Source organism: Nitrosomonas limosa (assembly GCF_054188085.1).
In genome coordinates, this window is sequence record NZ_CM135180.1 from 2,768,234 (window position 1) to 2,823,828 (window position 55,595).

70 protein-coding genes (1 of these 70 cut by a window edge) are annotated in these 55,595 nt (G+C 43.9%); 58 read left to right on the forward strand and 12 right to left on the reverse strand.

All coding sequences use genetic code 11. The features are described 5' to 3' along the window. On the reverse strand, positions 1-308 hold the start of the coding sequence (locus ACV7NC_RS12815) for a hypothetical protein (protein WP_458152975.1). Its footprint begins 1,255 nt before the window's first position; 308 of the gene's 1,563 nt are visible here — the first part of the coding sequence; the start codon lies at positions 306-308; its stop codon lies beyond the left edge, outside the window. Positions 309-373: 65 nt separating this feature from the next. Further along, complete coding sequence (locus tag ACV7NC_RS12820; protein ID WP_458152976.1) at positions 374-1,237, reverse strand: hypothetical protein; 864 nt, start codon at positions 1,235-1,237, stop codon at positions 374-376. Positions 1,238-1,673: 436 nt separating this feature from the next. Here ACV7NC_RS12820 and ACV7NC_RS12825 point away from each other — a divergent pair, with 436 nt between their 5' ends. Next, entirely contained in the window at positions 1,674-2,666 is a 993-nt protein-coding gene (locus ACV7NC_RS12825) for a hypothetical protein (RefSeq protein ID WP_458152977.1), read from the forward strand. A gap of 99 nt (positions 2,667-2,765) precedes the next feature. On the opposite strand, the gene ACV7NC_RS12830 is transcribed toward ACV7NC_RS12825, so the two are convergent. From ACV7NC_RS12830 to gyrA, 7 genes are all read right to left on the reverse strand, one after another. Continuing rightward, on the reverse strand, positions 2,766-3,626 hold the full coding sequence (locus tag ACV7NC_RS12830; protein ID WP_458152978.1) for a hypothetical protein: 861 nt from the start codon (positions 3,624-3,626) through the stop codon (positions 2,766-2,768). A 9-nt stretch (positions 3,627-3,635) separates the two neighbouring features. After that, positions 3,636-4,529, reverse strand: a complete 894-nt coding sequence (locus tag ACV7NC_RS12835) for a prephenate dehydrogenase (protein WP_458152979.1) — start codon at positions 4,527-4,529, stop codon at positions 3,636-3,638. Between the two features lie 24 nt (positions 4,530-4,553). Then, the gene (hisC, locus tag ACV7NC_RS12840; RefSeq protein WP_458152980.1) at positions 4,554-5,672 is read right to left on the reverse strand and encodes a histidinol-phosphate transaminase; all 1,119 of its coding nucleotides are present in this window, start codon (positions 5,670-5,672) and stop codon (positions 4,554-4,556) included. A gap of 81 nt (positions 5,673-5,753) precedes the next feature. After that, on the reverse strand, positions 5,754-6,854 hold the full coding sequence (gene pheA / locus ACV7NC_RS12845; RefSeq protein WP_458152981.1) for a prephenate dehydratase: 1,101 nt from the start codon (positions 6,852-6,854) through the stop codon (positions 5,754-5,756). Between the two features lie 34 nt (positions 6,855-6,888). After that, positions 6,889-8,085, reverse strand: coding sequence for a phosphoglycerate dehydrogenase (locus ACV7NC_RS12850; protein ID WP_458152982.1), 1,197 nt, complete (start codon positions 8,083-8,085; stop codon positions 6,889-6,891). Continuing rightward, positions 8,078-9,157, reverse strand: coding sequence for a 3-phosphoserine/phosphohydroxythreonine transaminase (serC, locus tag ACV7NC_RS12855; RefSeq protein ID WP_458152983.1), 1,080 nt, complete (start codon positions 9,155-9,157; stop codon positions 8,078-8,080). Before serC ends, ACV7NC_RS12850 begins: the two co-directional genes overlap by 8 nt. A 28-nt stretch (positions 9,158-9,185) precedes the next feature. After that, entirely contained in the window at positions 9,186-11,750 is a 2,565-nt protein-coding gene (gyrA, locus tag ACV7NC_RS12860) for a DNA gyrase subunit A (RefSeq protein ID WP_458152984.1), read from the reverse strand. Positions 11,751-12,036: 286 nt separating this feature from the next. Here gyrA and ACV7NC_RS12865 point away from each other — a divergent pair, with 286 nt between their 5' ends. From ACV7NC_RS12865 to hemB, 41 genes are all read left to right on the forward strand, one after another. After that, complete coding sequence (locus ACV7NC_RS12865; protein WP_458152985.1) at positions 12,037-13,224, forward strand: acetylornithine/succinylornithine family transaminase; 1,188 nt, start codon at positions 12,037-12,039, stop codon at positions 13,222-13,224. 36 nt (positions 13,225-13,260) lie between these two features. Continuing rightward, complete coding sequence (gene argF, locus ACV7NC_RS12870; protein WP_458152986.1) at positions 13,261-14,187, forward strand: ornithine carbamoyltransferase; 927 nt, start codon at positions 13,261-13,263, stop codon at positions 14,185-14,187. Between the two features lie 58 nt (positions 14,188-14,245). After that, entirely contained in the window at positions 14,246-15,469 is a 1,224-nt protein-coding gene (locus ACV7NC_RS12875) for an argininosuccinate synthase (protein WP_458152987.1), read from the forward strand. Between the two features lie 104 nt (positions 15,470-15,573). Then, complete coding sequence (locus tag ACV7NC_RS12880) at positions 15,574-16,059, forward strand: YajQ family cyclic di-GMP-binding protein (protein ID WP_458152988.1); 486 nt, start codon at positions 15,574-15,576, stop codon at positions 16,057-16,059. Positions 16,060-16,360: 301 nt separating this feature from the next. Then, positions 16,361-16,738 (forward strand): 30S ribosomal protein S12, encoded by a 378-nt coding sequence (gene rpsL / locus ACV7NC_RS12885; protein ID WP_458152989.1) that lies wholly within the window; start codon positions 16,361-16,363, stop codon positions 16,736-16,738. A gap of 58 nt (positions 16,739-16,796) precedes the next feature. After that, on the forward strand, positions 16,797-17,267 hold the full coding sequence (gene rpsG / locus ACV7NC_RS12890) for a 30S ribosomal protein S7 (RefSeq protein ID WP_458152990.1): 471 nt from the start codon (positions 16,797-16,799) through the stop codon (positions 17,265-17,267). A 41-nt stretch (positions 17,268-17,308) separates the two neighbouring features. After that, positions 17,309-19,399: an elongation factor G gene (gene fusA / locus ACV7NC_RS12895; protein WP_458152991.1), complete on the forward strand. Its 2,091-nt coding sequence runs from the start codon at positions 17,309-17,311 to the stop codon at positions 19,397-19,399. A 31-nt stretch (positions 19,400-19,430) separates the two neighbouring features. Continuing rightward, positions 19,431-20,621 (forward strand): elongation factor Tu, encoded by a 1,191-nt coding sequence (gene tuf / locus ACV7NC_RS12900; RefSeq protein WP_458152719.1) that lies wholly within the window; start codon positions 19,431-19,433, stop codon positions 20,619-20,621. A 69-nt stretch (positions 20,622-20,690) separates the two neighbouring features. Then, on the forward strand, positions 20,691-20,999 hold the full coding sequence (rpsJ, locus tag ACV7NC_RS12905; protein WP_172630734.1) for a 30S ribosomal protein S10: 309 nt from the start codon (positions 20,691-20,693) through the stop codon (positions 20,997-20,999). Between the two features lie 66 nt (positions 21,000-21,065). Then, positions 21,066-21,704, forward strand: coding sequence for a 50S ribosomal protein L3 (gene rplC, locus ACV7NC_RS12910; protein WP_458152992.1), 639 nt, complete (start codon positions 21,066-21,068; stop codon positions 21,702-21,704). A 43-nt stretch (positions 21,705-21,747) separates the two neighbouring features. Beyond that, on the forward strand, positions 21,748-22,362 hold the full coding sequence (gene rplD, locus ACV7NC_RS12915; RefSeq protein WP_458152993.1) for a 50S ribosomal protein L4: 615 nt from the start codon (positions 21,748-21,750) through the stop codon (positions 22,360-22,362). Beyond that, the gene (rplW, locus tag ACV7NC_RS12920) at positions 22,359-22,694 is read left to right on the forward strand and encodes a 50S ribosomal protein L23 (RefSeq protein ID WP_458152994.1); all 336 of its coding nucleotides are present in this window, start codon (positions 22,359-22,361) and stop codon (positions 22,692-22,694) included. The genes rplD and rplW overlap by 4 nt, the downstream gene beginning before the upstream one ends. Continuing rightward, a complete protein-coding gene (gene rplB, locus ACV7NC_RS12925; RefSeq protein WP_458152996.1) occupies positions 22,694-23,527 on the forward strand; it encodes a 50S ribosomal protein L2 in 834 nt (277 codons plus the stop codon). Before rplW ends, rplB begins: the two co-directional genes overlap by 1 nt. 7 nt (positions 23,528-23,534) lie before the next feature. Further along, a complete protein-coding gene (rpsS, locus tag ACV7NC_RS12930) occupies positions 23,535-23,816 on the forward strand; it encodes a 30S ribosomal protein S19 (RefSeq protein WP_458152997.1) in 282 nt (93 codons plus the stop codon). Positions 23,817-23,825: 9 nt separating this feature from the next. Further along, complete coding sequence (rplV, locus tag ACV7NC_RS12935; RefSeq protein WP_458152998.1) at positions 23,826-24,167, forward strand: 50S ribosomal protein L22; 342 nt, start codon at positions 23,826-23,828, stop codon at positions 24,165-24,167. 16 nt (positions 24,168-24,183) lie between these two features. Next, positions 24,184-24,957, forward strand: a complete 774-nt coding sequence (gene rpsC, locus ACV7NC_RS12940) for a 30S ribosomal protein S3 (RefSeq protein WP_458152999.1) — start codon at positions 24,184-24,186, stop codon at positions 24,955-24,957. Between the two features lie 40 nt (positions 24,958-24,997). Then, complete coding sequence (gene rplP / locus ACV7NC_RS12945) at positions 24,998-25,414, forward strand: 50S ribosomal protein L16 (RefSeq protein ID WP_458153000.1); 417 nt, start codon at positions 24,998-25,000, stop codon at positions 25,412-25,414. Positions 25,415-25,416: 2 nt separating this feature from the next. Beyond that, positions 25,417-25,611, forward strand: a complete 195-nt coding sequence (gene rpmC, locus ACV7NC_RS12950; RefSeq protein ID WP_458153001.1) for a 50S ribosomal protein L29 — start codon at positions 25,417-25,419, stop codon at positions 25,609-25,611. After that, positions 25,604-25,876: a 30S ribosomal protein S17 gene (gene rpsQ / locus ACV7NC_RS12955; protein ID WP_458153002.1), complete on the forward strand. Its 273-nt coding sequence runs from the start codon at positions 25,604-25,606 to the stop codon at positions 25,874-25,876. Before rpmC ends, rpsQ begins: the two co-directional genes overlap by 8 nt. A 51-nt stretch (positions 25,877-25,927) precedes the next feature. Further along, positions 25,928-26,296, forward strand: coding sequence for a 50S ribosomal protein L14 (gene rplN / locus ACV7NC_RS12960; RefSeq protein ID WP_458153003.1), 369 nt, complete (start codon positions 25,928-25,930; stop codon positions 26,294-26,296). A 14-nt stretch (positions 26,297-26,310) separates the two neighbouring features. Then, positions 26,311-26,622, forward strand: coding sequence for a 50S ribosomal protein L24 (gene rplX, locus ACV7NC_RS12965; RefSeq protein WP_458153004.1), 312 nt, complete (start codon positions 26,311-26,313; stop codon positions 26,620-26,622). Between the two features lie 21 nt (positions 26,623-26,643). Beyond that, positions 26,644-27,183, forward strand: a complete 540-nt coding sequence (gene rplE, locus ACV7NC_RS12970) for a 50S ribosomal protein L5 (RefSeq protein WP_458153005.1) — start codon at positions 26,644-26,646, stop codon at positions 27,181-27,183. Positions 27,184-27,190: 7 nt separating this feature from the next. Next, the gene (gene rpsN, locus ACV7NC_RS12975) at positions 27,191-27,496 is read left to right on the forward strand and encodes a 30S ribosomal protein S14 (protein WP_458153006.1); all 306 of its coding nucleotides are present in this window, start codon (positions 27,191-27,193) and stop codon (positions 27,494-27,496) included. A 33-nt stretch (positions 27,497-27,529) separates the two neighbouring features. Then, positions 27,530-27,925 (forward strand): 30S ribosomal protein S8, encoded by a 396-nt coding sequence (gene rpsH / locus ACV7NC_RS12980; protein ID WP_458153008.1) that lies wholly within the window; start codon positions 27,530-27,532, stop codon positions 27,923-27,925. 20 nt (positions 27,926-27,945) lie between these two features. Beyond that, positions 27,946-28,479: a 50S ribosomal protein L6 gene (gene rplF, locus ACV7NC_RS12985; RefSeq protein ID WP_458153009.1), complete on the forward strand. Its 534-nt coding sequence runs from the start codon at positions 27,946-27,948 to the stop codon at positions 28,477-28,479. Between the two features lie 11 nt (positions 28,480-28,490). Beyond that, positions 28,491-28,847, forward strand: a complete 357-nt coding sequence (rplR, locus tag ACV7NC_RS12990) for a 50S ribosomal protein L18 (RefSeq protein WP_458153010.1) — start codon at positions 28,491-28,493, stop codon at positions 28,845-28,847. Between the two features lie 9 nt (positions 28,848-28,856). Beyond that, positions 28,857-29,393: a 30S ribosomal protein S5 gene (gene rpsE / locus ACV7NC_RS12995; protein WP_458153011.1), complete on the forward strand. Its 537-nt coding sequence runs from the start codon at positions 28,857-28,859 to the stop codon at positions 29,391-29,393. Continuing rightward, positions 29,393-29,572 (forward strand): 50S ribosomal protein L30, encoded by a 180-nt coding sequence (rpmD, locus tag ACV7NC_RS13000; RefSeq protein ID WP_458153012.1) that lies wholly within the window; start codon positions 29,393-29,395, stop codon positions 29,570-29,572. The genes rpsE and rpmD overlap by 1 nt, the downstream gene beginning before the upstream one ends. Before the next feature lie 5 nt (positions 29,573-29,577). Beyond that, positions 29,578-29,991 (forward strand): 50S ribosomal protein L15, encoded by a 414-nt coding sequence (gene rplO / locus ACV7NC_RS13005; RefSeq protein WP_458153013.1) that lies wholly within the window; start codon positions 29,578-29,580, stop codon positions 29,989-29,991. Positions 29,992-30,043: 52 nt separating this feature from the next. Further along, the gene (secY, locus tag ACV7NC_RS13010; protein ID WP_458154941.1) at positions 30,044-31,354 is read left to right on the forward strand and encodes a preprotein translocase subunit SecY; all 1,311 of its coding nucleotides are present in this window, start codon (positions 30,044-30,046) and stop codon (positions 31,352-31,354) included. A 30-nt stretch (positions 31,355-31,384) separates the two neighbouring features. Then, positions 31,385-31,603, forward strand: a complete 219-nt coding sequence (gene infA, locus ACV7NC_RS13015) for a translation initiation factor IF-1 (protein WP_013647126.1) — start codon at positions 31,385-31,387, stop codon at positions 31,601-31,603. A gap of 26 nt (positions 31,604-31,629) precedes the next feature. Beyond that, on the forward strand, positions 31,630-31,743 hold the full coding sequence (rpmJ, locus tag ACV7NC_RS13020; RefSeq protein ID WP_458153014.1) for a 50S ribosomal protein L36: 114 nt from the start codon (positions 31,630-31,632) through the stop codon (positions 31,741-31,743). A 21-nt stretch (positions 31,744-31,764) separates the two neighbouring features. Beyond that, complete coding sequence (gene rpsM, locus ACV7NC_RS13025; protein WP_458153015.1) at positions 31,765-32,124, forward strand: 30S ribosomal protein S13; 360 nt, start codon at positions 31,765-31,767, stop codon at positions 32,122-32,124. 29 nt (positions 32,125-32,153) lie between these two features. Beyond that, positions 32,154-32,543 carry a 30S ribosomal protein S11 gene (gene rpsK, locus ACV7NC_RS13030; protein ID WP_458153016.1) on the forward strand — a complete coding sequence of 130 codons (390 nt, stop codon included), beginning with the start codon at positions 32,154-32,156 and terminating at the stop codon, positions 32,541-32,543. Between the two features lie 10 nt (positions 32,544-32,553). Next, positions 32,554-33,180: a 30S ribosomal protein S4 gene (gene rpsD, locus ACV7NC_RS13035; RefSeq protein ID WP_458154943.1), complete on the forward strand. Its 627-nt coding sequence runs from the start codon at positions 32,554-32,556 to the stop codon at positions 33,178-33,180. A gap of 39 nt (positions 33,181-33,219) precedes the next feature. After that, complete coding sequence (locus tag ACV7NC_RS13040) at positions 33,220-34,221, forward strand: DNA-directed RNA polymerase subunit alpha (protein ID WP_458153017.1); 1,002 nt, start codon at positions 33,220-33,222, stop codon at positions 34,219-34,221. Beyond that, the gene (gene rplQ, locus ACV7NC_RS13045) at positions 34,211-34,606 is read left to right on the forward strand and encodes a 50S ribosomal protein L17 (protein WP_458153018.1); all 396 of its coding nucleotides are present in this window, start codon (positions 34,211-34,213) and stop codon (positions 34,604-34,606) included. Before ACV7NC_RS13040 ends, rplQ begins: the two co-directional genes overlap by 11 nt. A 60-nt stretch (positions 34,607-34,666) precedes the next feature. Continuing rightward, a complete protein-coding gene (locus ACV7NC_RS13050; protein ID WP_458153019.1) occupies positions 34,667-35,506 on the forward strand; it encodes a biotin--[acetyl-CoA-carboxylase] ligase in 840 nt (279 codons plus the stop codon). 6 nt (positions 35,507-35,512) lie between these two features. Continuing rightward, positions 35,513-36,280: a type III pantothenate kinase gene (locus ACV7NC_RS13055; protein WP_458153021.1), complete on the forward strand. Its 768-nt coding sequence runs from the start codon at positions 35,513-35,515 to the stop codon at positions 36,278-36,280. 4 nt (positions 36,281-36,284) lie between these two features. Continuing rightward, positions 36,285-36,884 carry a ribosome biogenesis GTP-binding protein YihA/YsxC gene (gene yihA, locus ACV7NC_RS13060; RefSeq protein ID WP_458154944.1) on the forward strand — a complete coding sequence of 200 codons (600 nt, stop codon included), beginning with the start codon at positions 36,285-36,287 and terminating at the stop codon, positions 36,882-36,884. A gap of 177 nt (positions 36,885-37,061) precedes the next feature. After that, positions 37,062-38,069 (forward strand): porphobilinogen synthase, encoded by a 1,008-nt coding sequence (hemB, locus tag ACV7NC_RS13065; RefSeq protein ID WP_458153022.1) that lies wholly within the window; start codon positions 37,062-37,064, stop codon positions 38,067-38,069. 7 nt (positions 38,070-38,076) lie between these two features. Here hemB and ACV7NC_RS13070 read toward each other — a convergent pair whose 3' ends face one another. After that, positions 38,077-40,401, reverse strand: coding sequence for a penicillin-binding protein 1A (locus tag ACV7NC_RS13070; RefSeq protein ID WP_458153023.1), 2,325 nt, complete (start codon positions 40,399-40,401; stop codon positions 38,077-38,079). 227 nt (positions 40,402-40,628) lie between these two features. Between ACV7NC_RS13070 and ACV7NC_RS13075 the strand changes: the two genes are divergently transcribed. From ACV7NC_RS13075 to ACV7NC_RS13095, 5 genes are read left to right on the forward strand one after another with little or no spacing between them, the layout of a single operon-like run. Beyond that, entirely contained in the window at positions 40,629-41,729 is a 1,101-nt protein-coding gene (locus ACV7NC_RS13075) for a pilus assembly protein PilM (RefSeq protein WP_458153024.1), read from the forward strand. Then, complete coding sequence (locus ACV7NC_RS13080) at positions 41,726-42,310, forward strand: PilN domain-containing protein (protein WP_458153025.1); 585 nt, start codon at positions 41,726-41,728, stop codon at positions 42,308-42,310. The genes ACV7NC_RS13075 and ACV7NC_RS13080 overlap by 4 nt, the downstream gene beginning before the upstream one ends. A 9-nt stretch (positions 42,311-42,319) precedes the next feature. Continuing rightward, a complete protein-coding gene (locus tag ACV7NC_RS13085; RefSeq protein WP_458153026.1) occupies positions 42,320-42,934 on the forward strand; it encodes a type 4a pilus biogenesis protein PilO in 615 nt (204 codons plus the stop codon). Between the two features lie 3 nt (positions 42,935-42,937). Beyond that, positions 42,938-43,456, forward strand: a complete 519-nt coding sequence (locus ACV7NC_RS13090) for a pilus assembly protein PilP (protein WP_458153027.1) — start codon at positions 42,938-42,940, stop codon at positions 43,454-43,456. Between the two features lie 10 nt (positions 43,457-43,466). Then, complete coding sequence (locus ACV7NC_RS13095; RefSeq protein WP_458153028.1) at positions 43,467-45,578, forward strand: type IV pilus secretin PilQ; 2,112 nt, start codon at positions 43,467-43,469, stop codon at positions 45,576-45,578. Positions 45,579-45,584: 6 nt separating this feature from the next. Here ACV7NC_RS13095 and trmL read toward each other — a convergent pair whose 3' ends face one another. Together trmL and ACV7NC_RS13105 are read right to left on the reverse strand one after the other, a co-directional pair. Beyond that, positions 45,585-46,049 carry a tRNA (uridine(34)/cytosine(34)/5-carboxymethylaminomethyluridine(34)-2'-O)-methyltransferase TrmL gene (trmL, locus tag ACV7NC_RS13100; protein ID WP_458153029.1) on the reverse strand — a complete coding sequence of 155 codons (465 nt, stop codon included), beginning with the start codon at positions 46,047-46,049 and terminating at the stop codon, positions 45,585-45,587. A gap of 20 nt (positions 46,050-46,069) precedes the next feature. Next, entirely contained in the window at positions 46,070-46,570 is a 501-nt protein-coding gene (locus tag ACV7NC_RS13105) for a ComF family protein (protein ID WP_458153030.1), read from the reverse strand. Positions 46,571-46,964: 394 nt separating this feature from the next. Here ACV7NC_RS13105 and bioB point away from each other — a divergent pair, with 394 nt between their 5' ends. The 11 genes from bioB (at position 46,965) to ACV7NC_RS13160 (ending at position 55,569) form a co-directional block, all read left to right on the forward strand. Continuing rightward, positions 46,965-47,900, forward strand: coding sequence for a biotin synthase BioB (gene bioB / locus ACV7NC_RS13110; protein WP_458154945.1), 936 nt, complete (start codon positions 46,965-46,967; stop codon positions 47,898-47,900). Continuing rightward, on the forward strand, positions 47,901-49,064 hold the full coding sequence (gene bioF, locus ACV7NC_RS13115) for an 8-amino-7-oxononanoate synthase (protein WP_458153031.1): 1,164 nt from the start codon (positions 47,901-47,903) through the stop codon (positions 49,062-49,064). After that, complete coding sequence (gene bioH / locus ACV7NC_RS13120; protein ID WP_458153032.1) at positions 49,061-49,831, forward strand: pimeloyl-ACP methyl ester esterase BioH; 771 nt, start codon at positions 49,061-49,063, stop codon at positions 49,829-49,831. The genes bioF and bioH overlap by 4 nt, the downstream gene beginning before the upstream one ends. Further along, positions 49,809-50,690: a malonyl-ACP O-methyltransferase BioC gene (gene bioC / locus ACV7NC_RS13125; protein ID WP_458153033.1), complete on the forward strand. Its 882-nt coding sequence runs from the start codon at positions 49,809-49,811 to the stop codon at positions 50,688-50,690. The genes bioH and bioC overlap by 23 nt, the downstream gene beginning before the upstream one ends. Position 50,691: 1 nt before the next feature. Then, complete coding sequence (gene bioD, locus ACV7NC_RS13130; protein WP_458153034.1) at positions 50,692-51,381, forward strand: dethiobiotin synthase; 690 nt, start codon at positions 50,692-50,694, stop codon at positions 51,379-51,381. Next, the gene (locus ACV7NC_RS13135) at positions 51,368-52,078 is read left to right on the forward strand and encodes a hypothetical protein (protein ID WP_458153035.1); all 711 of its coding nucleotides are present in this window, start codon (positions 51,368-51,370) and stop codon (positions 52,076-52,078) included. Before bioD ends, ACV7NC_RS13135 begins: the two co-directional genes overlap by 14 nt. A 38-nt stretch (positions 52,079-52,116) precedes the next feature. Next, the gene (locus ACV7NC_RS13140; RefSeq protein WP_458153036.1) at positions 52,117-52,395 is read left to right on the forward strand and encodes a DUF3175 domain-containing protein; all 279 of its coding nucleotides are present in this window, start codon (positions 52,117-52,119) and stop codon (positions 52,393-52,395) included. Positions 52,396-52,493: 98 nt separating this feature from the next. Further along, positions 52,494-53,132, forward strand: coding sequence for a hypothetical protein (locus ACV7NC_RS13145; protein ID WP_458153037.1), 639 nt, complete (start codon positions 52,494-52,496; stop codon positions 53,130-53,132). Positions 53,133-53,328: 196 nt separating this feature from the next. Next, complete coding sequence (locus ACV7NC_RS13150) at positions 53,329-54,033, forward strand: PEP-CTERM sorting domain-containing protein (RefSeq protein ID WP_458153038.1); 705 nt, start codon at positions 53,329-53,331, stop codon at positions 54,031-54,033. 277 nt (positions 54,034-54,310) lie between these two features. Further along, the gene (locus ACV7NC_RS13155) at positions 54,311-54,796 is read left to right on the forward strand and encodes a hypothetical protein (protein WP_458153039.1); all 486 of its coding nucleotides are present in this window, start codon (positions 54,311-54,313) and stop codon (positions 54,794-54,796) included. Positions 54,797-54,987: 191 nt separating this feature from the next. Then, positions 54,988-55,569 (forward strand): hypothetical protein, encoded by a 582-nt coding sequence (locus tag ACV7NC_RS13160; RefSeq protein ID WP_458153040.1) that lies wholly within the window; start codon positions 54,988-54,990, stop codon positions 55,567-55,569. Positions 55,570-55,595 lie beyond the last annotated feature (26 nt).

The window sequence follows — 55,595 nt, forward strand, 5'->3', positions numbered from 1 at the left end:
CTAAAACCTGAAATGGAAATACCACCAATCAGTGGTGAATGATGATCCATATCCTGGCAATGTACAGGTGTAATATCCGGCACTACAAGAACATCGGTAGGAATGCCCTTGTATTCCTTCGGAATGATTTCGGTCGGGTTCAAGTCTTCCGGTTTGCGTTTTTCTTTAACAAACACGCGAAAGGAAATCTGGTTCGTGGTTTTACCGCCAACTTCTTTTAGACCGAATTCAACACCGACCACGCCAGGAATTTTTTTCAGTTCGGCTTCGGCTTCTGCGTGTAATGCCGCCAGTTCTTTTTGATCCATCACTTTACCTCCATGCGATGCAGCAACGGTTCGCGAATTGAATGAAATTTTTTCGTCGCATCGTGCTAATCCTTTTGGATTGATCGAGGCGCGCAAAAATTAAAGCGCCAAGGCGTAATCTGCAGGAAACTCAGCACCGGGTGGATATGACAGGCATAAGCTATGTAAGGATCATGCATATGCTGACCCCACAATAAGCCCACGGCGCGCTGGTATTGATCGACCAGCAAGGCGCCGGAATCACCCTTGCGCGAGAACGGCTGCAATGCGCCTTTGCCATCGGGCATGGCGCGGATTACCAATGTGTTGTGGCAGCGTTCGCCGGTCACCGTTTCCACGGTGGCTTCGCAGTCAATGACTTTTCCCCACACCGCATTCTCCCGGCCTGCTAGATGCACCTTGAGTTCCCTGCCTTCGAAGGTGTCGTGCGGATGCACCCTGGCAACTTTGGTGAAATACTGGGTTTTACTGTGAATCCGCTGTGGATTTCCAACTTGCTTGAGTAGTAAGGCAGCGGTTGCACAGTCGATGTAATACGATTTCTCGGCTTCCCCGGGATAGGCATAGGAAACATGTCCGCATAACCCTGTATTGTCAATTCTCGCGATGGCATTTAAGTGCGGTACATCGAACACGACTTGATCGCCTTGTTGTTCGTAGTCCGGCTGGAAAATCATGTTGCCGCATTCGGCATCATGGGCAAACAAGACATGGCGATTGGATACCAGCACCAACGATTGCCAATCCGGTGCACCTCGTTTAGCGGCTAGGAACCCAAGCGTTCCTAATCCGACTTGGGTGTGGTGTGAATGGGTCATGCTTTTTAAATTACTGATGACTGCACCAACGCGAGGCAACGTTGCGGTAGCGGAAAATTGGGTGATGCTGTCCGGATAACCGGATAATTTGAACGAGATGCTTGCAGCCATAGTAACCGCCTATTAATAAAAGCCAATTCGCTGGACCGATATGCCCAGTTGTGCTTATCTTAATGACTTATTGATCAATTTCTGGCATCGAAGTGTCAGGAATTGATCTGGAACAATGTTGCTTATCGTAAAAAATTCATCGAGAATCCGCGAATTTTTACTAGGTATATAAAACTTGACTGAACTAACCAACCGGCAATAATTTGCAGATTGGTTTTTATCTCCATTGAGGGTTTTTTTGGTGGGTTTGGGGTAATTAATAACGGGGTAACCCTTTATTATTATTTGATTTTTCTATCGATGTAGAAAAAAATTAACCCTGATATGATTTGGACTATACTGAAAAGAAAAATAGCTGTCAAACAACATCACCGGTTTTTGATTTAACTTTTGCATGAGTAGTAATGACGTTTAAAGCAAACAAAATGGAGTAAATATGTTGAATTCCTCAATCCTGGACATTGCCTTGGGCATGGTGTTTCTTTTCGTATTGATCAGTTTGCTGTGCTCGGCGATCAACGAGATGCTGGCTCAGTTTTTACGCATGCGTGCTAAAAATCTCGAAGCGGGGTTGACGAATTTGTTGCAATCGGGGGAAGGAAATAAACTGATCGAAGATCTTTACCAGCATCCTTTGATCAATGGCCTCTCGAAAACGGGACAGAAACCATCCTATATCCCTCCGAAGAATTTTACCTTGGCAATCATGGATATTATGACCGGTAACACCGGCAAGCTGCCGTCCGACAATCAGTCATTAATTGAAACGATTGAGAAACAAGGCTTATTCGCGCAAACCGAAGCGGGTAAGTCGATCATTCTATTACTGCACGAAGCTGGCAACGATGCCGAGAAGGCGCGCAAGAACCTGGAAAATTGGTACAACGACGCGATGGATCGTGTGGGTGGCTGGTACAAACAAAAAACACAAGTGATCATTTTTGCAATCGCACTCGTTGTATGCTCCGCTTTGAATATCGATTCCATCAAAATTTCCCAGACCCTGTGGACCGACATCGCGCTCAGGCAAGCGCTGGTGGAAGCGGCTTCTTCGACGGATATTGCCGGGTTGATGACTCAAGCATCCGCTGAGCAAAAACCGGCAGGCGATGCAGCAGCTGCGGCGCAGTCAAACGAACCGGCGCCGGTTGAAGGTTCGATCGACAGTATTCAGCAATCCGCTAAGACCGCCGGAGCGTTGGTTGAACAAATCAAAGGATTGCATCTGCCGATCGGCTGGAAGTTACCGGATGGTCAATGGGCTTTCGCGGGATTCGGTTTTATGGAATGGCTGGTCAAAATCATGGGCATCCTGATCACGACTTTTGCCGGATCGCTTGGCGCGCCGTTTTGGTTTCAGTTGCTGAATAAGATTGTCGATTTACGCGCGGCGGGTAAACAGCCTGGTAAGTCTGGCGGGAGTAACTAAAATAGAGCTAAATTTTAGAAAGAATTAACAAAGACGGTGCAATATGCTTTGTTTACTGTTGCTATACAAACGCTGTACTTTATGCACTGATTTTTTTGTTTATTTGTGGTTGATGAGTTTTTGATTGCTACAGTACCATTCGGAGCCATATGGAAACCATCCTAATGGGATTCTGATATCTGCATTAGGATTGTGGAGGAATTGAATATGATTACGTTGTGGTAGATAAAAGGGATTTACATCAGACAAAAATATACCAGATATCCATTTATATTCTGGGTCACAGAAAATTCTTGTACTAATAGGATTATTCGGATGTTTCTTACGATAGATAAATGGGAACGGAGACATAAGTGTTGAGCTACCTGAATACGTGACTCCTCCAAATCCAAGGCAAACATGGCTCAGAGTTGGTGGATTCTCGTCAACGAAAATAAATGGAATATCACCGACATTGATAGCAAGGATATAAGGTCTGTTTGAATCTAAGGTGCCATGTTTAATTTGTCCTTTTCGCTGTTCAGACTTATTTTTGATAGCACCTGTAATACGGAGGAAAAGCTCGCTTGGTGGATAGGGCGCATCTTCGTTATTAGCCGCTTGCGGTGGAGGTGGAACTCTATCTTCATTGCTTCCAGCTTCTACTGCTGTTGCTTCAACATAAAAGTGTAAGCCGGAAGATATTTTTAGATCGAAATCAGGGCCTTCACCTGAATTTCTGTTGAGAGTTAAACCAGAAGCAATAAATTTGACACCAAGCCAGAGTTCCCAATATCTCTGTAGGAGATGACGTGAAAACTCACTCGAGAATTGGGGTTCTGCATATGGATGATAAATTTTCCATAATTCAGATATGTGTTCTTTGATGTCTGCGAAACCTGGATTATCTTGTACCATCCGATATAGAGGATCACAATTCGTATATTCTTTTGAGAATAAATTTAGCTCAGCGTCGGACATTCTGATCTTTCACGAATAATTTTTCTTGTTCAACCAATCCTCCCGCATCCCCCGCGCCTGCGAAAACGCTTGTCCCAACTTTTCGCCATCATGCTTTTCCAGCATTTCCCGCAAGTTGTTCAACTCATTCTGATACGCCTTTATCTGCGTAAGCAACGCCTCGCGATTCGCCAGACAAATGTCGCGCCACATTTCCGGGGAGCTACTGGCGATGCGGGTGAAGTCGCGGAAGCCGCTGCCGGCGAAGCGCAGCAGGTTTTCCGGGGAGTTGGTGCTGTGCTGGAGGTGATTCATCAGCGTGAATGCCAGCAAGTGCGGCAAATGGCTGGTCGCGGCCAGCACGCGGTCGTGTTCATCGGCGGGCATCAGTGATACGTTGGCGCCGCAGACTTGCCATAATTGTTGCACGCGTTCGACGGCTGCCACGGCGGTTTCCGGCAAAGGTGTCAGGATTACGTGCTTGTTGGTATACAAATCCGCTTGCGCCGCTTGCACGCCGCTGTGTTCGGCACCGGCGATCGGGTGGCCGGGGACGAAGTGGTGGCGGTTTTGCAGCGGCAGATAGTGACGCGCGGCGGTGACGACATCCTGTTTGGTGCTGCCGGCGTCGGTGATGAGCGTGTTGGCGTGCAGGTGCGGCGCGATGCGTTCCATGGTCGCAGCCGTCTGGCCGACCGGCATCGCGAGGAACACAAGATCGGCGTTGTGCAACGCCGATGCGGTATCGCTGGCGATTTCGTCGATCACGCCCAGCTCGGTGGCGCGTTGCATGTTGGCCGGGCTGCGGCCGATACCGGTGATGTGTTTGACCAAACCTGCCTTACGCAGCGCCGCGGCGAATGATCCGCCGATCAGGCCGACACCAATGATGACCAATTTATTGAGCATTGTGGTTGTTGTCATGATAGGCATTCACGATGAGTGGAATTAATCCAGTTCGCTTAAAGCGTGATCGAGTGATTCGAGAAACCGCTGGTTTTGCACTTCGAGTCCGATCGTGACGCGCAGGTGATGCGGCATTTCGTAAATCCCCAGCGGCCGCACGATAATGCCGTGACGCAACAGGCTTTGATAAACCTTTGGCGTGTTGGCGGCTTCGCCTTTGACACGGAAGCTGATGAAATTGCCGTACGACGGGATGTATTCGATACCCATTTTACGGAAGCCGTCAGTCAATTGCAGCATGCCCGCGCGGTTAAGCGCGTACGAGCGTTGTACAAATTCGGCGTCGTTCAGTGCCGCCAAAGCGCCTACCAAACCGATGCTGCTGACGTTAAATGGTTGCCGGACGCGATTCATCAAATTAGCCACTTCGGGATGCGCTAAACCGAAACCGACACGAACGCCAGCCAAGCCGTACACTTTTGAAAATGTACGCGTGATCAGCAAGTTGGGAAATTGCTGCAACCATTTGAGGCTGTCCGGTTTATTGGCGTCCGGCAAGTATTCGTAATACGCTTCATCGATCACCACCAGGACATCGCGCGACACCCGTTCCAAGAAACGCAGCAAATCTTCTTCACTCGACAAGGTACCCGTTGGATTGTTCGGACTGGCGATAAAGACGATACGGGTTTCAGGAGTGACGGCGTCGAGCATGGCAGGCAAGTCGTGACCGTAATCACGAGCGGGGACCGATATGCCGTTAGCGCCCATCATTTGTACGACCAGCGGATAGACCGCAAAAGCGTGTTGTGCATAAACCGCCGCGGCTCCCGGTTTGAGGAATACGCGGGCGGCCAGATCCAGTACATCATTCGAGCCATTGCCTAAAATGATTTGTTCCAGATCGACATCGTAGCGTTTCGATAGGGCGGTTTTCAATTCGTAGCCGCTACCATCCGGATACAACGCGATATCGTGCAATGCATTGATCATCGCATCGAGTGCGAGCGGACTGGTGCCGAGCGGGTTTTCATTGGACGCCAGTTTGATGATGTAGGATTCATCCAGACCGAATTCCCGCGCCAATTCCGAAATAGGCTTGCCAGGTTGATAAGGATGGATCGAGCGGATATATTCCGGAGCAAAATCGCAAAAATTCATAGGATTTATTTGTTATTGATTGGAAACGATAATAAAAAAACGGGTGAATTGAATCGGCTAGGCGGACGGAGTAAGCAGTGGTTATGATGCCGGGTATGAGCCGAGGATTTTTAGAAAGGCAGCTTTTTCGCGCAATTCCGCCAAGGCAGCGGCAACCGGTTGATCGTGCTGGTGGCCTTCGAGGTCTACAAAAAAGACGTATTGCCACAAACCGGTGCGCGATGGACGGGATTCCAGACGGCTCATGCTGACACCATGTTGCGCCAGCGGTTCGAGTAACCGGTAGATGGCGCCGGAACGATTGTTAGTGGACATGATCAGCGATGTTTTATCCTTCCCCGAAACACCGACTTGTTGTTTGCCGATCACCAGAAAACGTGTCGTGTTTTTCGGATCATCCTCGATATTTTCGGCGCAGATGGTCAATCCGAATAATTCCGCAGCTCTTTTACTGGCTACTGCTGCTGCTTGCTGATCGGCAGCGGCCAGCCGGGCGGCTTCGGCATTGCTGGCGGCATGAAATAGCGCCGAACTGGGCAGGTGCGGCAGATTCACCGTCAGCCAATGGTGACATTGTGCCAGCGACTGCGGGTGTGAGTATATTTTAGTGATTCGTGCGAGATCGGTTTGTTGGGCCATTAGAAACTGATGAACCGGTAACTGGATCTCACCGCAGATGGAGAGCGGCGTTTGTAACAGCAGATCCATGGTTCTTCCGACAGCGCCTTCGGAAGAATTCTCGACCGGTACTACACCGTAATTGGCATCATCTGATTCTACTGCGCGAAATACGTCATCGATTGAATCGCACGCAACCGCTGCGATGGCGCTACCAAAACGCTTCAATGCCGCTTCTTCCGAGAATGTGCCGTTGGGACCGAGATAAGCGACGTTCATTGGTTTTTCCAGTGCCCGGCAAAGCGACATGATTTCGATAAATAATTGCTGGATATGCTCATTGCTGATAGGTCCGGGATTGTGCTGCTGCATGCGTGCCAATATTTGCGCTTCGCGCTCGGGGCGATAGACGATGACGTCCGCTTTTGCCTCGTTGGCTTCATTCTCTTTTTTCTTGATATCCCCGATTTGTTGCGCTAATCCTGCGCGTTTGCTGACGAGTTGCAACAACTGATCGTCAATGGCGTCAATCTGGTCCCGTAGTTGTTTGAGCTGTTCAGACATAATGGATGAAGGTTGTCACTCTAAGATCGTGCGCTTAAATTTTTTCCGGAAAAGGCAGATAACGCGCCATCAACACTCCGGTAATGGACGAAATTTCATTTAATACGTTCGCAGGTACCGGACTGTCGGTATCGACCAGGGTATAGGCCATTTCACCGCGGGATTTATTGATCATGTTATGAATGTTTAATCCAGCCTGTGCCATGCTGGTCGAAATCTGTCCCAGGATATTCGGCACATTGGCATTGGCAACGGCGACGCGATAGGGGACTTCGCGTTCCATTTGCGTGTCTGGAAAATTGACGGTGTGGGTGATATTGCCGTTTTGCAGATAATCGATCAACTGATCGACGACCATCACGGCGCAATTGTCTTCCGCTTCGGCGGTCGATGCGCCGAGGTGCGGCAGGGTGATCACGCCCTTCTGGTGTTGCAGTTTCTGGCTGGGGAAATCGCTGACATAGTTTTTGATTTTATTGGCGGCGATGGCTTGCAGGATCGCGTCTTCGTCGACAATCGGGCTACGTGAGAAATTCAGCAAAATCGCATGATGTTTCATCAATTGTATACTTTTGTCATTGATCAGATGCCGTGTCGAATCGAGCAACGGTACGTGCACGCTGACGAATTCGCTGTGGCGTAGCAGATCTTCCATGCTGTTGGCTTTTTTGACTTCCGCCGACAGGCTCCACGCGGATTCGACGGTGATTTTCGGATCGTAACCGATCACTTTCATGCCCAGCCGGATCGCCGAGTTGGCGACCAACCGGCCGATTTCGCCCAAACCGATCACACCCAATGTACGCCCCGGCAGTTCAATACCGGAGAAGTTTTTTTTACCGTCTTCGGCCAATTTGTTAATGGTTGCATCATCGCCTTGCAGGCCGTCGGTAAATTGCAACGCAGGCACCAGATTGCGTGCGGCCAGAAACAAGCTGGCCAACACCAGTTCTTTGACGGCATTAGCGTTGGCGCCAGGGGTGTTGAAAACGGGTACACCGCGTGCATTCATTGCCTCGACCGGGATATTGTTGGTGCCGGCACCGGCACGCCCGATCGCTTTCACACTTTGCGGGATAACGGTATTCAGCATGTTGTGCGAACGTACCAAGATGGCGTCCGGCTCCGCGATGTCATGACCGACCTGATAGCCGCCGGCGGGAAAGCGGTTGAGTCCGTGTGATGAAATTGCGTTGAGCGTCAGAATTTTAAAGGGTTGTTGTTCAGACATGGCGACTGGCAAACTCCTTCATGAAAGCGACCAGCTTCGCGACGCCTTCGATCGGCATAGCATTGTAGATCGATGCCCGCATACCGCCAACCGAACGATGGCCCTTCAATTGCAACAAACCATTTTGTTGCGCTTGTTTTAGAAATTCACCGTCCAACGCGGAGTCTTTCAATGTGAACGGCACATTCATGCGCGAGCGGTCGGGTTTTGCAACCGGACAATGATAGAAATCGGTACTGTCGAGATAGCCGTACAACAGATTCGCTTTGGTCATGTTGATTTTTTCCATCGCCGCCAGTCCACCTTGTTTCTTGAGCCAAGCGAACACTAAGCCGGTGATATACATTGCATAAGTCGGCGGTGTGTTGTACATCGAATCGTTCTGGGCGTGAATCTGATAGTCGTACAAAGTTGGCGTGCCGGGCAGGGGTTTTCCCAGCAAGTCATCTCGCACGATTACCAGCGTCAACCCGGCAGGGCCGAGATTTTTTTGCGCACCGGCATAAATCAGGCCATAACGAGTGACATCGAATGGTCGCGACAAAATATCGGAAGACATATCGGCAACCAATGGAATATCGACTTGCGGTACCCAGTGAAACTCGACGCCGCCGATGGTTTCATTGCTGGTGTAATGCACATACGCCGCCTGGGGGCTGAGACGCCATTCGGTTTGCGGCGGGACATAAGTAAAATTTTTATCTTCGGATGATGCGGTGACATTGACGCTACAATAGCGGCTGGCCTCCTCAATCGCTTTCCCCGACCATTGGCCGGTATTGAGATAATCCGCGGTGGTTTTACCGCGCAGCAGATTTAGCGGCACCATGGCAAATTGACTGGAGGCGCCGCCTTGCAGAAACAGGATTTTGTAACTTTTAGGGATATTTGCCAGCTCACGCAAATCTGTTTCCATTTGAGCTGCAATTGACATGAATTCCTTGCCGCGATGGCTCATTTCCATGACCGACATGCCGCTGCCATGCCAATCGAGCATTTCGTCTTGCGCCTGCTGTAATACCTCTCGCGGGAGAACGGCGGGTCCGGCGCTGAAATTATAGATCTGTTCCATTGCGTGGGTTCCAGTCAATTGCAAAAGACTAACTGTCGCTGTCGCTATCGCTATCTTCGCTCTCTACGACGCGTTCCAATCCGGCCAGTTTCTCACCCGGATCGAGATTGATCAAGGTGACGCCTTGCGTGGCGCGGCTCATTTCGCGTACTTCATTGACGCGCGTGCGAATCATGACGCCACCGGAGGTGATCAACATGATTTCGTCATCCGGTTTTACCAGCTTCGCAGCAACCACTTTGCCGTTGCGCGGACTGGTGATGATCGCAATCATACCTTGTGTGCCGCGATTATGACGCGTGTATTCGCTGATTGGTGTACGTTTGCCGTAGCCGTTCTCGGTGGCAGTGAGCACCGCTAATTCTTCACTCTCAGCAACCAGCATCGAGATCACTTGGTGTCCGGAGCCGAGTTTCATGCCGCGCACGCCACGGGCGGTACGTCCCATCGGACGTACATCGTTTTCATCGAAACGCATGGCTTTACCGTTGTCGGAAAACAGCATTACATCATGTTTGCCATCAGTTAATTCAACGCCGATTAAGTAATCGCCCTCATCCAGCCCGATGGCGATGATACCGTTGTTGCGAGGACGGGAGAACTCCGACAGCGGCGTTTTCTTGACGGTGCCAAAAGCCGTTGCCATAAAAACGAAGTGCTCGTCGTCAAAGGTTTTAACCGGCAGCACGGCATTGATTTTTTCGCCTTCTTCCAGTTGCACCCAGTTGACGATCGGTTTGCCGCGCGATTGCCGTCCGCCTTGCGGCACTTCGTAAACCTTGATCCAGTACACTCGGCCCAAGCTGGAGAAACACAGGATGTAATCATGGGTGTTGGCGATGAACAGCTTGTCGATGAAGTCGTCTTCCTTGGTGCTGGTCGCCAGCTTGCCGCGTCCGCCGCGTTTTTGCGCGCGATAATCGTCGAGCAGTTGCGATTTGATATAGCCGCTGTGCGATAGTGTGACGACGACATCGGCGGGTGTGATCAAGTCTTCAATACTTAAATTTTGTGCATCGAGCACAATTTCACTGCGCCGTTTATCGCCGAATTGCTGCTTAACGGCGTCGAGTTCTTCCGTGATGATGCGGGTAATACGATCGGGATTCGCCAGAATATCAAGGTAATCGATGATCTTGTCGATCACTTCTTTATATTCATTGACAATTTTTTCCTGTTCCAGACCAGTCAAACGCTGTAGACGTAAATCCAGAATCGCTTGCGCTTGTTCGTCGGATAAAAAGTAACCTTTTGATTGTTGACCGAAAGCAACATCCAGCCCTTCGGGTCGAAGCGCATTGGCATCTGCGATCGCGCGTTCGAGCATTTCCTTAACCAAAGCCGACTGCCAGGCTCTCGCCATCAAGGCGGTTTTGGCATCGGCAGGAGTCGGCGCAGCTTTGATCAACGCGATGATTTCATCGACGTTCGATAAGGCGACTGCCAAGCCTTCCAAAATATGGCCGCGTTCGCGCGCTTTTCTGAGTTCGAATACGGTACGGCGAGTGACGACTTCGCGGCGATGACGCAAGAAGGCATCAAGGATTTGTTTGAGATTCAGCAGTCGCGGCTGGCCATCGAGCAGAGCCACCATGTTCATGCCGAACGTGTCTTGCATTTGTGTTTCTTTGTACAAGTTGTTCAGTATAACTTCAGGCATTTCGCCGCGCTTTAACTCGATGACGACGCGCATACCGGATTTGTCGGATTCGTCGCGCAGATCAGAAATACCTTCAATTTTTTTGTCGCGCACCAATTCACCGATGCGGATCAATAAGTTGGCTTTGTTGACTTGGTAAGGCAGTTCGTCAATGATGATACTCTGACGGCTGCCTTTTTCCATATCTTCGAAATGCGTGCGCGCACGCATTATGACGCGACCTCGGCCGGTACGGTAACCATCTCTGACACCTTCGACGCCGTAGATGATGCCGGCAGTCGGGAAATCAGGCGCAGGAACATATTCGATCAGCTCATCGATGCTGATTTCAGGGTTTTTCAGCAAAGCCAGGCATGCGTCAATCACTTCACTCAAATTATGCGGTGGGATATTGGTCGCCATGCCGACAGCGATTCCGGAAGAACCGTTAATCAGCAGATTCGGGATTTTAGTGGGCAGAATCAGCGGTTCTTGTTCGGAACCATCATAGTTCGGACCAAAGTCGACGGTTTCTTTATCGAGATCGACCAATAACTCGTGCGCGATGCGCGACATGCGGATCTCGGTATACCGCATCGCCGCAGCATTATCACCATCCACCGAACCAAAGTTGCCTTGACCGTCGATCAACATGTAACGCAACGAGAAATCTTGCGCCATGCGGACAATGGTATCGTAGACAGCGGTGTCACCATGCGGATGATATTTACCGATGACGTCACCCACAATACGCGCCGATTTCTTATAAGGCCGATTCCAGTCATTGGAGAGTTCATGCATTGCGAACAGTACGCGCCGATGGACCGGTTTCAAGCCATCGCGGACATCGGGCAAAGCGCGCCCGACGATAACGCTCATGGCGTAATCAAGATAAGAACGCCGCATCTCCTCTTCAAGACTGATGGGCAGGGTTTCCTTGGCAAACTGATTCATAACTTAGGAGTTTTGAGAGAAACAACAGGTTAAGAAGCGATGACTTGTATTTGGTTTTAACGTATTGGAACAATTTGATGCTTTTTATTCTAACATGCTGCAATCGATTCTCAGTTAACTTTGCTGTAAATAAAAGTTGCGATAATGGGAAGATCTTTAAAGAAAAAAAGCTTGAAAAAGCATTTTAAATAGGTAAACATAATCGTTTTTTCAAATTTTTCTTGTTGCTACCGGGGGCGAGCAGTGATCCGGTTATTTATCTAAAAATATAAGCGAGTGTTGCACTGTGTCAAACTTGATGAATACTTACGCACGGTTACCTGTTACCTTTGCAAAAGGTCAAGGCGTGTGGTTGTGGGATGATAAAGGCGAAAGATATCTCGACGCATTATCCGGAGTAGCTGTTTGTGGATTGGGTCATTGCCACCCGCGATTGACCAAGGCTATTTGCGAGCAAGCCGGGACTTTGATCCATACATCGAATCTCTTTCATATCCAGAAGCAAGAACAATTGGCTGACCGCTTGGTTGCGTTGTCAGGGATGGATAACGCTTTTTTTTGCAACTCAGGTGCGGAGGCCAATGAGGCGGCGATAAAACTTGCCAGGCTTCACGGGCATAATAAAGGGATATCATTGCCGACCATTATTGTCATGGAAAGGTCATTTCATGGCCGTACCATGGCGACATTGACGGCGAGTGGAAACCGCAAAGTGCAAGCCGGATTTGAACCTTTACTATCCGGATTTGTGCGTGTGCCTTATAACAATATCGAAGCGGTCAGTCAGGTTGCTGCCAATAATAAGGATGTTGTAGCAGTGCTGGTAGAACCCTTTCAAGGCGAAGGCGGCGTCAATATTCCGGAGGCGCATTATTTGCAAGAGTTACGCAATCTTTGTAATCAGCAAGACTGGTTACTGATGCTCGACGAAGTGCAATCTGGTATCGGGCGTAGCGGGAAATGGTTTGCTTTTCAACACAGCCGGATCATGCCGGATGTTATTACACTGGCTAAGGGGTTGGGCGGCGGTGTGGCGATCGGCGCCTGCCTGGCAAAAGGAGTGGCGGCTGAAGTCTTTAAACCTGGTAATCATGCATCTACTTTTGGTGGAAACCCACTCGCTTGCGCTGCAGCGATCGAGACATTGAACGTTATCGCGGATGAAAATCTGCTGGATCATGTTACCCAGTTGGGCGATTTTATGCGTGATCGATTAAAGCGAGTGCTTGCTGATGTTGCCGGAGTGGTACAAATTAGAGGTCAAGGACTGATTACCGGTATTGAATTGGCGGTTCCCTGCACAGAATTGGTGAAAAGGGCTCTGGAAAGGAAACTATTAATTAATGTAACTTCGGATAAAGTGATACGCTTATTGCCTGCATTAGTGATGCAACAACATGAAGCGGAACAGGTAATCGATATTACATGTTCGATAATAAAGGAGTTTTTGAATAGCTCAGCAGCACACAATTGATCGATATAGATCGGCTGATGAGTTATTAATCTTGTTATGCAATTAAGGCACTTCTTGCAATTTAATGATTTTAGCCGATCTGAGTATGAATATTTGTTTGAGCGCGCGCGCTGGATAAAGCAGGAGTTCAAGCAGTACCGGCAATATTGGCCACTCACTGATCGCACATTGGCAATGATATTCGATAAGAATTCAACGCGGACACGATTGTCATTTGAGGCGGGCATGCATCAGTTGGGTGGCACGGCAATTTATTTGTCCTCCCGGGATACCCAACTGGGGCGCGGAGAGCCGGTTGAAGATGCTGCCCGTGTGATTTCTCGCATGGTGGATCTGGTTATGATTCGCACTTATAAACATGACATTATCAAGCGTTTTGCCGAATATTCACGAGTTCCTGTAATCAATGGGCTGACGGATGCCTATCATCCTTGCCAGATTATGAGTGATATTTTTACTTTTATAGAACATCGAGGTTCGATAGAAGGTAAAACCGTTGCCTGGATCGGTGATTCCAATAATATGTGCAGTACTTGGCTGCAAGCCGCCGAAGTGTTTAATTTTAGAGTGCATGTATCCACTCCACCTGGTTATGATATTTATCCAGAACAGATTGGCTTGAGTAGTGCTGCGCATTTCGAAAAGTTTACTGACCCGCATCAGGCAGTGATCGGAGCAGACTTGGTTACCACGGATGTATGGACCAGCATGGGTTTTGAGGCGGAAGCGGAGCAGAGGAAAAATGATTTCGCTGATTTTTGCGTTGATGCTGAAATGATGGCGTTGGCAAAACCCGATGCGTTATTCATGCATTGTTTGCCAGCGCATCGTGATGAAGAAGTAAGTGCTGAGGTTTTGGACGGTCCGCAGTCGGTGGTTTGGGATGAAGCGGAGAATCGGCTACACACTCAAAAAGCGCTGATGGAATATCTGTTATTGGGCAAGCTGGATGCAACAAAATAAGTTATAAGAAATTATCTTTTTAGATTGTTAATTTTAATTTTACAAAAGCATAAAAATAATGAAGAAAGTAAATAAAGTGGTTCTGGCATTTTCCGGCGGTCTCGATACATCGGTTATTTTGAAATGGTTGCAAGATACTTATCAGTGCGAAGTCGTTACGTTTACAGCAGATATCGGGCAGGGGGAAGAGGTTGAGCCTGCAAGAGCTAAAGCAAAGCAGTTAGGGGTTAAAGAAATTTTCATTGACGATTTGCGTGAAGAATTCGTGCGGGATTTCGTGTTTCCGATGTTTCGTGCCAATACTATTTACGAAGGGGAATACTTGCTGGGAACCAGCATTGCTCGTCCGTTGATCGCAAAAAGGCAGATTGAAATAGCAAAAGAAACTAATGCTGATGCAGTTTCTCATGGAGCTACCGGAAAGGGGAACGATCAAGTTCGATTTGAGTTGGGTTATTATGCGTTGCAGCCGGATATTCACGTGATCGCACCGTGGCGCGAATGGGATTTAACTTCCAGGGAGAAGTTGCTTCAGTATGCTGAGAAGCATGGCATTCCGGTAGAAATGAAAAAGAAAGCGGGATCGCCGTACAGCATGGATGCGAATTTATTGCATATTTCTTATGAAGGTAGAATTCTCGAAGATCCCGCAGTAGAGCCGGAAGAATCAATGTGGCGCTGGAGTGTATCGCCGGAGAAAGCGCCGGATGAGCCAGAGTATTTGGATTTGGAATTCAGGCGTGGAGACGTGACGGCTATCAATGGCAAGCCCATGTCGCCTGCCAGTGTTTTAGAGAAACTCAACCAATTGGGTGGGAAGCACGGGATTGGCAGGCTGGATTTGGTGGAAAATCGATATGTTGGCATGAAATCGAGGGGTTGCTATGAAACGCCCGGAGGAACAATTTTGTTACGTGCGCATCGGGCCATGGAATCAATTACATTAGACCGTGAAGTGGCACATCTTAAAGATGATCTGATGCCTCGGTATGCTTCGATAATCTATAACGGATACTGGTGGAGTCCGGAACGGAAAGTATTGCAAACCATGATTGACGCTACGCAAGAGAGAGTGAATGGGTGGGTTCGATTAAAATTGTATAAGGGAAATGTCATTGTTGTCGGTAGAGATTCAGCTACCGATTCATTGTTCGATCCGACTATTGCGACTTTTGAGGATGACGCTGGTGCTTATAATCAAGTAGACGCGGCTGGATTTATAAAACTCAATGCTCTAAGAATGCGCATAGCAGCAAATGCAAAAAAGAAAAACACCGGTTAGTGATTAATTTGTTATCCGAGTCGTAAACATCCGAGTCGTAAACATCCGGAAAAACTGAATGCCTCAGATGTTATGAGAAAAAACTAAATTTGAGCAAAACTACTATGCCAACATTTGATATTGTCTCAGAAGTTGATAAGCAGGAAATTAGAAATGCTGTGGATCAAGTTAATAAAGAAGTGACTACACGCTTCGATTTCAAGGGCTCTGATGCTAGAGTTGAGCAGGCGGATTATGAATTAACGATTTTTGCTGATGACGAGTTTAAACTAGAACAGGTACTGGATATATTAAGAACAAAATTAACAAAGCGAAATGTGGATGTTCGATGTCTGGATAAAGGCACGATGGAGAAAATTAGCGGTAATAAAGTGAAACAAAAAGTCACTGTTAAAACCGGAGTAGAAGTGGAATTGGCAAAAAAAATAATAAAGCACCTTAAAGATAGTAAATTAAAGGTACAAGCCAGCATACAAGGGGATGTAGTGCGTGTATCTGGCGCCAAAAAGGATGTACTGCAAGAAGCAATCCAGTCGGTTAAAAAAACTGAAAACAGTTATCCGCTGCAATTTCAGAACTTCAGGGATTGAGGAAGAGAGCACAAAATAGATGTTTTTGCTTATATAAAAGTTATGAAGTTAGCCATGAGAGGATAATGGCTATTGAATAGCGGAATCCTTACAAGAAGATCAATAGCGTAACTGATTTTCTTGACATGCATTTATAAACCCAATAGAATCCGGTCTCTTTTTTACCGTGCCTGAGAATTAGGAAATCGAAAGATCAAGGGTGATGGTTTACTAATTTCCAATCTGCTTCATTGGAATAAATCAATAACAGCATAAGTAGTCAGGCGACGTAGAGTCGTCGCAGTTTTTTTAGGACATAGAAATGCCAACGATCAGTCAATTAGTTCGAAAGCCCCGTGCTGCCAAGCGTGTTAAAAGTAGCGTGCCTGCACTAGAGAATTGTCCGCAGAAACGAGGGGTTTGTACAAGGGTTTATACAACGACGCCAAAGAAGCCGAATTCAGCTTTGCGTAAGGTTGCAAGGGTGAGATTGACAAACGGATTTGAAGTATCAAGTTATATAGGCGGAGAAGGGCACAATCTCCAAGAGCACTCGGTTGTTTTGATTCGCGGAGGGCGGGTTAAAGATCTTCCCGGTGTGCGTTATCACACAGTGCGTGGCAGTTTGGACACGGCAGGTGTTAAAGATCGGAAACAAGGTAGATCTAAATATGGTTCGAAAAAACCTAAAACTGCTTAAAACAATTGTAAATACTTTTAACTGGCAGCAAACGAATTAAATGGAATGAGGTTTCACAATGCCTAGACGTAGAGAAGTTCCCAAAAGGGAAATATTACCAGATCCGAAATATCACAATGTTGAACTAGCAAAGTTCATTAATGTTCTCATGACTCGCGGAAAAAAATCAGTCGCTGAAAGGATTATTTATGGCGCATTAGAGCAAATTGAGAAGAAAACTGGTAATGACCCATTGGAAGTTTTTACGCAAGCATTAACGAATGTCAGGCCGATTGTGGAAGTTAAAAGTCGTCGAGTTGGTGGAGCTAATTATCAAGTTCCCGTTGAAGTACGTTCGGTGCGTCGCAATGCGCTGGCGATGCGATGGCTAAGAGATGCTGCAAGAAAAAGAAATGAGAAATCAATGGATGCACGGCTGGCGGGAGAATTGGCTGAGGCTGCTGAAGGGCGTGGCGGGGCAGTAAAAAAACGTGAAGAAGTGCATCGAATGGCTGAGTCGAACAAAGCATTTTCTCATTTTAGATTTTGATATAAAACTGGTAACTATTGAACAATAAGTAAGGCTGAATTGTGGCTAGAAAAACACCCATAGAACGTTATCGAAACATAGGCATTATGGCGCACATTGATGCCGGCAAAACAACGACCACCGAACGTATACTTTTTTATACAGGGGTATCGCATAAATTAGGTGAAGTCCATGATGGTGCGGCTACAATGGACTGGATGGAACAGGAGCAAGAGAGGGGAATCACGATTACTTCTGCAGCAACCACATGCTTCTGGAAGGGAATGGCAAGTAACTACCCTGAACATCGTATTAATATCATTGACACACCAGGCCACGTGGATTTCACGATTGAAGTAGAGCGTTCATTGCGTGTTTTGGACGGTGCGTGTACTGTGTTTTGTGCTGTTGGTGGAGTCCAACCACAGACTGAAACCGTTTGGCGGCAAGCAAATAAATATCAGGTACCCCGGTTGGCATTTGTTAATAAAATGGACAGATCGGGTGCAAACTTCATGCGTGTTTATGAGCAGATAAAAACGCGACTCAAAGCAACACCGGTTCCGATCCAATTGCCGATTGGCGCAGAGGATAAATTTGAAGGTGTAGTGGATCTCGTCAAAATGAAAGCAATTTATTGGGATGATGAGAGTCGTGGTATGAAGTTTGAGGAGCGAGATATACCAGCGAATCTTAAAGCGGATGCTGAGTCGTGGCGTGAAAAAATGCTGGAAACTGCTGCAGAAGCAAACGAAGAATTGATGAATAAGTATCTAGAGAATGGAGATCTGGATCAATCCGACATAAAGAAAGGTATACGCAGCAGAACAATAAATAATGAGATTGTTCCGATGATGTGTGGCACCGCCTTTAAAAATAAAGGCGTCCAAGCGATGTTGGATGCAGTGATTGACTATATGCCTGCACCGACAGATGTTTTGGCAATTCAAGGTGAAAATGAGAATGGGCAATCCGATAAAAGGTCGGCAAGCGATGATGAGCCATTTTCTGCGCTAGCATTTAAGATAGCGACTGATCCTTATGTGGGTCAACTAATTTTCTTTAGAGTATATTCGGGTGTCGTTACATCGGGCGATACAGTCTATAATTCTGTAAAGGGAAAGAAAGAAAGAATCGGCAGGATTTTGCAAATGCACGCAAATCAAAGAGAAGAAATTAAAGAAGTACGTGCGGGCGATATTGCGGCGGCAGTTGGTCTGAAAGAAGTGGTGACTGGTGATACTCTTTGCGATCCTCAGAAAGTTATAACATTGGAAAGGATGGATTTTCCAGAACCTGTGATTCATGTTGCTGTTGAACCAAAAACGAAAATAGATCAAGAAAAAATGGGAATAGCCTTAAATAGGCTAGCCCAAGAAGATCCTTCATTTAGAGTCAGAACGGATGAGGAGTCGGGTCAAACGATTATTTCAGGAATGGGTGAATTACATCTAGAAATTATCGTTGACCGGATGAAACGGGAATTTGGAGTTGAAGCAAATGTTGGAGCTCCTCAAGTAGCTTATCGTGAAGCCATAAGAAAATCTGTTGAAGTAGAAGGAAAATTTGTAAAACAATCAGGTGGTAGAGGACAATATGGTCACGTTTGGCTCAAAATGGAACCCAATGAAGCAGGAAAGGGGTTTGAGTTTATAGACGAAATCAAAGGTGGCGCGGTCCCTCGTGAATATATTCCTGCAGTCGAGAAAGGACTCAATGAAACGTTGCCAAGCGGAGTTCTGGCAGGTTATCCAGTTGTTGATGTCAAGGTGACCTTATTTGACGGTTCATATCATGATGTGGATTCAAATGAAAATGCATTCAAGATGGCTGCATCAATTGCATTCAAGGATGGAATGCGTAAAGCGAATCCTGTATTGTTGGAGCCAATGATGTCGGTAGAAGTCGAGACACCAGAAGATTTTATGGGAAATGTAGTTGGGGATTTATCATCACGTCGCGGAATGATTCAAGGTATGGAAGATATACCCGGACTTAAGGTGATTCGTGCGGAAGTGCCATTGGCGGAAATGTTTGGATATTCAACGGCTTTAAGATCGGCTACTCAGGGTAGAGCAACATATACCATGGAATTTAAACATTATGCAGAAGCTCCCAAAAATGTGGCGGAAGCAATAATTAATAAAAAATAATTGATTAGTAAAGTATGTAAAAGGATAGATCATGGCAAAGAGTAAATTTGAACGGTCGAAGCCACATGTGAATGTTGGGACGATAGGGCATGTGGATCATGGGAAGACGACGCTGACGGCGGCAATAACGACGATATTGACGAAGAAATTTGGAGGTGAAGCGAAGAGCTATGATCAAATCGACTCGGCACCTGAGGAACGGGCGCGAGGTATTACCATTAATACTGCGCATGTGGAATACGAAACCGCCAATCGCCATTATGCACATGTTGATTGTCCCGGTCATGCGGATTATGTGAAGAATATGATTACGGGAGCGGCGCAGATGGATGGAGCGATCCTGGTTGTGTCCGCTGCGGATGGTCCGATGCCGCAAACCCGTGAGCATATTTTATTAGCTCGGCAAGTAGGTGTGCCGTACATCATCGTGTATATGAACAAAGCAGACATGGTAGATGATAAGGAGTTGATTGAGCTGGTAGAAATGGAAATTCGTGAACTGTTATCGAAATACGAATTTCCTGGAGATGATACACCGATCATCATTGGATCCGCCTTAAAAGCATTGGAAGGAGATCAAAGTGAAATCGGTGAGCCCTCGATTCTGCGGCTGGCGGAAGCATTGGATAGTTATATACCGCAACCGGAACGTGCAATCGATGGCGCATTCATTATGCCGGTTGAAGATGTATTCTCGATATCAGGCCGAGGAACGGTGGTAACGGGAAGGGTCGAGAGAGGGATTATCAAAGTAGGCGAAGAGATAGAGATAGTTGGATTGAAACCGACACTGAAGACGGTATGTACGGGTGTTGAAATGTTCCGTAAGTTATTAGATCAAGGGCAAGCCGGGGATAATGTCGGTATATTGCTGCGTGGTACGAAGCGGGAAGAAGTGGAACGTGGTCAAGTATTGGCGAAGCCGGGCAGCATATCGCCGCATACAAAATTTACAGCCGAAATTTATGTATTGAGTAAAGAAGAAGGCGGTAGACATACACCATTCTTTCCAGGTTATCGTCCACAATTTTATTTTAGAACCACAGACGTGACTGGGGCGATTGAATTGCCGGCAGGAACGGAGATGGTGATGCCTGGAGATAACGTATCAGTAACAGTTAATTTGATAGCGCCAATCGCGATGGAAGATGGGTTGCGATTTGCAATACGCGAAGGCGGCAGGACTGTCGGAGCTGGTGTTGTTGCTAAAATTATTGAATGAGAAAGCAAGCTAGTTAGAAGCTGAATTCGAAATAGTAGATATTGAATCAGAACACAATGGAAAATTATTATGCAAAGTCAAAAAATTAGAATTCGGCTTAAAGCTTTCGATTATCGACTAATAGATAAATCAGCAATTGAAATTGTAGAGACAGCTAAAAGAACTGGTGCGGTGGTTAAAGGACCAGTTCCGCTTCCTACAAGAATTGAACGTTTTGATGTATTGCGATCACCTCATGTTAATAAGACATCACGCGATCAATTTGAAATTCGAACGCATTTGCGTTTAATGGACATTATTGATCCAACAGACAAAACGGTTGATGCTTTGATGAAGTTGGATTTGCCTGCAGGGGTGGATGTAGAAATTAAATTGTAAGCGATTGTATTAAAAATGGAAAATTGCTTTAGCATAAACGCAAAATAAGAGTTGCAAGAGGAAAAAATGAGCCTAGGATTGATTGGAAGAAAAATCGGGATGACAAGAGTATTCACAGAGAATGGTGATAGCTTGCCGGTTACTGTTATCGATATTTCAAATAATCGAGTTACGCAATTAAAAAGAATAAATTCTGATGGTTACTGCGCAGTACAACTAGCATTTGGAAGTAAGCGCTCAAATAGAATATCCAAACCAATTGCAGGTCATTTTTCCAAAGCTGCTGTTGAAGCCGGGGCGATTTTAAAAGAGTTTAGAATCTCTGAATCTGAATTAGATCAATTTAATATTGGAATGACAATCAATAGTAATATTTTTAAAGTTGGTCAGAAAGTTGATATTTCTGGGACAACAATTGGAAAAGGATACGCAGGTACAATTAAATTACATCATTTTTCATCGAATAGAAGTAGTCATGGTAATTCAAAAGCGCATAGGAAGCCTGGTTCGATTGGGATGGCGCAAGATCCGGGGCGTGTTTTTCCAGGAAAAAAAATGTCTGGCCATATGGGAAATGTTAGAAGAACAACGCAAAATCTAGAAATAATTCGAATCGATGAAGAAAAAAAGTTGCTTTTAATTAAAGGTGCAGTACCAGGTTTCAAAGGAAGTAATGTCTTGGTATTACCTAGTATAAAAGCTTAAAAAATAAATTATAGAACATTAATGGCAATAGGATAAATAAGCAATGGAATTAGAGCTTATTGGTAAAGAAACAAAAGAAAAGATAACTGTTTCGGATCAAATTTTTGATAGAAAATACAATGAAGCGCTTGTTCATCAAGTTGTCACATCGTATTTGTCTAATGCACGTACGGCAACGAGAGCACAAAAGGGTCGATCTGATATAGCAAAATCTACTAGAAAGCCATGGAGGCAAAAAGGTACTGGGCGTGCTAGATCTGGAATGGCATCAAGTCCGATTTGGCGAGGAGGTGGAAAAATTTTCCCGAACTCACCTGACGAGAATTATAAGAAAAAGCTTAATAGGAAAATGTATCGGGCAGGCATGAGCGTTATTTTCTCTCAATTGATAAGAGATAATAGGTTGGTTGTGGCAGAACAAATTAGCGTTCAGTCACCAAAAACTAAAGAATTCGTAGAGAAAATATCAAAGTTTGGTCTGAAAGAAGTTTTAGTGATATCTCATGAAATTGACAATAACTTATATTTATCCTCGCGAAATATTCCACATGTGTCTGTAGTGGAAGTGCAAAATGCCGATCCCGTTAGTTTGTTAAAATATAAAAAGATTCTGATTACAGCAAATGGAATAAAGAAAATTGAGGAACTTTTGGCATGAAAGAAAATAAAGTGAATCAAGAAAGATTATTGAAAATAATTTTTTCCCCGCATATTTCTGAAAAGGCAACATTTGTTGGTGAGAAAGATAATCAAACGATTTTTCGTGTGGCACTTGATGCTACAAAAAAAGAAATTAAAGAGGCTGTAGAGTTGTTATGGAGTGAACAAAAAATAAAAGTAGATAGTGTAAGAACAATTACGGTTAAAGGTAAGAAAAAAAGATTTGGACGGTTTCTTGGATGTAGAAGTAATTGGAAGAAAGCAATTGTAAGTATTAAAGACGGTCAAGAGATAAATTTTACCAATTTCACGAGTACAGAGGTTAAGTGATGGCGTTAATAAAATTAAAACCAACTTCGCCTGGGAAAAGATCAGTAGTTAAATTAGTAAATAAAGAGCTGTACAAAGGAAAGCCGTATAAGAATTTGATCGAGAAACAAACTAAAAATGCCGGGCGTAATCACCATGGGCATATAACAGTCCGGCATCATGGCGGAGGTCATAAACATCATTATCGCTTAATTGATTTTAAGCGTAACAAAGATAATATTCCTGCAATAGTCGAAAGAATTGAATATGATCCCAACAGAACTGCAAATGTAGCTTTGTTGTGTTATCAGGATGGTGAGAGAAGATATATAATTGCACCTAAAGGATTGAGTATTGGTGCAAAACTGCTTAGTGGAAATAATGCGCAGATTAAAATTGGTGATGCGATGCCATTACGACATATTCCAATGGGAACAATTATTCATTGTGTCGAATTGTTACCAGGTAAAGGTGCGCAACTGGCTAGATCCGCTGGAGCATCTGCACAGTTGCAAGCAAGAGAAGGGAGTTATGCTCAAATTAAATTGCGCTCTGGTGAAATGCGAAAAGTTCACATTGATTGCCGAGCTACAATTGGAGAGGTTGGCAACGTAGAACATAATTTAAGATCTATTGGAAAAGCTGGAGCCGTGAGGTGGCGTGGTAAAAGACCGACAGTTCGTGGTGTTGCAATGAATCCGATTGATCATCCGCACGGTGGCGGAGAAGGTAGAACATCAGCAGGTAGACATCCTGTTAGCCCATGGGGAGTACCAGCGAAAGGATATCGAACTCGAAATAATAAACGAACTGAATCCATGATAGTTAGACATCGATATACGAAGAGAGGATAGTGAATAAATGGCACGATCAGTTAAAAAAGGACCATTCGTAGATAATCATTTGTTAAAAAAAATTGAAGTTGCCCGCGATAAAAATGATAAAAGACCTATTAAAACATGGTCGAGGCGTTCTACAATAATACCTGATTTCATTGGATTCACAGTTGCTGTGCACAATGGCAAGCAACATATTCCCGTTTTTGTTACAGAGAATATGGTTGGTCACAAGTTTGGGGAATTTTCACTGACAAGAACTTTTAAAGGCCATGCTGGCGATAAAAAAGCAGTCACTAAACGTTAGGAAGGTATAATGGAAACATTGGCAGTATTAAGAGGGGCACGATTATCAGCACAAAAAGGAAGACTAGTTGCAGATCAAATAAGGGGATTACCGGTTGATAAAGCATTGCATATTTTGCAATTTAGCCCCAAAAAAGGAGCTGCGATAGTTCGTATGCTGTTAGAATCAGCCATCGCTAATGCTGAACACAATGATGGTGCAGACATTGATGAATTAAGAGTTATATCTATCTATGTTGATAGAGGAATGTTTATGAAACGTACCAGTGCAAGAGCTAAAGGGCGCGGGAATAGGATTCTGAAGCCAACGTGTCATATATCCCTGACGGTAGGCGATAAAATTAAAAATTAACATAGGGTTATAGTTAATGGGACAAAAAATACATCCGATTGGTTTTCGCCTTTCAGTTAACAAAAACTGGCAATCTCGATGGTATGCGAATAGCATAGATTTTGCAAAAATGCTCAATGAAGACATTAAAGTACGGCATTTTTTAAATGAAAAGCTAAAAAATGCTTCAGTAGGCAGAATTTTGATTGAAAGACCATCCAAAAACGCGAGAGTTACAATATTTAGTTCTAGACCAGGTGTGGTTATTGGAAAGAAGGGTGAAGATATAGAGGTATTACGAAGCGAACTTCAAAAAAGAGTGGGAGTTCCAGTGCACGTTAATATCGAGGAAATACGAAAGCCTGAAATTGATGCTCAATTGATAGCTGATAATATTGCACAGCAATTGGAAAAGAGAATAATGTTTAGACGCGCGATGAAGCGTGCCATGCAAAATGCAATGAGGCTTGGGGCACAAGGTATAAAGATAATGAGCTCGGGGAGACTGAATGGTATCGAGATTGCCCGGACTGAATGGTATCGCGAAGGCCGGGTGCCACTTCATACGATAAGGGCAGACTTAGATTATGGAACTGCTCAAGCACAAACAACATATGGAATCATTGGTATAAAAGTTTGGATCTTCAAAGGAGAAATTCTTGGAAATTCTGAACTTACGACACCATTGCACAACGCAACAAGTTTAGAAAACGAGAAAAGAAAGATATCTAAGAAATCAATTCTGACGTTATCAGATGTAGATTTAAAATCTACATCAAATAGTAATAAAACAACCTCTTCAGATGAATAGAAAGCAATAGTCAGCATTGTAGGAATTAACGGAGGAATTGATGCTTCAACCATCGAGAACAAAATATAGAAAGCAGCAAAAGGGTAGAAATACCGGAGTAGCAACAAGAGGAGCGAAAGTAAGTTTTGGGGAATATGGCTTAAAGGCATTGGGACGAGGACGATTAACAGCGAGGCAGATTGAAGCTGCAAGACGTGCTATGACGAGACATATTAAGAGAGGTGGTAGGATATGGATCAGAATTTTTCCAGATAAACCGATTTCTCAAAAGCCTGCAGAAGTAAGGATGGGAAATGGTAAAGGTAGTCCGGAATATTACGTAGCTGAGATACAACCGGGAAAAGTGCTATATGAAATGGATGGAGTGGATGAAGCGTTGGCGAGAGAAGCTTTTTTACTCGCAGCAGCAAAATTACCTATTAAAACAACGTTTATCGTTAGACAAATTGGTGGGTGAGCATGAAAACTAACGATTTAAAAAATAAAACACTTTACGAGTTAAACGAAGAATTGTTGGCCTTATTAAAAATACAATTTAGTTTGAGGATGCAACATGCGACTCAACAATTGTCAAATACCAATCAAATTAAGCTTAATAGAAAAGAAATAGCTAGAGTAAAGACTGTGATTTCACAAAAAAATAATCATGCATAGCGTAAATATAAAACGTAGTTTAAATGGCAAAATAGTTAGTAACAAGATGAATAAGACAGTTACTGTTCTGGTTGAGCGTCGATTAAAACACCCTCTTTATGAGAAATTCATAACACGTTCAAAAAAATATCTAGCGCATGATGAAAGTAACAATTTGAAAGTAGGTGACATAGTAATTATTGAAGAATGTCGTCCAATATCAAAAAATAAGAACTGGAAAGTTAGAGAATTGCTTGTCAGTAAGAAAAATAATGAAATTATTTAATCTTTATTTTTATAAAATTTGAGAATAGTAATACCTAATAGAGAACAGTCAATGATACAGATGCAATCAAAATTACGGGTGGCAGATAATACCGGAGCAAGATCTTTAATGTGCATTAAAGTGCTCGGGGGTTCAAAAAGACAATATGCTGGTATTGGAGATATAATAAAAGTCAGTATAAAAGATGCGGCACCTCGAGGGAGAGTTAAAAAAGGTGAAGTTTACAACGCAGTTGTTGTACGCACGACGAAGGGTGTAAGACGAATTGATGGTTCATTACTAAAATTTGACGATAATGCTGCTGTATTATTGAATAATAAATTAGAGCCAATTGGTACTCGTATTTTTGGACCTGTAACTCGAGAATTGCGCACAGCAAAATTCATGAAGATCGTTTCATTAGCTCCTGAAGTTTTATAAATTGGTGGTTGAAGATGCCTAAACTAAGAAAGGGTGACGAAGTTGTTGTTATTGCCGGTAAAGATAAAGGTAAAAGAGGTTTAGTTATACGAGTAATGAAAAATGATCATATAATTGTACAAGGCATTAATTCTGCAAAAAAACATCAAAAGCCAAATCCAGCAACTGGTGTTACAGGTGGAATAGTTGATCGGGAAATGCCGATACATATATCGAATGTGGCTATTTACAATTTTAAAACTAGTAAATTCGATAAAATTAAAATGAGTATAGATCCTCAAAAAGGGAAAGTAAGAGTTTTTGGGTCTACTGGTGAAATTATTTGATAATCTTGGAGTTGGTAAAGCATGGCTCGATTAAAAGAATATTATCAGACAACAGTTATAAAAAAGCTGATGAATGATTTTAATTATAAATCAATAATGGAAGTACCAAGAATATCTAAGATTACATTGAATATAGGTCTTGGCGAAGCTACAACCGATAAAAAGATAGTCGAAAATGCGCTAGCAGATTTAAAAAAAATAAGTGGTCAACAACCCGTAATTACTCGTGCGAAAAAATCGATAGCCACATTTAAAGTTAGAAAAGACTATCCTATAGGCTGCAAGGTTACATTACGGCATGTACGGATGTATGAGTTTCTGGATCGATTAATCGGTATTGCAATACCGAGAATAAGGGATTTCAGAGGTATCTCGGGAAAATCATTCGATGGAAGAGGAAATTATAATTTAGGTATAAAAGAACAAATAATATTCCCAGAAATAGATTATGATAAAATAGATTCATTACGTGGAATGAATATATCAATTACCACAACAGCGAAAAATGATTCAGAAGCGAAGGCATTATTAGAAGCTTTTCACTTTCCATTTAAAAATTGAGACAATTATGGCAAAGCTTTCATTGATAAATAGAAATCTTAAGAGAAAAAGAATAGTTGAGAAATACGCAAATAAGAGAGCGAAATTGATCGGCACAATCAATAATAATGCGTTATCAACTGAGGAAAGAAATGAAGCAAGATTTGCTTTACAGTTACTTCCAAAAAATTCTAGTCCAATAAGATTAAGAAATCGATGTGAATTAACTGGAAGGCCAAGAGGTGTTTACTCAAAATTTGGTTTGGGAAGAATTAAGCTAAGAGAAATCGCAATGAGTGGAAAAATTCCTGGCATCACAAAAGCAAGTTGGTAATCTCTGACTTATAAATTAAGGATAATAGTAGAAATGAGTTTAAGTGATCCTATTTCTGATATGTTAACTAGAATCAGAAATGCTCAGATGGCTAATAAAGTATTCGTGAGAATGCCTAGTTCTAAACTAAAAGTAGCAATTGCAAAAGTGCTTCTAGACGAGGGTTATATAAATAGTTATGAAGTAAATGAAGCTTCAAAAAAATGCGAATTGCTGATCAACCTTAAATACTATTGTGGTGCTTCAGTAATAGAAAAGATTGAACGTATAAGCAAGCCTGGGTTAAGAATTTACAAATCGCATGGGAATTTACCAGATATACAGAATGGACTTGGTATTGCGATAATAACCACCTCAAAAGGTGTAATGACTAATCAAAAAGCTAAAGCTGTTGGATTAGGTGGCGAGTTATTATGTTATGTAATCTAACTTTCTGAGTTAAAAATATTATGTCACGAGTTAGTAAAAATCCGATTCTGTTGCTAAAGGGAGTTGAGATCAACTTAATTGGAAAGCAACTTACAGTAAAAGGACCTTTGGGTACTGTTACTCAAGATATACCAAATGAAATTGATGTTGAAAATCAGAACAATACATTACATGTTAAGAGTAATATAGATACGCAACATGCTAATGCACTAGCTGGTACAATTCGAATGCTAATAGCTAATATGATTAAGGGCGTAACAATAGGGTTCGAAAAGAAGCTTCAATTAGTAGGGGTTGGATATAGAGCGCAAGTTAATCAAAATAAAATTAATCTAGCTCTTGGATTTTCACATCCTATAGATCACGAGATTCCAATAGGAATTAAAATCGAAACACCTACACAGACAGAAATTGTGATTAAGGGGATAGATAAGCAAAAAGTAGGGCAGATAGCGGCAGATATACGTGCCTATAGAAGTCCAGAACCATATAAAGGTAAAGGTATTCGATATAGCGATGAAGTTATAATATTAAAAGAAACCAAGAAAAAATAGTTAAAAAATATATGAAAAGTAATTACGAAAGACGACAGCTTAGAGCAAAGCAAACGAGGATACGAATTGTCAGCAACAATTCGATTCGACTTGCAGTTCATAGAACAAATTCACATATTTATGCTCAGATAATTGATGATAAAAAAAATATAGTTATCACACAAGCATCATCGTTAGAGAAAGATATAAAAAAAGAACTAGATAATGGCGGAAATATACCAGCAGCTATTTTAATAGGAAAAAAAATAGCGCAAAAAGCAATACAACACGGAATATCAAAGATTGCATTTGATAGATCAGGTTATCGATATCATGGACGTGTTAAAGCCTTGGCAGAAGCTGCACGCGAAGAAGGTTTAATTTTCTAAATAATCAAAATGTCAAAATTAAATAAACTAAATAGTAAAACAAACACAGAAGAAGAAACAGGAGACAATCTTCGTGAAAAAATGGTTGCGATTAATCGTGTTACTAAAGTAGTAAAGGGCGGTAGAATATTAGGGTTTGCAGCACTGACAGTAGTAGGTGATGGGGATGGCGGCGTAGGAATGGGAAAAGGGAAAGCAAGAGAAGTACCAGTAGCTGTTCAGAAAGCAATGGATGAGGCAAGGAAAAAATTAATTAAAGTTAAATTGAAAGGTGGAACAATATATCATCCAATTACAGCTTCTCATGGGGCTGCGAAAATTTATATGCAACCGGCTCCCGAGGGGACTGGAATTATCGCAGGAGGACCTATGCGTGCGATATTTGAAGTGATGGGAATGACCAATATTTTGGCAAAATGCATTGGTTCCACCAATCCTTATAATGTAGTTAGAGCTACTCTTAAAGGATTGAGTATGATGAGAACTCCAGCTGAGATTGCTGCGAAAAGAAATAAAAATTTAGAGGATATTATAGGTAAGAACTAATGACTAATAACTCTATCAAGATTACTTTAATTAAAAGTCCAATTAGTACAAAAAGAGCACATCGAGATACTATTAGGGGTTTAGGTTTAAAAAAAATAAATAGTGTTTCAATATTAGAAGATACTCCAGCTATTAGAGGAATGATTCGTAAAGTCTATTATTTGATTAAATGTGATTAACTGATATGTTTTTAAATACAATTAAAGCAGCTCATGGAGCAAAAAAAAAGCAAACACGAGTTGGACGAGGAATGGGAAGTGGACTTGGGAAAACTTGTGGTAGAGGACATAAAGGTCAGAAGTCACGTTCAGGCGGTTTTCATAAAGTTGGATTTGAAGGTGGACAGATGCCTATTCAGCGTCGATTACCAAAAAAGGGTTTTGTAAATTATAAAGCCAAATTAAAAACTTCTCTTAAGTTGCAGGAATTGGATTCTTTAGAAGGAAATGACAAGATAAATCTAGATTTGCTCAGAGAAAAAGGTCTAATATCTGAAAAGATTAGAAAAGTAAAAATATATAACGCTTCTGAGGCAAAGATTAAATTTAGTTTTGATAGTATCTCTGTTACTAAGACTATACAAAGTAAAATAAGTTAAAGAATGGGTGTCATGAGCAACACGAGGAGAAGAATTGTCAACTAATGGAATAATGCAAAAACCAATTGATAAGTTTGCTGATTTAAAAAGAAGATTACTTTTCTTATTTTTAGCCCTTATTGTTTATAGAATAGGGGCGCATGTACCAGTACCTGGTATAGATCCTGTAGTTTTAAAAGATCTTTTTAATTCTCAAGAAAATGGCGTATTGGGAATGTTTAATATGTTCTCAGGAGGAGCGCTATCACGCTTTTCAATCTTTGCCTTAGGAATTATGCCTTACATATCGGCCTCAATTATTATGCAATTGGGAACGGTTGCAGTGCCTTTTTTAGAGACTCTTAAAAAAGAAGGTGAAAGTGGACGGAGAAAGATAACGCAATACACCCGTTATGGAACACTTTTTTTAGCTTTAGTGCAAAGTTATGGCATTTCAATTGCACTGCAGTCTCAGAATGGTTTAGTGATTGTACCTGGCGGAATGTTTGTGCTAACAACAGTTGTTACTTTAGTAACAGGCACAATATTTCTAATGTGGCTTGGTGAACAGATTACCGAAAGAGGAATAGGAAACGGTATATCATTAATTATTTTTGCAGGAATAGCTGCTGGATTACCAAGCGCTATAGGTGGGACATTAGATTTAGTTAGCACTGGTTCAATGCATTTTCTTGTTGCATTAGGAATTTTTATTGCTGCAGCGATGGTAACCTGTGTAGTTGTTTTTATTGAAAAAGGACAGCGCAGAATCTTAGTTAATTATGCTAAGCGTCAAGTAGGAAAAAAAATATTCGGTGGCCAAAGTTCGCATTTACCACTTAAATTGAATATGGCTGGAGTTATTCCACCGATATTTGCATCAAGCATTATATTGTTTCCAGCTACCTTGGCGGGATGGTTTGCAAGTAATGACTCTATGATTTGGTTAAAAGATATTAGTGGTGCATTAGCGCCTGGGCAGCCAGTATATGTAATATTCTATGCTGTTATGATAGTTTTCTTTTGTTTTTTCTATACTGCATTAGTATTTAATCCTAAAGAAACATCGGATAATCTCAAGAAAAGTGGGGCCTTTATTCCAGGCATTAGACCTGGCGATCAAACGACACGATATATAGAAAATATAATGTTGAGATTAACGCTAACAGGCTCCCTTTACGTTACTCTTGTTTGTTTATTACCTGAATTTTTAATACTTAAATGGAATGTGCCCTTTTACTTTGGCGGTACATCATTACTGATAATTGTTATTGTAACAATGGATTTCATGTCCCAAGTACAGTCCCATGTAATGTCTTCTCAATATGATACTTTACTCAGGAAAGCAAATTTGAAAGGTAATAATAGAATCCCAATGCATTAAAGCTAAAGAATTTTTAATAAATTATAATTTATGGCAAAAGAAGAAACTATACAAATGCAAGGTGAAATTCTTGAGACTCTGCCAAATGCAACTTTCCGTGTAAAGTTAGAAAATGGACATATAGTATTAGGACATATTTCCGGTAAGATGAGGATGCATTATATAAGAATTTTACCTGGAGATAAGGTTACTGTTGATTTAACACCTTATGATTTAACCAGAGCACGAATTACCTTTCGTGCAAAATAAATTTATTCACCCTTCCAGAGAATACGATGAAAGTAAGCGCATCAGTAAAGAAGTTATGTAGAAAGTGTAAAGTCATAAGAAGAAAAAGAATAGTACGTGTTATATGTGAAGATCCACGACATAAGCAACGTCAAGGTTAATTTTTAGTACAGGACAAAGAAATGACAAGGATTGCAGGGGTTAACTTACCTAACCATCAACACGTTGGCATTGCATTAACTTCTATCTACGGAATTGGAAGGACCAGATCCTCAAATATTTGTAAATCTGTGGGAATAAGCAATGATAAGAAGCTTAAAGATTTATCAGATAAACAGATTGACGATTTACGTGAGCAGATTTCTAAATTTACGATTGAGGGTGATTTGCGACGAGAGATTTCTATGAATATCAAGCGTTTAATGGATCTAGGATGTTATCGAGGTCTAAGACATCGTAAAGGTTTGCCAGTTCGTGGTCAGAGGACACGAACTAATGCTAGAACTCGCAAAGGACCACGGAAAGCAATCAGAGCACGATGATTTAAATTTTATAAAGGATAACTAATCTGATGGCAAAAGTAGTATCTAAAGTAAGAAAAAGAATTAAAAAAAATGTGTCTGAAGGAATTGCACATATACATGCATCTTTCAATAATACAATAGTAACGATAACAGATCGTCAAGGAAATGCATTATCTTGGGCAACTTCTGGGGGAGCTGGATTTAAGGGGTCAAGAAAAAGCACTCCTTTTGCAGCACAGGTTGCAGCTGAAAATGCAAGTAAAATAGCTATAGAATGCGGAGTTAAAAATTTAGAAGTCAGAGTTAAAGGACCGGGACCAGGTCGTGACTCTGCGGTACGTGCACTAAATTCGGCTGGCTTCAAGATTACTAGCATTTCAGATGTTACGCCTGTTCCACATAATGGATGCCGCCCACCCAAAAAAAGAAGAATATAGGAGAAATATTTTGGCTAGAAACCTTGAACCAAAATGCAAGCAGTGTCGTCGTGAAGGTGAAAAACTATTTCTGAAAGGAGAAAAGTGCTTTACTGACAAGTGTGCGATTGAAAGAAGAAATTATCCTGCAGGCCAACACGGACAAAAAAAAGGGCGTTTATCTGATTATGGCGTACAGTTGAGAGAAAAGCAGAAAATTAAAAAAATATACGGAATACTGGAAAAACAGTTTCGAAATATTTATAAAAAAGCTGATAGCATGAAAGGAATAACAGGCGTTAATCTTATTCAAAATTTAGAAAGTAGATTAGATAATGTAGCTTATTTGATGGGTTTCGGGTCTTCGCGTTCTGAAGCTCGTCAAGTTGTTCGTCATAATTGTATACTGGTTAATGGAAAGAGAACTAATATACCAGCATATCAAGTAAAACCAGGTGATGTCATTGAGCTATCTCTGAATGCAAAAAATCAGTTAAGAATAAAAACATCAATTATAGCGGCTGAAAATCGCACATTTCCTAGTTGGCTAGATATAAATGTGAAAGAAATGCGAGGAATTTTCAAATCAATTCCAGATCGTTCTGATATAACTTCGACTATTAATGAATCATTAGTTGTTGAACTGTATTCGAAGTAATCTAATTTTAATTCGATTGCAAATTTAAAGGACTTTGTTATGCATGGTCATGATTTATTAACGCCTCGCATCGTTGATGTGCAAAATATTTCTCCTTTGCACGCTACAGTTGTGATGGAGCCTTTTGAACGTGGCTACGGTCATACTTTGGGTAATGCTTTACGACGCATATTGCTATCATCGATGAATGGTTTTGCTCCTACTGAAGTAAAAATTTCTGGTGTATTGCACGAATATTCTTCAATTGAGGGAGTTCAAGAAGATGTCGTTGACATTCTTTTAAATATTAAAGGTATTATACTTAAGCTGCATAATAATGATGACGCTATACTTACTTTAAAGAAAGTTGGAAAAGGAGTTGTTACTGCGAGTGATTTTGAAGTTGGCCACGATGTTGAAATAATCAATCCAGATCACATTATTGCCCATTTAACTTCAGATGGAAACCTTGAGATTGAACTAAGGGTTGAGAAAGGCCGAGGTTATGTACCTGCAACTCTAAGAAGATTAAAAAATCAAGATAATAATGTAGGAACAATTTTACTAGATGCATCTTTTAGCCCCGTAAAAAGAGTTAGCTATATTGTTGAAAGTGCACGAGTTGAGCAACGTACTGATTTAGATAAGCTTGTAATAGATTTAGAAACGAATGGTATTGTTGATCCTGAAGAAGCGATACGATATGCTGCACGAGTACTTGTCCAACAGCTATCTGTTTTTGCCGATCTTGAAAGTACTCCAATTCCTAAAGAACAACCCCAAACACCCCAAATTGATCCTATTTTATTAAGACCCGTTGATGATCTTGAGTTGACAGTCAGATCGGCAAATTGTCTTAAAGTTGAAAATATTTATTATATCGGTGATTTGATTCAACGAACTGAAGCTGAATTGTTAAGAACGCCCAATCTTGGAAGAAAGTCTCTTAATGAAATAAAAGAGGTGCTTGCTGCACGTGAGCTGACATTAGGAATGAAATTAGATAATTGGCCACCTCCCAATTTAGATAATTTAGTAAAGGATATTAATCATGCGTCATAGGTGTGCTTTAAGAAAATTAAATAGAAGCAGTAGTCACAGGTTATTAATGCTTCGAAACATGAGTAATTCATTAATAGAACACGAAGTAATTAAAACAACTTTACCTAAAGCCAAAGAATTACGTAAATTTATTGAACCAGTAATTACTTTGGGAAAGGAAAGTTCACTTTCTAATAAACGGTTAGCTTTTAATAAATTAAGAGATCGCGGAAATGTAGTTAAATTATTCGCGGAACTTGGCCCTAGATATAATGAACGGCCTGGAGGATATATAAGAATTCTTAAATATGGATTTAGAAAGAGTGATAATGCACCCATGGCACTGGTTGAACTGGTAGATCGGCCTAACTTGGAGTCACCAGATTCTAATCAAATTAAACCATAATTCGATTGGTGACATGTAGATTTAGTAGAATTCTTTATTAAATTTGTAAATTATTATTGCTTGCATAGAAGAAAAAATTATTTAATTCATAATAAGCTAAGTTATGATGAGATTCTTAAGGCAAGCTTATTTTCTAATCAAAATATCCAGTTAATTGTATTTGATGAGATTGATTCTACAAATAACTGGATATTAAGCAACCTCCCTCAATTAATATCTTCTAATAATAAGATATTGACCGCAGTAGTAGCAGAATACCAATCAAGTGGAAGAGGTAGACTAGGGCGAACATGGTTTTGTGAAACTGGAAATTGTTTGACATTTTCTGTGTTAAAGCGTTTTATAAAAGAACCATACCTTTTATCAGGACTTAGTTTGATCATTGGTCTTGCGATAATCCGAGCTCTTGAAAGTTTCACTATTGTTAATATCAAGCTCAAATGGCCGAATGATATCTTGTTTCAGAACAAGAAACTCGCTGGAATATTAACTGAAATCAGAACAAAGCCTGATGGCGCTACTTTTGCTGTAATTGGTATCGGTATCAATTTTTATCTTTCAGATTCATTAAAGCTGATAATCAACCAAGAAGCCACTGATCTCTTCCAAATAGCTGGATATCGCCTTGATCGAAATCAAGTGCTGGGTAAATTACTTACTGAGTTAAACAATATGCTGAATGATTTCGAGACTTATGGTTTTCTGTATTTTAAAAACGAATGGATCAAGAGTCACGCATATGAAGGTTGCGTAGTCACCTTAAAACTGCCAACTGGTGAAACCATTGATGGCTCTGTGGACGGAATCGATGATTCGGGTGCGCTTAGATTGATCACAAATCTAGGCATAAGAATATTCAATATTGGTGATATTTCCTTAAGATTGAAACGAGAGTCCTAAATATCAATGTCAATGATATTAGCTATTGATTCAGGGAATTCTTTTTTTAAATGGGGACTTAAAAGAGATGACTTATGGCTTACTAAAGGACAAGTTTCTAATAGCGAATTTTACCATTTACTTCACACCTTTAAAAAACTTCCTTCGCCTGTGCATATTATTATTTCTCATGTAGCAGCAAATTTATTGCGAGACGAACTGGAGGAAGCGATATTATCGATATGGGCTGTGAAACCGCATTGGATAAAAGCACGTGTTTTTCAGTGTGGGGTATTTAATTGCTATCGCAACCCAGAACAATTGGGCAGTGATCGTTGGGCAGCTCTTGTAGCAGCTTGGAATCTTAACCAACGGGCTTGTATTGTAGTTAATGTCGGTACTGCGGTTACTATTGATGTTCTTTCTGATTCTGGCGAATTTCTTGGCGGTGTTATCATTCCTGGTGCGTATTCGATGCGTGAAAGTTTACAATTAAGAACAAAAGTAAGATCTTTATTAACTGGTACCTTTCAAGACTTTCCTCAATCTACCGACGATGCAGTGCATACTGGTTTAGTGCATTGTATGTTGGGTGCGATTGAACGTTTCTATCATAGAGTCTCTGAGCAATTAAATGCCCCCGCTTTAAAGTGTTTTATAAGTGGTGGCGGTAGTACAGAACTGATTCCTTTTATTGGAATACCTTTTCAGCTCATCGATAATTTGGTTCTTGAAGGACTTATCATAATTGCTCACGATATCATACTTAGTCAAAATAAATTGAGTAATGACTGATTCCATGTCACGGTTTCATAAAGCATTCTTCGTTACTTCTGCTTATGAGGAGAAGGACTTGCCTCCATCCATGGGTATTGAAATTGCATTTGCTGGACGATCGAATGCTGGAAAATCTAGTGTCATTAATACTATAACAAATCAGAATCGCTTGGCTTTTGTGAGTAAAACACCAGGAAGAACTCAGCATATTAATTTCTTTCAAATCGGCGCAGGGAAATTTTTGGTCGATTTACCCGGATACGGTTATGCCAAAGTACCGATCTCCGTGATAAGCCATTGGCAGAAAGTCCTAGGAAACTATTTACAGACTCGTCAGTCGTTGAAAGGGCTGATATTGATAATGGATATCCGCCATCCTCTTAAAGCGTTGGATATAAAAATGTTGGATTGGTTTACCCCAACAGGAAAAGCCGTTCATATATTGTTGACAAAAGCTGATAAGTTGAGCAAGCAGCAGGCAAATAACACTTTACGGGATGTAAATCTGTTTCTTAGTACTACTTATTCAAATTGTAGCGTTCAATTATTCTCGAGCCACTCCACCATGGGAGTTGACACTGCATCTGCGGTAATAAGCAAGTGGTTGGATAATGAGTGGTAGTTGGTTGTTATAAAAAAACCCCGGTTAAAGGGGAGTAAAACCGGGGGAACCGCCTTAATATCACTTAAGGCCCTATCTCAGGGAGGAAAGACAGGGGGACAATCAAGATTGTCCGTCTTTAAGAGAGCAAAGTGATAGAATAAGTTCCCCGTATTTAGAATTATTCTTTTTAATATTATGTTTCCTAGCACCAAATTTCCACAAAGAAGAATGCGGCGGATGCGTCGCGACGTTTTTTCCCGGCGACTGATGCAAGAGTATCATTTTGGTGTAGAGGATTTGATTTATCCTGTTTTTGTTTTAGATGGAAAGAATCGCATCGAGGATGTGCGATCAATGCCGGGGGTAGTTAGACAAAGCATTGATTTACTTTTGAATCAAGCAGAAAATTGCTTGAAGCTGGGAATTCCAGCGGTGGCTATTTTTCCGGTTATTGATGCTGAGCTTAAAAATCTTTCAGCGAGTGAAGCATTTAATCCGGACGGATTGGTGCCACGAACCGTCAGGCAATTGAAAAAAAATTTTCCTGAACTCGGTGTCATTACTGATATTGCGTTGGATCCCTACACGAGTCATGGTCAAGACGGATTAATTGATCAGTGTGGGTATGTGCTTAATGATGAGACCGTAGAAGTTCTTTGCCGGCAGGCGTTAGTTCATGCGCAGGCAGGTGCCGATGTTGTGGCGCCATCAGACATGATGGATGGGCGTGTCGCTGCAATAAGAAATCGTCTGGATGGAGAGAATTATATTCTTACAAAAATCCTTGCATATTCAGCTAAATATGCTTCCAGTTTTTATGGGCCGTTTCGAGATGCCGTAGGATCCGCTGCAAATCTTGGATCAAGTAATAAATATACCTATCAGATGGATTCCGCAAATTCCGACGAAGCGCTCTGGGAAGTAGGGTTAGATTTGGAAGAGGGCGCAGACATGGTTATGATTAAACCAGGAATGCCTTATTTGGATATTGTACGGCGCGTGAAAGATCGGTATGGCGTACCAACATTCGTATACCAGGTCAGCGGCGAGTACGCTATGCTGAAAGCAGCCGCCATGAATGGATGGCTCAATGAAGAGGCCTGCGTTATGGAGGCGCTGCTTTCTTTCAAGAGAGCTGGCGCGGATGGAATTCTTACCTACTATGCGGTGGAAGCTGCGAATTGGTTAAAAAGGAATGCCTGATAATTTTTTAGAATAATTGATCTCTTAAATCTCGGGGTGTTGTTGGAGAAACCTGATCTTCAACGGGTGAAACATCAGTTATTGGCGGTAACTGTTCACTAAAGAAAAATTCAGAAATATCCCCTGACGAGTCCCTAAATCCCGAGCTGGAATTTATTCTTGCAGCTACGACAGCGTTAGGTGGTTTATATTCTGCAACTGGAATACCTTTCAGAACCGGTCCCATGTAATCCATCCAAATTGGCAGTGCCACACGCCCACCAGTTTCATTATTGCCTAATGACTTAGGTTCGTCGTAACCTGTCCACGCAATCGTGACCAAGTCTTTTTGAAATCCGCAAAACCATGCATCGACGAAATTACTGGTAGTGCCGGTTTTACCCGCTAAATCACTGCGTCCTAATTGCTTTGCTTTGACGGCCGTACCAAAATTAATAACATCTTGCATCATATTCGTCATGATAAAGGCGTTGCGTGGGTCTATGACACGCTTGGCTCCCGTGGCGACGGTAACAGGCTGGAATTGCTCAAGCACAGTCCCTTTTTCATCCTCGATCGTTTTTATGAAATAAGGAGCGATACGAAAACCACCGTTAGCAAATACAGCATATCCAACCGCCATTTGCATGGGAGTTACTGAACCTGATCCTAGAGCCATGGGTAAATAGGGTGGGTGGCGTGCTGCATCGAAACCGAATCTCGTAATGTAATCCTGCGCATAGTGAATGCCGATAGCCTGAAGAATTCGAATGGATATCAGATTTTTAGATTTGACTAATGCCGTGCGCATGCGCATGGGACCATCAAATTTTCCATCAAAATTCCTGGGTTCCCAAGCCTTGCTCCCTGTTTGGGTGGCACTGAAAGATAGTGGTGCATCATTAATAATTGTGGCAGGGGTAAATCCCTTCTCCAAAGCCGCGGAATAAATGAAAGGTTTAAAGCTGGAACCGGGTTGCCGCCAGGCTTGTGTAACATGATTAAATTGATTTTTCTGAAAATCAAAACCACCGATTAAAGCGCGGATGGCACCGTCGTTCGGATCTAGTGAAACCAGTGCCGCTTCGACTTCCGGAAGCTGTACGATATGCCACAGATTATTTTCTTTTTGAATACGGATCAGTGCTCCGGGAATAATATATTTTTTCCCGGGTTCCTTTCTATCGCCAAGAAATTTTTGTGCAAATTTAAGACCTTCTCCTGTTATTTCAACAACTTCTCCACCCTTTCGATAGGCTTGAACGACATTCGGCTTAACGGCTATTACGATAGCTGCATAAATATTATCGCTGTCATTGACTTCGTCCAGAGCATCATCCAGTGTTTTTTCCTGATTTGTGCCATTTTTAAGTAAATCGATAAAAGCCTCCGGACCACGATAGCCTCGGCGCCTGTCGTATTCAAGCACATTTTTTCGCAATGCCTGATAGGCGGCTTCCTGATCAAGCTTGCGAATGGTTGTATACACTTTAATGCCTTTATTATAGGCTTCTTCTTGATAGCGATCGTAAATCACTTGGCGAACCATTTCGGCAACGTAATCCGCCGGCATCGCAAAAATCGCAGTTTGCTTTTTAACAGAGATAGGTTTCTTTTCTAATTCACTTAGTTCTTGGCTGGTTATATGATTCAGTTTATGTAAGCGACCCAATACATACAACTGTCTGCTTTTGGCACGTTTTGGATTGCTGATCGGGTTATATCCCGACGGTGCCTTGGGCAGCCCTGCTAACATAGCCGCTTCGGCAATGTCGATTTCCTGCAACGACTTGCCAAAGTAGGTTTGTGCCGCCGCTGCAAAACCATAACTACGCTGCCCGAGATAAATTTGGTTAATATAAAGTTCCAGTATTTTATCTTTGGTAAGGTTGTGTTCGATTTTAAAAGCCAGTAAAGCCTCGCTGAATTTTCTTGTTAAAGTTTTTTCCCTGGTCAGGAAAAAGTTGCGCGCAACTTGCATCGTAATAGTGCTGGCGCCTTGACGAACAGCACCTGAAGTAAAGTTGGAATAAGCGGCTCGTAGCACTCCGAGATAGTCGACTCCACCATGCTCATAAAAGCGGTCGTCTTCCGCAGCTAAGATAGCCTGCTTAAGATGGATGGGAACTTCCGCAATACTCACGACATTTCTGCGTTCAGCGCCAAATTCACCAATCAATAAACCCTCATCGCTGTATATGCGCAACGGTATTTTAGGACGATAATCCGTCAGAGTCTCCAACGAAGGTAAATTCGAATAGATGACTAATGCGGCAAAACCGGCTAGCAAAATGCCGATAAATCCGGTAGCGGAAACCGTTACAAAAAGATAAAACAGCCAACGGGAGAGCATGAATTACGATTGATTAATGGTGGATAGGTGAGTGAAGAAGTTATAGGGGGTATATCTATCGCTTTTCTTTAAATAAAATTCCCAGAACTCTGGCAGAATCAAAATTTTGTTGTTTAGCATACTTATTTAGTATACTGAATAAATTCAATGAATTCTTGTAAAGAGTTCATATCAATTCAACAATATTATTAATATGATATCTCTAAAGTATCGCCGCAATTAGACCAATGTTCAAGGGAAATTTTGACATCAATTTTGATTTCTTAAAGATTAAGCCTCCGGCATTAATTGGTGTGGATATAAGTTCTTCTTCAGTGAAACTGGTCGAGTTGTCCAGAATTGGTAGCAGTCAAAACTATCGAATTGAAAGGTATGCGATAGAATCATTGCCAGCAGACGCGATGCTAGACGGTGAGATCGTCAATATGGATGCGGTCAGTGAGAGCTTGCAACGCGGCTGGAAACGCATGGGAACAAGGCAAAAAAATGTGGCGCTTGCACTTCCCGCAACAGACGTAATTACCAAAAAAATTATCGTCCCTGCAGGACAACGGGAAGATGATTTGGTGTTTCAGGTAGAAAACGAAGCCAGTCAATATATTCCTTTTCCATTGAATGAAGTGGATCTCGATTTTCAGGTAACGAAAGCGGTTCCCGATAATCCTGAGGAAGTCGAAGTTCTGATTGCAGCATCGCGAAAAGAGAAAGTCGAAGATCGCGTGGCGACAGCACAAGCTGCTGGACTTAAAACAGTTGTGGTAGACGTTGAACCCTATGCAGCTCAAGCAGCATTTGAATTGACGTTGAACCAATTACCCGGTGGTGGAAAAGATCAAGTGATCGCATTGGTCGATATTGGTGCAACCGTCATGAAAATAAATGTGTTGCTTAACGGCGAATCGTTATATACAAGGGATCAACCATTCGGCGGCAATCAACTAACCCAGGAAATTCATAATCAATTCAATCTCTCTCTAGAAGCATCCGAGGCGGCTAAACGTAGCGGCGGCTTACCTGAAAACTACAATGCGGAAGTACTGCAACCATTCTGCGAGACGCTGGCGATTGAAGTGATGCGTGCCATTCAGTTCTTTTTTACTTCAACGCAATATACCGAAGTCCATTATATTTTCTTAGCCGGGGGGAGCGCAGTAATTCCTGGGCTGGATGCAATCATTTCGACGCGTACTCAGGTAAGCACGTTAATAGTCAATCCTTTTTCAACAATGGAGTTATCCAGCCGGATCATTCCGCGCCAGCTCAATCTCGATGCCCCCTCTCTATTGGTTGCTTGCGGCTTAGCTTTACGCAGCTTTGATCCATCATGATTCGTATTAATTTATTACCCCATCGCGAGCTGAAACGTAAAGCCAGACAGCAACAAATTGCAGTTTTGGCGGGTTTGGTGGGCGTGTTCGGGATTATGATTGTCTGGGGGGTGTATTCAATGATCGCGGGCGAGGTCGAATATCAGAATGGCCGCAACCAATTTTTGAACGATCAAATCGCACTTTTGGATCAAGAAATTGCGGAAATAAGAAATATCAAAACGCAAACTCAAGAATTGCTGTCGCGTAAGCAAGTGGTTGAGACATTACAGAATAGCCGTTCCGAGGTGGTCCATTTATTGGATCAGCTGGCGAGATTATTACCGGATGGCGTGTATTTACAAAGTGTTCAGCAAAATGATCATGACATCACTCTGATGGGCTACGCGCAGTCGAATGCGCGAGTATCGGCATTGATGCGCAACCTGGAGTCTTCGCCGTGGCTTACATCGCCGCTGCTGATCGAGATTAAAGCAATGACTCAGGATAATGTGCGCCAAAACGAGTTCAACATGAAAATTCAACTTCGACGCACCACGATAGACGATATTCAAAAACCTTCTCAAAATACAACCGGGTAAGCAAAGATCATGGAAAACCTTCTGATGGAGCTACGTCAGCTTGATTTCAATCGGGCTGGAGATTGGCCGGTGGCGTTCAAAGTTGTGGCACTGATAATTTTATTGGCTGCGATCATCATTGCGGGCCATTTTTTTATTTGGCAAGACGAGTTTGAAACGCTTGAAAGGATTCAGGCAGAAGAAGAAACTTTGAAAAATACCTATCTGATTAAAAAGCGCAGCGCAGTAAATTTACCGGCGATGCGTGAACAATTGAAAGATATTGAGAAATCGCTGGGAACCTTATTGCGCCAGCTTCCGGATAAATCCGAAATGGAAGCGTTGCTGATTGATATTAATCAGGCCGGTTTGGGACGAGGGCTGCAATTTGAGTTATTTAAACCCGCAACACAGGAAACGATCAATGCATTTTATGCAGAGCTTCCGGTTGCGATTCGTGTAACCGGCGATTATCACGCGATAGGTGCTTTTGCCAGTGATATAGCCCATTTATCACGTATCGTGACGCTCAATGATATCAATGTAAAACCAGGAAATGATGGGAAATTGGTACTGGATGCTGTTGCAAAAACATATCGTTATTTGGACGAAGGGGAACTGGCAAAGAAAGCTGAAGGCAGATAAATTATGCTAAAAAAAACATTCCTGCTAGTATTGTTAGTGGTAATTCCATTTCTACTTACTGCGTGTCAGCAAAATGACTATAGTGATCTTGAAGTGTTTATCCATAGCTCGGGCGAGGGGTTGCATGGGCAAATTGATCCATTGCCCGAAGTTAAGTCCTATAAGCCGTTCACTTATATGGCATTTGATTCTCCCAATCCCTTCGCTCCCCGCCAAAATGATCAAGCGTTTGCAAGCATGAGTGATATCCAGCCTGATCTGAATCGTCGCAAGGAAGTATTGGAAGCTTATCCACTAGAAAGTCTGGCAATGGTGGGTTCATTGCAACAGCATGATTCGATTTTCGCGTTGATTAAATCCCCCGAAGGCATATTGCATCGTGTCAGGAAAGGGAATTATTTGGGGCAAAACTTTGGGAGGATTGATGAGATTTCTGAGTCGGAAGTAAAACTATCGGAAATGGTCCAAGAAGGTGTCAATGAATGGGTTGAAAGAACAAGTGTACTGATGCTAAAAAACTAGGATGAGGGTCATGAAGCTATTAATAACCGGGAATTATAGCTTGGGTGCAGTAATAACCGTTGGGATGATTTGGATATCAACGTTTTTAATGACTGCGAATACCGTGATGGCCGAGGACACACAGAACAGTATTCGAACAATTGATCTTTCAACTTTCCTGAATGGCGAAGTGATTGCAAAACTGACTCTGGATAGACCATTGCCGAGTCTTCCTGTCGGCGTCGTGCTCGATAATCCGCACCGGATTTATTTTGATTTTTATAGTGTTTCCAACAAACTTGGTAAAAATGTTCAAGAAGCTGCAGAAGGTGATCTGCGCAGCGCCAATATCATCCAAGTGGGTGACCGGACGCGTGTGGTATTAAACTTGGCGAGATTGATGCGCCATGACATACGCGCTGAAGATAATGTCGTATTTATCCGGCTATTGAGCGTGCCGGAGAATCCGGCAAGCAACAAAGTAGTCCGTTTTGCCGAAGAAACACCCAATAAGCGGATGAATAGTTTACAGGATATCGATTTCCGCAGAGGACCCAATGGTGAAGGGCGCATTGAAGTCGATATGACAAAAACAGGCGCGAGTGTCGATGTACAACAACAGGGCGAAGATATCATCGTCGAATTTTTTGATACATTACTGCCTGCCAGTTTGACCAGACGTTTTGATGTGATGGATTTTGCGACACCCATCCATACTATTGAAACGTTCAAAAAAGGCGATAACGTTCGGATGTTGGTTAAAGTCGGGGGGCGCTGGGAGCACTCTTCGCGGCAATCCGGAACACGGTTTGTGCTGGATGTGCGGGCATTATCCGAAGATGAAGAAGAGCAAGCCAAAAGGAAACGCGTTTACGGTGGATATACCGGTGAAAGGCTCTCGTTGAATTTCCAGGATGTGGAAGTGAGAGCAGTGCTGCAAGTAATCGCGGATTTTACCAATCTGAATATTATTGCCAGCGACTCGGTCGGAGGCAATTTGACATTGCGACTCAAAGATGTGCCGTGGGATCAGGCGCTGGATATTGTACTGCAAGCGCATGATCTGGATAAACGTAAGAATGGCAACGTTATTTTTGTGGCGCCCCGTAAAGAGATGGCGGACAGGGAACTGCTGGATCTTGAAGCTAAAATGCAAATAACCGAAATGGAGCCGCTGCGCTCGGAGATTTATCATTTGAATCACCGCCGGGTAAATTCAATGTCCTTTGAAGGGATGCTCAGTCAACGCGGCACCATCAATATCGATGAGATTAGTAATACCATAACCGTTACCGATATCCCAGTCCGCCTCGAAGAAGTCAGGAAACGCATTCAGCGATTGGATGTTTTTGAGAGACAGGTAATGATTGAAGCGCGTATTGTGGAAGCGATCGAAACGTTCAGCCGTAATCTAGGCGCTCGTTTTGGGATTCAGAATGCTACCGGCTTGGGCGATCAAAGGCTTGGTATTTCAGGCAGTGCGACCGGATCGAGCGCGCTTGCAGGAGGGGGCGCGGCGGGCGGCGCCAATAATCTCAATGTCAATTTGCCGGCAGCTGCTGCAACCGGATTGTTGGGGGGGCCAGCTGCGCTCGGGTTAAGTCTGATGAAGATCAACAATGGCCGCTTAATCAATCTTGAATTGTCAGCCTTGGAAACGGATAGAAAAGGCCGGGTGATTGCCAGCCCGCGCGTCGTGACTGCGCATGGGATCGAAGCGATCATTGAACAAGGTGACCGGGTTCCCTATCAACAAGCGACGAGTAGCGGTGCTACGAGCATCCGCTTCATGGACGCCACACTCCGGTTAAAAGTGAAACCCCTGATTACCCATAATGGGCAGATCGACATGGAATTGAACGTCAATCAGGACAAGATTGGTGTGCCGATCAATCAATTCCTGCCACCGCCGATCAATACCAAACAAGTGACTACCAAGGTACTGGTTGAAAATGGCGGGACCGTTGTGATCGGCGGTATTTTTGACCGAACCGAGAACGAAGTAGTCAATAAAGTACCGATGCTTGGAGATATTCCGGTATTAGGAAACGTTTTCAAGAATACTGCGAAACAGGATGACAAACGCGAATTGCTGATTTTTGTGACACCGCGAATTTTGAGTGATAGCTTGAATTTGCAATAATCCGCTTTAATTTCCTTCCGGAAATCCGAGCTGACGCCACGCTTCATAGGCAATGATTGCCACTGTATTGGATAAATTTAAGCTGCGGCTGGAAGCGACCATTGGTACACGGATGCGATGCGGTTCCGGAAAAGTTTCCATGATTGACGCGGGCAGTCCTCTGGTTTCCGAACCGAACACAAATACATCTCCTGCCTGGCAAGTGATTCTGTCATAACGTTGTGTTCCTTTCGTAGTGACCGCGAACATGCGATGATTCTGTAACGTCAAGTAACATTCTTCCCAGTTCTCGTGAACCTTGATGGATGCAAATTCATGGTAATCCAGTCCCGCGCGTAGTAATTGCTTGTCTTGAAGCGGAAAACCAAGCGGTTTGACCAGGTGCAATTGCATTCCGGTATTGGCGCACAGCCGAATGATATTGCCGGTATTTGGCGGGATCTCGGGTTGATGAAGTACAATGTTGAACATGCTTGTCTGGATCACAATGATTACACGGTATGGACTGTTGTTTGATGCAATTCCGGCAGGGTTCTGGCAATTACCCAGTTGCTGATTTCGGCGGCACCCTGCTGACGTAAAACGTTAGCCAGTTCGTTCAATGATGCGCCTGAGGTCATGACATCATCGACTACGGCGATATGTTTGCCCGATAAGTCAATTGTACAACCAAATGCTTTGCGGATATTTTTTTGCCGCGCTTTCCACGGTAATCCGGTTTGCGGCAGTGTATGCTTGGTACGGCTGCAGTAATCGGGTATTAGCGGAATCCCTAGTAGTTGCGAGAGATGCCGGCCGATTTCCATTGCCTGGTTAAATCCGCGCTCGCGCAAGCGGATCGGATGCAATGGCATCGGTACAATGATATCCGGTTTCTTAGGGATTTCTTGCAAGCGGTCGAACAGGAGTTTGGCAAGAATCGGTGCAATTGCCAGATTATTTTGATACTTTAATGAATGAATTAACGCATCGGCAGGAAATTCATAGTGCATAGCTGCGATTGTGCGCGTGAACGCCGGCGGGTTTTTTAAACAAGCGCCACAAACTTCTGACGTCGGCACCGGCCAAAGGCAAATTGGACAGTGATGTATCGGCAAACGTGGTAAATGATCATGACAAGGTTTGCATAAATCACCCGGTGTGAGTGTGCCGCAGAGGATACAGGGAGTTTGAGTTAGAAATCGCACAAAATATAATCAGCCGTTTAAAAAAGGGCGATGGTAAAATGGGCTGCCCGGTGTAGTTTATTCCATTAAGCTATCGGCAAATGTGGGGAATATTGCAGGACTCAATCAGCTCAATAGGTATACGGATATGAATTTGAATACATCGTCAAACTGCGAAACGAAAACTGAACAAAGCGGTGCGCCAGGCAATTCCGGGCGTATGCTGCGTTGGAACGTCGCGGAAATAATAGCGCTGCTCGATATGCCATTCAACGATCTGCTTTACCGGGCGCAAACGGTCCATCGGCAACATCACGACCCCAATGGTGTGCAGTTATCGACGCTGATTTCGGTCAAGACCGGAGGGTGTCCGGAGGATTGCGGTTACTGCCCGCAAGCGGCGCGTTACCATACCGGCGTTGAGAATCAGGCAATGTTGTCGATTGATGAAGTTATGACGGCGGCTTCTGCTGCCAAAGCTAAAGGGGCATCGCGGTTTTGCATGGGAGCCGCGTGGCGTGGCCCGAAACAACGCGACATCGCACAAATGACCGAAATGATCCGTGCCGTCAAATCACTCGGCATGGAAACCTGCGCCACCTTGGGTTTGCTGAAACCCGGTCAGGCGCAGCAGCTTGGCGAGGCCGGGCTGGATTACTACAATCACAATCTCGATACCGCGCCGGAATTTTATGAAGAAATCATTACCACGCGGCAGTATCAGGATCGACTCGATACTCTGCAAGAAGTGCGTGACGCAGGAATCAATGTGTGTTGCGGCGGTATTGTCGGCATGGGTGAAACGCGGGAATCGCGTGCTGGATTGATTGCACAACTGGCAAATCTGAATCCCTATCCGGAATCGGTGCCGATCAATCATCTGGTGCAGGTCAAGGGCACACCATTATATGGCACCGAAGCGCTCGATCCGCTTGAGTTCGTGCGCACGATAGCCGCCGCGCGGATTACCATGCCGAAAGCAATGGTGCGGCTTTCTGCGGGCCGCCAGGAAATGTCTGATGCAGTTCAGGCATTGTGCTTTCTGGCGGGCGCCAATTCGATTTTCTACGGCGATAAGTTACTGACGACATCGAACCCGGAAACCGACCGCGACCGGGCACTGTTGGATAAGCTGGGATTGCACGCACTGTCGTAAATGTTTCCCGATCTGGCCGAGCAACTGCGGATTTGCGAGCAGAGAGGCTTACGCCGCGTAAGACAGATCATCGATGGACCGCAGACAAGCCATGTCACCATCGATGGGCGGGATTATCTGGCATTCTGCAGCAACGACTATCTCGGGCTGGCGAATCATCCGAAACTGATTCAATCGGTATGCGAAGGCGCACAGCGCTACGGTGTTGGTGCCGGTGCGTCGCATTTAATCAATGGCCATTCGTCCGCGCATCATCGATTTGAAGCAGCAGCAGCGGCGTTTACCGGCTTTTCGCAGTCGTTGCTATTTTCTACCGGCTACATGGCGAATGCGGGTGTTGTCAATGCACTGGTTGGACGTGATGATGCTGTGTTTGCCGATAAACTCAATCATGCATCGCTGAACGATGCGGCATTGCTATCGAAAGCAAAATTTATCCGTTATCCGCACCTCAATCTGGTGATGCTTGAGAAACGCTTAGCAGCGAGTCAGGCTCGGCGTAAACTGATTATTTCCGATGCAGTGTTCAGCATGGACGGTGATATTGCGCCGATTCCGCAGTTGATTGCTTTGTGCGAGCGTTACGATGCCATGCTGTTGCTGGACGATGCACACGGTTTCGGTGTGCTCGGACGCCAGGGGCGCGGCTGCCTGCATTTGCCACCGGTGCCTGCCCATTCACCACGGGTGGTCTATATGGCCACGCTCGGTAAAGCAGCCGGTGTGTTCGGCGCATTCGTCGCGGCTGATCCCGAAGTGATCGAAACCTTGATCCAGTCCGCACGCAGTTATATTTATACCACTGCCACACCGCCGTTGTTGTCACACGCGTTGTTGGCGAGTTTGCAATTGATCGAACAAGATGAATGGCGGCGCGACTTATTGGCGCAACATATTGCGCAACTTAAGCAAGGCTTGCATGCATTGCCATGGAAACTATTGCCGTCCGACACACCGATTCAACCGCTGCTGATCGGCGATCACATGGATGCGGTGAGGATCAGCCAGGCATTGCGGGAGCGTGGCATTCTGGCGCCGGCGATCCGGCCGCCGACAGTGCCGCAGGGAACGGCGCGATTACGGATATCGCTGTCTGCTGCGCATCAGCCGCAGGACGTCGCGCGTCTGGTCGATGTCTTAAACGACTTGTCAGCTCAATCATGACTGCTTTGCATATCGAAACGTTCGGACAAGGACCGGATCTGGTACTGTTGCATGGCTGGGCGATGCACAGCGGCATCTGGGGCAGCGTGCGCGATTCGTTGGCGCAACATTTTCGTGTGCATTTGGTCGATCTGCCTGGGCATGGCTTGAGTCCGGCGTGCGAACCGGGAACGCTCGATCATCTGACCGAGATCGTCGCGGCTATCCTGCCGGAACGCTGTTTGCTCGGTGGCTGGTCGCTGGGTGGGCAAGTCGCGATGCAAATAGCGTTGCAACAGCCGGAGCGAATCGAGAAATTGGCACTGATTGCCACCACGCCTTGTTTTGCTTGGCAATCCGATTGGCCATTCGGCATGGACCGTAAATTGTTGCACTTATTTTTGGAAAACCTGAAATTGAATTATGCGACTACCATTAATCGTTTCCTGACATTGCAAATGAGTGGCGATCGCGATGCCAGCAAGATTCTGTCGCAATTGCGCAAAAGTTTTTTTCAACGCGCCGAACCGGATCCGGCAGCGCTGGAGAAAGGATTGAAGATATTGCAGCACAGCGACTTGCGCGACCGTATCGGTACTATCCGGCAGCCGGTTTTGATCATGCATGGTGACAATGACGTGATTACGCACCCGGCGGCAGCCGACTGGATGCATCAGCAATTGCCGCAGTCGCAGTATGTAAAATTTGAGCATTGCGGACATGCGCCGTTTTTATCGTACCCCGAACAATTTGTAACACATCTCAATGATTTCAGAGCAAATTCTTGACAAGAAACAGTTGCGCGCATCGTTTGAGCGCGCTGCCGGTAGTTACGACCAGGCAGCGGTATTGCAACGCGAAATCAGCCATCGCATGTTGGCAAGGCTGGAATATATCAAGTACCGGCCGGATGTGATTCTCGATGCCGGTAGCGGTACTGGATACGGTATGCAGCAATTGGCCAAGCGCTATCCGCAAAGTCGGTTAATCGCACTCGATATCGCCTGGTCGATGCTGTCGCACGCGCGACCGAATACTGCCTGGTGGCAACGTTTGTTGCCGTTGCAGCAACAGCGTAGCGACTATGTCTGCGGTGATATCGAGCAACTGCCGTTCAAAAACGAAAGTGTTGGAATGATCTGGTCGAATCTGGCGTTGCAATGGTGCAATAATCTGCAACACACTTTTGCCGAAATGCACCGCATTCTGCGTGCCGATGGCTTGTTGATGTTCAGCACTTTCGGTCCCGATACCTTGAAAGAATTACGCCAGTCGTTCGGACACATCGACGGCTACCAGCACGTCAACCGCTTTGCCGACATGCACGATATCGGCGATTTGCTGCTGAATAACCGCTTTTCCACGCCGGTGATGGATATGGAATACATTACCTTGACGTACGATGACGTCATCAGCGTGATGCGCGACCTCAAGGCGATCGGCGCGCATAATGTGATCCAGGGGCGGCGGCAAGGGTTGATGGGCAAGAACCAATGGCAGCAAGCGCTCGATGCCTACGAAACGCTGCGCCGCGACGGCAAGCTGCCGGCCACGTTTGAAGTGGTATACGGCCATGCCTGGAAGCCGTTCGACCCGCGCTCGATCCTGACGCCGGAAACGCGGCGGCAGTTGGGTTTACCGCCTTAATATGGGGCGAGGCTACTTTGTTACCGGCACCGATACCGGTGTTGGCAAAACCACCGTCAGTTGTGCATTGTTGCGGGCTTTTGCCGCGCAAGGCAAAAAAGCCGTGGGTATGAAACCAGTGGTAGCCGGCAGTGAAAATGGCCACTGGCACGATGTCGAGCAACTGATCGCCGCCAGCAACATCCGTACTGACCGCGAATACGTCAACTCTTACGCATTTCATCCTCCGATTTCACCGCACATCGCCGCGCAACAAGCCGGTATCGACATCGATATCGCCGTCATTGAACGCGCTTATCAAGCGCTCAGTAGTCAAGCGGACATCGTCATCGTCGAAGGCGCGGGCGGTTTCCTGGTGCCGCTCAATGCACAGCAAACCGGCGCGGACTTGGCGCGCGCGTTAAACCTTCCGGTAATCCTGGTAGTCGGCATGCGCCTTGGCTGTTTAAATCATGCCTTGCTGACCGCGCAAGCAATTCATGCGAGCGGCTTGCCGTTCGCCGGATGGATCGCGAATGGCATCGATCCGCAGATGCAGGTGCTGCGGGAAAATATTGCGGCGCTGAAACAGCGGCTGGAGAGTCCGTTGCTGGGGATCATCCCGCCTGGTTTTGAGACAAATAAAGAAGCTGAATCTAAAATTTTAAATATCCAATTAATTGGATATGAGAAGAACTATGAACGAGGATGAGAAAGTCGCCGAAGAATATCTGAAGAGACATCATGATAATGTGATTTTTGAACCTGACGGTAATATTCCACCTGATTTCTTGATAGAAAATTCCATTGGCGTGGAAGTAAGGAGATTGAATCAGCAATATTACACGCAGAATGGTAACGCAAGAGGTTTGAGTGAAACAGCAAGACCTTTTCGAGACAGAGTGGAAAAAGTGCTATTGAGCTATGTTGTAGAAGCTGATGGTGCTAGTTTCTGGGTAGGCTTACGTTACAAAAGAGTTAACGGAGAGCTTGATATTTCTGAAAGAATGATTAAAAAAGCAATTGATGCATTTCAGAAACGGAAAGAAATCCTTCCTTACGAATATCAAATCGGTGATAACGTACTACTAGAATTTATTGCAAGAGGATCTGAAAAAAACCATAAGTACGAGCTTGGGATTGAATCCGATCTGGATCGTGGTGGCTGGGTAATAGAGAAATGTTCAGATGCCATTAAACATTGTATCAAAGAAAAAGAATTGAAAATAAAGCCTTATTTCTCCAAATATGATTACTGGTGGCTGTTGCTAGTTGACCATATGTGCTTTATGAAAAGTGAAGATCGAGTTGACATTGTTAAAAATATTACTAAACCGTTATGCTTTGAACGAATCATAGTGATTAATTATGAAGGTTCTTCACAAGTTTTAGATTTAAAGTTTAGTTAGTGTTTTTTCTTAGAAAAATGATAAGCCGGCAAAAACCAATGCAGTGGTCCCAACACGTCACCGAAACCAGCAATGCCCTCGATCTCGAACCGGGTGTCTTTACCTGGAACGAGCCGCACAAAATCGCGTTGTCGTTGAAGCAATCCGCCGATAGCAGCGAGCGGCGCAAGGCGGAGCCGTTTGCGTCGGCGATGTCGATGCTTAATTTTTACATCAACCGGGCGGGGAGACATTTGCCCGCAGCGCAGCGGGAAATTTTAGAGAAAGCCAAGGACGAATTGCGCACACTCTATGGAAAATCGCACCACGACGGTTAGTCGATAGATTCATCCGGTATTAAGCGTTATTTGACAGCCGGTAAGCCTTCCAGTAGATTTCATGTGATAGTTTGTTTGTTGATAGATTGTTAGTATTTATGGGTTACCTTGAATTAACCGATTACCAATTCAGTCCCAAAAGTCATTGGGATCAGCCGCTGGAAACTTCAAGCATTCCGTTGGCGCGCGATCTGGCGCTGTTCGATCAGAACGGCTACGACTTAACCGATCTGGAACAACGGTTTGCCGTCGCCAATGGGACGCACGCCCATTCGCACCGGGAGCACCGGCACGCATTGAAAGCGCCGTGGTTCACGCAACCGGACCGGGTCGAAGGCGCGGTGCTGAATCACAGTTTGCTGTTCGAACGCAAAGGTTACGCCGGGGAAGCCTTGCAGCAACTGGAGCGCTGGGCCAAGATCAATCCGCTGATTTTTAAGATTATCCGTATCCGTCCAAAATGGGGACTCGATTTCAGTATCGATTACGCCGACCGCGACGGTAACGTATTCGAAGTGCTGCACTGGGAATACGACGGTTTCAATTATGCCGAAGTCGAATCACGCAAACAGGAACTGGAACCGCGATTCGCCGCCATCGACTGGGACGATGCCGCTGCCAGCATTCTGAAACAAAAAGACCAATGGCATCACCTGGATTTTTTTGCGCAGAGCGACTGGAAGTGCAATTACTTCGGCATTGTCAAAGAGCGCTTCAAGATGGTAATTTGGGAATAGCATCAGATCGAACCATGGATGTTCGTTTGCAACGACCATCTGTGGATCGTGATGTCTCTAAAAGTAGGACAAACCTCCTATAAAAGGAGGATCCTTCTCCTATGGTTCCAAAATATCCTTCAAAGTATTATTCGAATGCAGAAAAGTTTTACTGATTAATCAATTACATAATTATATTATTATTTAGGGGAATCTAATGAATAAAGAAATCAAATTGGCAAGTGTAGCCGCATGTATTTTAGGGCTTTCCGTTGTGTCTTCGTCTGCAAGCGCGGGACTCAGTGATCATAGTTTTGCCTGGACGCATAATATCGGCAGCGTGCAATTGGTGCTGAATGGTAGCACGGCGATGACGGCAACCAATCGCGGCTGGGTTGACGATGTGGGTACTAACAATTTCGGCGGCGCAACAGGAAATTATCTTGTCGGTACTTGCGGCTCATCCGATTCGTGCTTTGGAAACGATAGGTACACAAATAACTACTTTGCATTCGATATTGATGGTATTTCAGGCATTACCAGCGCGGTGTTGAATTTGTATCAACCAGCTGTCGGCGAAAATGGCGGAGCGGATGGAGGTTTCTTGAGTCAATCGTCTTCGTTGTTGTATACGCTGTTCGATGTGTCCGGTAACCCATTGACCGATTCCGGTCTTGGAATTTTCGGTGATCTGGCATCCGGTGTTTCTTACGGTTCGTTTGTAGTCGATTCATCCAGCAACGGCACTATCGTATCGATTGCATTGAATGCGGCGGCCGTTTCTGCAATTAATGGCGGCTCGGACACTTTCTTTATCGGCGGCACGATCAGTCCGGTACCTGAACCTGCTACTTATGGCATGTTGTTAGCGGGGCTGGGCATGTTGGGTTTCATGGTTCGCCGTAGAAATCAAGCGGTTTAATTGTCAAACGAATGCCGCCGGATTTCTCCGGTGGCATTTTCTATGTTTCACTCATCACGTTGTTTCTCATCGGAATAATTGATTAATCGCCCAGAAAGCAGCATGATCTCAAGTGGATGCTGTGCTGTATGACACCAATCCCAATCTATTTCTGACAATTTCCTGATTACGAGTGGTTGAAAGGCGATGCGATCATTGTGGATATTGGCGAATTAAAAAATTTTGTTGATTTGGTGCAGTCGATTGCGACGACGGGTGCCATTGTTGTCGGCGGCATTTGGACTTTTTTTTATTCATTAAGAACCGGCTCAATTATCCGCAAATAGAGCTGAAAATCGCCTGCGATCAATATGCGTTGGATCATGGCAAAAAGCTGATCCACACCACCGTCACGCTAAAAAATACCGGTAAAGTGATGTTGTACTCGCAGTTTGCGGAAATCCGCTTGCGTCAGGTATTGCCACTGCCGATCGAAGTAAATGAACGGATTTCCCGGAATTATGATCTGCTATTGCAGGATCAGACTCAGGTTGAATGGCCATTGATTGCAGCCCGGCAATGGCGTTGGGATTCCGGTGAATTTGAGATTGAACCGGGGGAATCCGATGCGGTGCATACCGAATTTGTTGTCGATGCATCCGTTACTTTGGTTCAATTTTATTTCTTCATCAAGAATGCGAAGAAACAGAACTTGGGATGGTCTCTCGCTAAGATGCACAAGCTTGAATCAAAAGAGGAAAAAGAACGTGTCGCACAAAAATGACCACCTGAGTTCGGATAAGATAGAAATTAGACGGCAAAAGCTGGAGCCATCGCAGCAACAAAAACCTACTCGCTGAACATCTCAGTGCAGTTTTTCCTTTCATTATCTTCGAAGCCTATTTTTTAAACTGAACCAATTGGAAGCAACGCACTCATACACCGCTTTCAATAATTTCAGTACGTCAGAAAAACATGTTCTACAAAGAAACTTTCAGCCTCATCGCAATCGTGATTACCTTGGCTGCGTTCATCCCTTACATCCGGGAAATCTTCCGGGGTACGATCAGACCGCATATTTTCTCCTGGGTAATCTGGGGTGTGACGACATTGCTGATCTTCCTTGCACAACTCGAGGATAACGGTGGAGCGGGTACGTGGCCGATCGGGGTTTCGGCGAGTATTACAATCTTTATCGCTTATCTGGCGTATCTTAAACGTGCGGATGTCACTATTACACGCGCCGATTGGTTGTTTTTTATCGCGGCGCTGCTGTCGTTGCCGTTGTGGTATTGGACATCCGATCCGTTGTGGGCGGTAATTTTGCTGACAGCTATTGATGTCGCCGGGTTCGGACCAACAGCTAGAAAAGCCTACCAATTCCCTTATTCGGAATCGTTGTTGTTTTTTGCATTGTTTACGCTGCGGAATGCATTGGTCATGTTGGCATTGGAGAATCTGACATTAACGACATTGATATTTCCTGCAGTCATGCTGATACTCTGTGTGTTGATGATGGCGATGATTGCATACCGCAGGCGGGTACTATTGATTTAATCCGACAGGCCGTGATTGCTCGAAGG

Coding starts and splice junctions, on each gene's coding strand:
- rpsC (WP_458152999.1), top strand. CDS start 24,184: ATGGGACAAAAAATACATCCGATTGGTTTTCGCCTTTCAGTTAACAAA.
- hisC (WP_458152980.1), bottom strand. CDS start 5,672: ATGAATTTTTGCGATTTTGCTCCGGAATATATCCGCTCGATCCATCCT.
- ACV7NC_RS12820 (WP_458152976.1), bottom strand. CDS start 1,237: ATGGCTGCAAGCATCTCGTTCAAATTATCCGGTTATCCGGACAGCATC.
- rplR (WP_458153010.1), top strand. CDS start 28,491: ATGAAAAGTAATTACGAAAGACGACAGCTTAGAGCAAAGCAAACGAGG.
- rpsG (WP_458152990.1), top strand. CDS start 16,797: ATGCCTAGACGTAGAGAAGTTCCCAAAAGGGAAATATTACCAGATCCG.
- tuf (WP_458152719.1), top strand. CDS start 19,431: ATGGCAAAGAGTAAATTTGAACGGTCGAAGCCACATGTGAATGTTGGG.
- ACV7NC_RS13095 (WP_458153028.1), top strand. CDS start 43,467: ATGAAGCTATTAATAACCGGGAATTATAGCTTGGGTGCAGTAATAACC.
- rpsE (WP_458153011.1), top strand. CDS start 28,857: ATGTCAAAATTAAATAAACTAAATAGTAAAACAAACACAGAAGAAGAA.
- bioC (WP_458153033.1), top strand. CDS start 49,809: ATGATTTCAGAGCAAATTCTTGACAAGAAACAGTTGCGCGCATCGTTT.
- rplD (WP_458152993.1), top strand. CDS start 21,748: ATGGAATTAGAGCTTATTGGTAAAGAAACAAAAGAAAAGATAACTGTT.
- ACV7NC_RS13135 (WP_458153035.1), top strand. CDS start 51,368: ATGAACGAGGATGAGAAAGTCGCCGAAGAATATCTGAAGAGACATCAT.
- ACV7NC_RS13055 (WP_458153021.1), top strand. CDS start 35,513: ATGTCAATGATATTAGCTATTGATTCAGGGAATTCTTTTTTTAAATGG.
- pheA (WP_458152981.1), bottom strand. CDS start 6,854: ATGTCTGAACAGCTCAAACAACTACGGGACCAGATTGACGCCATTGAC.
- ACV7NC_RS12880 (WP_458152988.1), top strand. CDS start 15,574: ATGCCAACATTTGATATTGTCTCAGAAGTTGATAAGCAGGAAATTAGA.
- bioH (WP_458153032.1), top strand. CDS start 49,061: ATGACTGCTTTGCATATCGAAACGTTCGGACAAGGACCGGATCTGGTA.
- rplW (WP_458152994.1), top strand. CDS start 22,359: ATGAAAGAAAATAAAGTGAATCAAGAAAGATTATTGAAAATAATTTTT.
- ACV7NC_RS12850 (WP_458152982.1), bottom strand. CDS start 8,085: ATGTCTGAACAACAACCCTTTAAAATTCTGACGCTCAACGCAATTTCA.
- rpmJ (WP_458153014.1), top strand. CDS start 31,630: ATGAAAGTAAGCGCATCAGTAAAGAAGTTATGTAGAAAGTGTAAAGTC.
- ACV7NC_RS13150 (WP_458153038.1), top strand. CDS start 53,329: ATGAATAAAGAAATCAAATTGGCAAGTGTAGCCGCATGTATTTTAGGG.
- ACV7NC_RS13085 (WP_458153026.1), top strand. CDS start 42,320: ATGGAAAACCTTCTGATGGAGCTACGTCAGCTTGATTTCAATCGGGCT.
- ACV7NC_RS12835 (WP_458152979.1), bottom strand. CDS start 4,529: ATGACAACAACCACAATGCTCAATAAATTGGTCATCATTGGTGTCGGC.
- ACV7NC_RS13140 (WP_458153036.1), top strand. CDS start 52,117: ATGCAGTGGTCCCAACACGTCACCGAAACCAGCAATGCCCTCGATCTC.
- rplP (WP_458153000.1), top strand. CDS start 24,998: ATGCTTCAACCATCGAGAACAAAATATAGAAAGCAGCAAAAGGGTAGA.
- secY (WP_458154941.1), top strand. CDS start 30,044: ATGCAAAAACCAATTGATAAGTTTGCTGATTTAAAAAGAAGATTACTT.
- rplO (WP_458153013.1), top strand. CDS start 29,578: ATGTTTTTAAATACAATTAAAGCAGCTCATGGAGCAAAAAAAAAGCAA.
- ACV7NC_RS13090 (WP_458153027.1), top strand. CDS start 42,938: ATGCTAAAAAAAACATTCCTGCTAGTATTGTTAGTGGTAATTCCATTT.
- rplX (WP_458153004.1), top strand. CDS start 26,311: ATGCCTAAACTAAGAAAGGGTGACGAAGTTGTTGTTATTGCCGGTAAA.
- rpmC (WP_458153001.1), top strand. CDS start 25,417: ATGAAAACTAACGATTTAAAAAATAAAACACTTTACGAGTTAAACGAA.
- rpsH (WP_458153008.1), top strand. CDS start 27,530: ATGAGTTTAAGTGATCCTATTTCTGATATGTTAACTAGAATCAGAAAT.
- ACV7NC_RS13080 (WP_458153025.1), top strand. CDS start 41,726: ATGATTCGTATTAATTTATTACCCCATCGCGAGCTGAAACGTAAAGCC.
- ACV7NC_RS12875 (WP_458152987.1), top strand. CDS start 14,246: ATGAAGAAAGTAAATAAAGTGGTTCTGGCATTTTCCGGCGGTCTCGAT.
- trmL (WP_458153029.1), bottom strand. CDS start 46,049: ATGTTCAACATTGTACTTCATCAACCCGAGATCCCGCCAAATACCGGC.
- ACV7NC_RS12825 (WP_458152977.1), top strand. CDS start 1,674: ATGTTGAATTCCTCAATCCTGGACATTGCCTTGGGCATGGTGTTTCTT.
- rpsQ (WP_458153002.1), top strand. CDS start 25,604: ATGCATAGCGTAAATATAAAACGTAGTTTAAATGGCAAAATAGTTAGT.
- rpsJ (WP_172630734.1), top strand. CDS start 20,691: ATGCAAAGTCAAAAAATTAGAATTCGGCTTAAAGCTTTCGATTATCGA.
- rplN (WP_458153003.1), top strand. CDS start 25,928: ATGATACAGATGCAATCAAAATTACGGGTGGCAGATAATACCGGAGCA.
- ACV7NC_RS13145 (WP_458153037.1), top strand. CDS start 52,494: ATGGGTTACCTTGAATTAACCGATTACCAATTCAGTCCCAAAAGTCAT.
- ACV7NC_RS13075 (WP_458153024.1), top strand. CDS start 40,629: ATGTTCAAGGGAAATTTTGACATCAATTTTGATTTCTTAAAGATTAAG.
- rplE (WP_458153005.1), top strand. CDS start 26,644: ATGGCTCGATTAAAAGAATATTATCAGACAACAGTTATAAAAAAGCTG.
- ACV7NC_RS13105 (WP_458153030.1), bottom strand. CDS start 46,570: ATGCACTATGAATTTCCTGCCGATGCGTTAATTCATTCATTAAAGTAT.
- ACV7NC_RS13040 (WP_458153017.1), top strand. CDS start 33,220: ATGCATGGTCATGATTTATTAACGCCTCGCATCGTTGATGTGCAAAAT.
- rplV (WP_458152998.1), top strand. CDS start 23,826: ATGGAAACATTGGCAGTATTAAGAGGGGCACGATTATCAGCACAAAAA.
- ACV7NC_RS13070 (WP_458153023.1), bottom strand. CDS start 40,401: ATGCTCTCCCGTTGGCTGTTTTATCTTTTTGTAACGGTTTCCGCTACC.
- bioB (WP_458154945.1), top strand. CDS start 46,965: ATGCTGCGTTGGAACGTCGCGGAAATAATAGCGCTGCTCGATATGCCA.
- gyrA (WP_458152984.1), bottom strand. CDS start 11,750: ATGAATCAGTTTGCCAAGGAAACCCTGCCCATCAGTCTTGAAGAGGAG.
- bioF (WP_458153031.1), top strand. CDS start 47,901: ATGTTTCCCGATCTGGCCGAGCAACTGCGGATTTGCGAGCAGAGAGGC.
- rplB (WP_458152996.1), top strand. CDS start 22,694: ATGGCGTTAATAAAATTAAAACCAACTTCGCCTGGGAAAAGATCAGTA.
- ACV7NC_RS13160 (WP_458153040.1), top strand. CDS start 54,988: ATGTTCTACAAAGAAACTTTCAGCCTCATCGCAATCGTGATTACCTTG.
- rpsL (WP_458152989.1), top strand. CDS start 16,361: ATGCCAACGATCAGTCAATTAGTTCGAAAGCCCCGTGCTGCCAAGCGT.
- serC (WP_458152983.1), bottom strand. CDS start 9,157: ATGGAACAGATCTATAATTTCAGCGCCGGACCCGCCGTTCTCCCGCGA.
- bioD (WP_458153034.1), top strand. CDS start 50,692: ATGGGGCGAGGCTACTTTGTTACCGGCACCGATACCGGTGTTGGCAAA.
- rplQ (WP_458153018.1), top strand. CDS start 34,211: ATGCGTCATAGGTGTGCTTTAAGAAAATTAAATAGAAGCAGTAGTCAC.
- rpsM (WP_458153015.1), top strand. CDS start 31,765: ATGACAAGGATTGCAGGGGTTAACTTACCTAACCATCAACACGTTGGC.
- rpmD (WP_458153012.1), top strand. CDS start 29,393: ATGACTAATAACTCTATCAAGATTACTTTAATTAAAAGTCCAATTAGT.
- rpsS (WP_458152997.1), top strand. CDS start 23,535: ATGGCACGATCAGTTAAAAAAGGACCATTCGTAGATAATCATTTGTTA.
- yihA (WP_458154944.1), top strand. CDS start 36,285: ATGTCACGGTTTCATAAAGCATTCTTCGTTACTTCTGCTTATGAGGAG.
- ACV7NC_RS12830 (WP_458152978.1), bottom strand. CDS start 3,626: ATGTCCGACGCTGAGCTAAATTTATTCTCAAAAGAATATACGAATTGT.
- infA (WP_013647126.1), top strand. CDS start 31,385: ATGGCAAAAGAAGAAACTATACAAATGCAAGGTGAAATTCTTGAGACT.
- rpsK (WP_458153016.1), top strand. CDS start 32,154: ATGGCAAAAGTAGTATCTAAAGTAAGAAAAAGAATTAAAAAAAATGTG.
- rpsN (WP_458153006.1), top strand. CDS start 27,191: ATGGCAAAGCTTTCATTGATAAATAGAAATCTTAAGAGAAAAAGAATA.
- rplF (WP_458153009.1), top strand. CDS start 27,946: ATGTCACGAGTTAGTAAAAATCCGATTCTGTTGCTAAAGGGAGTTGAG.
- hemB (WP_458153022.1), top strand. CDS start 37,062: ATGTTTCCTAGCACCAAATTTCCACAAAGAAGAATGCGGCGGATGCGT.
- rplC (WP_458152992.1), top strand. CDS start 21,066: ATGAGCCTAGGATTGATTGGAAGAAAAATCGGGATGACAAGAGTATTC.
- argF (WP_458152986.1), top strand. CDS start 13,261: ATGCAATTAAGGCACTTCTTGCAATTTAATGATTTTAGCCGATCTGAG.